Origin of the sequence: Marinobacter maroccanus, assembly GCF_002933275.1 — a bacterium.
Classification (GTDB): Bacteria; Pseudomonadota; Gammaproteobacteria; order Pseudomonadales; family Oleiphilaceae; genus Marinobacter; species Marinobacter maroccanus.
Genome location: NZ_PSSX01000023.1, coordinates 1 through 57,671 on the forward strand (window position 1 = coordinate 1; position 57,671 = coordinate 57,671).

The following is a 57,671-nucleotide window of genomic DNA, read 5'->3' on the forward strand; positions in this document are numbered from 1 at the left end:
AGTGCGGTCTATCGGATGAACACCAGTGTGCTGGAGGGAATGAACAACAAGATCAAGGTGATCAAGCGGATGGCTTATGGCTACCGGGACAACGATTACTTCTTCCTAAAGATAAAAGCAGCGCTTCCCGGTAAAGCGCGATGAACCTTTTTTTTGGGATGCCCGACATGAGTCAGAGACGAACAATCAACATATCGAAGAGCCGCCACACCCAAGGACTCTTGCAGCAATGCAGAGGCTCACATTATCGGGACAAACATAAAGTTTGAGGATGGTTGACGACGCTCAGATAGCCAAAGGGGGCATGCGTGTAGCGGAGGAAAGGTGGCTAAAAAGCAGGGGTTTTCCCGCCTTACGCGTGGCTAGATGGGGTTCTTGCTTGAACTAAACGGCATAACTAATAGCAACGCAAAAACGCCGCACTCGTTAGAGCGCGGCGTTTTCATCCTGGTTTGAGTCTTAATCTGAAGAAATAACAGTCTCGCCCTGCGGCAACAGGTTCGCCTGAATATCTTCCTCAGTGAAGAACAACTGGCGGTAGTCCTTGTTGGAATACTGCTCGCTCTGATCACTAAAGAATGGTGACATGGCGTCCGTAGACTGGGAATAACTCACAAGGCCATAAGCCTCCGGACCATTGTCCGTGAATTCCAGCCCGAAGTGCCAGCTGGTACCTCTAGCCATCAGCCAGCCATCAATGCCATCAGATCCGTCTGACAGCCCTGCAGTGTTATCGATGGTTGACGGTGCAATCCTCGGGAATCGGGTATCTTCCAGGAACGGATCTGTCACAACACCGATCGCATTAAAGGCGCCGTCAATGTTGCCATCGCCACCGTGCCAGGGGATTGGCTGAGTCTGGAAAACGGGTGTCCCGCCGGAGCCAGGAACAACACCGCCAGAAGCTCGATAATATTGCAGGTCGCCCAGTGCATCAGTCGGCAAAATGCCCTGAGACTGCAAAGCAGTCACGCCATCGGCAAGCGCGAGAAGCATGGTGTCGCTCGCTGTCCCTGCATTCTCTTCGGATGGATCCGCAGGCGTGCCTACAGGATCGGCCGGGCTGAATGGCGTAGTTAGATCTGAATCCAGATCGTTTCGGTAATTAGCCATGAACAGCCGGAAAATATGAGCACCCACGCTATCCCGATTGTACAGGCCATCCCAAGTGCTTAGCGATTGGCACCAGGAAGACAGATCGACGCCATTCACTGCCGTAGTGCCAATGGCATCGCAGCGCTGCAGAAGTTCCGGCAGGAATTGCTCTGCATACCATGCGCGGTTGTTCCAGATCACTCCAATCAACTCCTCTGCACTGAACTTTCCGTCCTGTCCAGCCGGAAGCGGCGCATCCGGAAAGCCCGGTTCCATCAGATTCTGCAGCATCTTGATACCAAGGCGGGTACGGGGATTGATTGGCGCCTTTTCATCGCCGAACAGGGGCGAGAAACCCGTCAGGAACTCGTCCGGGTTGGTTGACCAATAGCTACTGTTGGAGTTCTGTACCCAATCCGATCTAACCAGTTTTGGCTTCTGGTCATAAGGCACCAAAGGACCACAAGCGGTATCCACCCAGTCCTCCTGGGAGAGTCTGCCGTCGAGCAAGGTAACGCCCTGGTCAAAGAGGCCAGCGTATGCTGCACTGCCTGCCCTTCTGAAGTTCACAAGCGCGATGGCTTTCTCGGAAAGGTTCGGCACCGAACTGCTGTCGATGTAGAACGCATTACCCTGGTCATCCGTATAGGTGGTGTTGGTCCACAGGGTTGAGCCGCAGTTCTGGAAGACACTCTGGAACTCTTCAAGGTTGCTGGCTCGGCTCATGCCCAACCAGGTGTCCAGAAGCCCCCCAGTGTTGGCATTGGCATCACGATAGGTGTGAGCCACCATCGAGGAAGTGTTCAGCGCACCATTGTCGCCCCAGGCCGGCAGCTGACCACTCACAGCGTTCGCCGCGATCATCGGGCCATACTCGGAGAAATAGAAGGTTCTTTTCAGTACAACTGTCTGAGGCCCCAAATCGACCTCGATTTGATAGGTCTCGGTTGTAATCGGCTTCTCAACTCCATCTTTGACGTAGGTAAGATTATCTCCATCCTTGAGTACCAGCTCATACCAGGTAAATCGGCGACTGGTCGTCACCGTGTGGGACCAGGCAAGATTCTCATTGAAATTGATCAACGGGATCGCCGTACCCAGAAGGCCGGCGCCATGAACATTCAGGTAACCCGGCACGGTCATCTGAACCTCGTAGAGGCGCCGATGTCCTGTGTAAGGGAAGTGGGGGTTCGCCAAGAGAGCGCCCCGGCCCTGCTCGGTCAACTCGCCACCAATACCCCAAGCGTTACTGGCAAGGCCCATATCCGCGAAATTGGTCTGTGATTTCGCGCCAGCCTCTGCGGTAGCCACAACGCTCTTGAGAAGTTTGTTTACTTCCTCAACATTGGTCACCGAGTTTACCGGTGTCGGAGCCGGACTCTCTCCCGGAGGGACTGCGAGGAAAACCGCCCCTGTGGCGAACAGCGCACCACTGGCGTACTGACCAACGATGCGATAATGAGCCAGCAGATCCACCGGTGTTATCGGTTTAACCCAGTCCTGATCCGCACATTCCGCAGGGAACTGAGAAGAATCCGTTTCATTAACGTAACGGTTGTAACCCTCAGTGAAACCCTCAATCAGCGCACGGCTCTCCGGGCTCAGGTTGGGGAACTCGGCCTCAGCGCCAGCATAAATCTGTTGGGCCTTGTAGCTGAAGTCATTGACTATATTGATACCGACGCCAAATCCCGCATCAGGTCCCGGTCCAAAATACTTTGCTCTCTCGCTTCGGGCCTTAACTACGGCCTCTGCCAGCATACAAACGTTGTCCTGAGCTTGAGCATAACCGTGCCCGAAAGCCGCAGATTTCAGGTCGTCAGCGACAATGTGAGGAACGCCGCCCGTAGTTCGACGGATGGTCGCCTCTAGCTGACCATCCGAGGGAAAGAGATTGGGGTCCACCTCTGTCTGTGAGGGTCCAGAAGAGTCATTGTCGCTATCAAAACAGCCCGCCAGCAAAGTACTGCCAAGCAGGGCGACGGTGAGACTGAGGGCATGCCTGCCACTCGGGGTTTTCCTGAGTTTCATAGTGTTGTCCTTGTATTTGTTCACTACGGTTCCACCGCTTCCGGTGACATTTATAAAACTAGCAGAGCCCTCCTTTTCAGCCAGACAAAACTGAACACTTATTCACGTTATTTTCTTCTAAAGAAAGTGATCGTTATCAGCCCCAAGCATTTTCCCGATCCGGGACGTTTCCGATGGCGTTTTTTCGAACTTGATCGGGAACCCGATCTGCGGCTGTAGAGTGCCGTCTCCCCTGTCAACGCCAATCACCATGTCCCTGGCCTTCAGCTGTGGATGTTCGGCGGCCTCCGAAATGGTCAGAACCGGTTCCACGCAGGCATCCTGATCAGCAAAAACCTCCTGCCAATCGGCCAGCGGTTTCGCAGCAATTTTTTCCTTGATGGCGGCTTTGAGTTGCTGCTGATGCTCGGGCTTCTGGCTCATGGCGAGGCTTTTCATGTCCGGTATTCCGAGGGTGTCGCACAGGCGAGCGGAGAACTGGGGTTCGAGGCTGCCCACCGAGAGCCAGCGACCGTCGCTGGTCTGGTAGTAGTCGTAGAATGAGCCACCGTTGAGCAATGCGCTCTCTGGCTTCTGCTCCTCGCCACCCGCCAGGCAGGCCGCCCCGGCCATGGCATTCAGTGCAAAGGCGGCATCGGTCATGCTGATATCTACGAACTGCCCTTCTCCGGTCTGCTGCCGATGGATTACAGCAGCCAGGATACCCATAACGGCATGGTGGGAGCCGCCTGCCACATCCGCTATCTGGATACCCATGGGTGGCGGGCCGCTGTCGGCCCGGCCACAGTGGCTGCTGACGCCCGCCAGGGAGAGATAATTGATGTCATGGCCTGCGCGGTCCTTGTAGGGGCCGGTCTGGCCATAACCGGTGATGGAGCAGTATATGAGGCGGGGGTTTACGGCCTTCAGGGCCTCATAACCAATGCCAAGCCGGTCCATCACGCCCGGGCGAAACTGCTCAATAACAACGTCGTAGTCTTTGACCAGTTCCAGAACTTTCTCCCGGCTCCCCTGCTCTTTGAGGTTGAGCCCGAGAGACTTCTTACCACGGTTCAGAAAACCGTGGGCGGTGCTCACGCCCGCATCGTGAGGTGGCATTACCCGGGTCAGATCCACTCGGCCCGGTGCTTCCACACGCAATACATCTGCCCCCATGTCTGCCAGCAGCATGGTGGCGTAGGGGCCGGGCAACAAGGTACTGAAATCCAGAACTTTCAGGGACGTCAGAGGACCCGCCATGATGATCTCCTTTTTATTCTCAGAGTTGTCGCAACAGCGTTCGTTTCCTTCATGCTGCCCGGTTTTGCCAATGGGGCCAACTGCCGGTTCCGTCATTCCGATTGGCCGTTTCTACCAGCTCGACCGAACGGCTTCGGTTGCATTGTTCTGCCGGGGTTTTATGATGGGTTTCGTTTTTATGGAATGGCGAGCGTGATGTCCGATCTGACGGTTTCGAAGCACTTTGTTCAGGCTGCCCTTGTGGGTGCCGAGAGACTTGGTTTTGATACCCGCGAAATGCTTCGGGAAGCAGGAATCTCTCCCGATCTGTTACGTATCGAGATGGCCCGGGTCAGCAGTGACCAGTTCAGTCATCTGATGCAGGTGCTCTGGAACCGGATGGGAGATGAATTCATGGGGCTGGGGCCCAGACGGGCCCGAACAGGGACTTTTGCCACCATGTGTGCGCTGGTGATTGACTGCCCCAACCTGGAGTCGGTCTACAGGCAAGCCTTTCAGTTCTCCCGCCTGTTTGAGCCCATGGTGTCGATGGAACTCGAGATTGGCGAAGACAAGGCTCAACTGGTGGCCCGAATGGAGGGCGAGATCAACGACCCGAGCTTTTTCCTGCGGGAGAGCATTCTGGTGATCTGGCACCGCCTGGGCAGCTGGCTGATCGGCCAACCCATCGAGCTGGAGAAGGCCGAGTTTAATTACCCCAGGCCGGCCCATGGCGACGAGTACCGGCACATTTTTCACTGCCCTCTGGCGTTCGAATCCGACAAGATCGCCCTTACCTTCGACAAGCGCTTCCTGTCGGCGCCAGTGATCCGGGACAAGCCGGAGATGCGGCAGTTCCTGAAGACCTCCCCGGCCGACCTGCTATCCCGCCCAGACGAGAGCAATACATTTACAGGACGCATCCGGGCTCTGATCGGCAGGGATTTTTCGAAGCCGTTGCCGGATTTTGAATGGATTGCCGCAGAACTACACACCAGCCCGCAGACACTGCGGCGTAGGCTGAAGCAGGAGAATACCTCGTTCCAGGAAATCAAGGATCTGTTGCGGCGGGATATGGCGATCTACTACCTGAGCCGACAGGAACTTCCCATTAACGACATCGCCGCCAAGGTCGGTTTCACCGAGCCATCAACCTTTCACCGGGCCTTCAAGAAGTGGACCGGGGTAACACCCGGTGCATATCGCGAAGGCGAGCGCGGAGACCTCTCGAATTGACTCAGGATCCCGAGGGGGTCTGGAGCGTACGGATCAGTTGCCCCAGCGTCTCGGCGATTTCCTGGGCCCGCTCACGGTTGGCGGCCAACTGTAACAGACGGGAACCGTCTCTGGGATCGTAGACCCAGCAGGTTGAAACAGCCGCCTCGCAACGCCACTCAACCCTGGGATTGATACCAAACACCGACATTGGCTCCGTGCTTCGCAGTATCCGGCCGTCCTCGGCGCGCTTGATTTCCTGAATCTGTATCTCGTCTCCCTGCGTTCCAATGCGATATTCCGCATCCGCCGGTCGGTCGAGCCGCACCACCGCCTGATCACGGCGCCAGCCGGCCAGTTCGAGCAGACTGTTGATATGAAGCGTCAAAGCCTCCCGGTCTGAATCTGCCAGGTATAGCTTGCGCAAGGACTCAATACGGCCTTCACCCGCAGGCTCAATGACCGCGACCTGCTCACTCTCACCGGCTGCCTGAGGCGCCAGAGCGTTCTGCTTTCTGGTCTTTTCAATAGAGGTGATCAGCTGCAGGGATTTCTGATAATGGGCACCCTCGGCGCCGGCGCGGCTCACATAGGTTTCAAGAGCAGATTGGGCTTCGTTCAGGTGAGAAGACTGCAGCATCACCCGGCCCCGGTAAAAAAAGTAATCGGCTGGTTTTTCCCCTTCCAGTTGCTGTAAGCGGTTCAGATATTCGGCAGCCTCGCCCCAATTCTCGGCAACAACGGCCTCCTCGGTAGCCAACATCAATCTGCGGGTTTCGTGCTCGGGCGCCAGCGCCAGCGCGGGTCCCGCCAGGAGCATGGAAGCCAATACGGCTCCAAGGGCAAAACAGCGACCTGTTCCAAATAATACTGCCATGGCATCTACTCCTGCTCGTTATCTGCACCAATCGCCTGTTCCGCTGAATCAGGCAGGTCGTTGTCCCCGGAATGATGGAAATCTTCAGTGTCGTCTACCTCAGCCTGATCCATGATTCCCTTCGGCAATTCCTTTTTCACCCTAACACCCAGCTCCACAAAGCGATTCGCCTGGGAGATCAGGTTGCCGCGCCCGCGGGTCAGAGTATTCATTGCCGAATCATAGGTTCCTTGGGCGGTATGCAACTGCGTGCCCAGACGCTCCATTGCCTCAACAAACACCCTGAGTTTGTCATAGACGGCGCTAGCCCGCTCGGCGATTTGCCGGGCGTTCTGGCTCTGGCGCTCGTACCGCCAGATGTTCTCAATGGTTCGCAGTGTTGCCAATAGCGTAGTTGGAGTTACCACAATAATCTTTCGCTCAAAGGCTTCTGCGAAAAGGTTCTCGTCCTGCTGAAATGCTGCCACAAAAGCAGGTTCTATCGGCATGAACAGTAGCACGAAATCCGGTGAATGGAGGCCGTGGAGCTGGCTGTAATCCTTTTCGCTGAGGGTACGGATGTGATTTCTCACGGCCTCAACATGTTGCTTGAGAGCCTCCTCTTTGACCCCGGACTCCTCGTCTTCCGTCACCCACTGCTGGTAGGCCACCAGTGAGACCTTGGAATCGATAATCAGATTGCGACTGTCTGGCAGATGGACAATGACATCCGGCCGGTAAAGCTGGTTGTCGCTGTCGCGATAGCTGCCCTGGGTGTCATACTCCACCCCCTTACGCAGACCGGACTTTTCCAGTACCCGCTCAAGGATCAGCTCGCCCCAGTTGCCCTGAATCTTCTTGTCGCCCTTCAGCGCCCGGGTCAGATTGGATGCTTCCTCGGTTATCTGACGGTTCAGGTCCTGCAGTGACTTGATCTCACTACGGAGCGCCTGACGGTCACGGGTTTCGGTGGTATAAACGTCCTCAACCCGTTTGCGGAAGTCCTGCAGCTGGTCCCTGAATGGATTGAGCAGAGTATCAAGGCTGGTGCGGGTCTGCTGGCTGAAACGCTCGCTTTTCTGCTCGAAAATCTTGTTGGCCAGATTCTCGAACTCCTGCTTCAAGGCATCACGGTTGCGTTCCAGAAGCTCCAGCTTCTCATTGGCGGATCGGCGCTCCTTATCAATCGTCACTTCCTGTTCCCGGAGCGAAACACGGGCCTCGCCCAGCGCCCCGGAAAGCTCGTCCGCCTTTGCCTGCAGGCTCTGACGCTCTCCTTCCAGCTGCGCCAGGCGCTCTTTCCGGCTCTCCAGATCCGACTCAAGCCCGGCCAGCCGGTTTTCGAGGCTTGCGGCGTGCTGCCGCCAATGCTCGACGTCCTGCTCAAGACGACTACTCCTGCCCCAAAGCCCTTTCAGAATGACCAAAAGAATTAACACAACCATCAACCCCGCCATCAGATCAGGTCGGGACAAGATCAGTTCTGTGATGGCTTCAGGCACCTGGTACTACTCCTGTTGAGGTTCTGTGTTTGATTGAACAGTCAGCATTTCTCTGTTGCAGAACAGTCTACCCCACGAAAGGAACCTTTTGCCCGGTGCACCGTCAATCTGATTGGCACCGCCGATAAGGACCTCGACTGTTTGGCAATATTTTAAAGCCCGGGCATCTGTCTCTGGACGGCCAACGTAATATCGTCTAAAAGGGTAAAATGTTCACCCGCCAAGTGGTTATTACCCTTTGTTAACCGCAAACCGGGCCCGAACCAGATCAGAAACGGATAACAGATCATGCTGAAAGAACTGTGGCGAAAACTGGAGGCGGAGTTTCTGCACAATGACTGCTCCGGCCAGGACCGCCAGGCAGGTTTGTTCGGCACCCGCTCGACCGCCAACAAGGAAGGATTCCGAATCCTTCCTCACATCACCCACACAGGCGAGTTTCACCTCGAGCGTCTTACCAATCTGCTGAAAGCCCGTTATGGCAAGAGTTTCGGGATGCCCTCCAGCAAATCTGAAAGTGACGAGGAAATCCGGGAACTGATCAGCTTTGCTGCTCGAATTCAGGACCAGGATGTACAGCGCGAACTTCTGCTGTTCTACCTCAATTGCTCGCCGGTTATTCAGGAATACCTGCGTGCTGAAACGGTTCTTGGTGACGGCCACTTTCTGTCACGGTAAACACTACTGCCCCTTAACCATCTGTAAATCAACCACACAGGTTGGATGTTGTATACTCCCGTTCCGTATTAATTCGGTTTCACACGCACAGACCGTCACGGTAGCCCGAATTCGGGCGTGACAGGCTGCCAGCTCAGGGGTTCTTCATGGGTTTTAAATGGTATCGGGCTGGACTGCCTAAGCTTACCGTCACCGCAATTGCAGGCATTCTTCTGCTGACGGGGTGCTCGGCAGACCGCTATTTCATGGTTCCCAAAACTGACCTGAATGAACTCCAGGGCTCCGTCAAGAGTCAGCGTGCGACGCTCGTTACCATGGAAGAAAACGCAGCGGTAAGGCACGAGCGAGCCATTGCCCAAAACCGCTCATCGACTCAAACCATACTGGACGCGATTGCCACCCAAGTGGAAAAACCCGAGTGCCCGCCGGTGCAGGCCCAGAAGCAATGCCCCACAATAGACAATTCGAAAGGCCGCGCAGATCGACTCAAGGGCAAAGTTATTGTCGGAGAGGTCGAAAACTTCTACCTCGCAGGTCCCGGTCTGATCTACAAGGCTCGAATTGACAGCGGTGCTGAAACCTCCTCAATCGACGCACGCAACATTACTCGGTTTGAGCGGGACGGCAACAACTGGGTGCGGTTTGATGTACCTGTTCCCGGTGCCGACAAGTTCGTAACACTGGAAAAAGAGATCTCCCGCCGCGTTCGAGTTATCCAGGCCAGCGCTGAAGAAGCAGAGCGCCGTGTCGTCGTCGAGCTTCAGTTTTTTATCGGCGATCACCAGCAGGTAGCGGAGTTTACACTTGCCGACAGAACCAACCTGACATACGAAGTTCTGATCGGTCGCAATATTCTGCGTGACGTGATGCTGGTCGATGTCGGCAAGGAGTACGCAACCGACTTACCCGAATCCATCCGCAACAGCAACGGGAACGAATCGTGACCACCCGCTCGCGCCTGCCCTTTTACATCGCCGTTTTTCTCCTGATCGCCGCGGGCATCTCCCTCGCCGTCTGGCGACACATTGAGCTTGGCATTCCCTGGCTGACAGGCGAGCAGCGACCTGTATGGATGGTGGAGGCACGAATTGATTTTGACGCAGGCGACGGCTCGGTGCTTGCCAGCCTCAATATTCCTGAGCAGCCCCCGGGTTTCCGGATCCTGACCGAACAGGCGGCGTCACCCGGCTACGGCTTTTCCATCATCGACAGCTCTGGCAGTCGCCGAGCGGAGTGGAGCAAGCGTGAAGTCTCCGGGCCACAAACCCTGTACTTCAAAGCTCAGTTTATCCCGGATCCAAACGCCCAGCCGGAGATCCCGGTGCGTGAACCCAGAACACCGAGGACCTTTTGGGAAGAACCCGAAGCAACCGCCGTGCAGGAAATTCTGGACCAGGCAAAGGCCCGTTCAAGCACCCCTGAGAGCATGACCCGTGAACTGATCCGGCTTATGCAGCCAGATACACGGACACAGAACACAACCCTGCTGGTCTCGGAAGAGAACTACCTGGACCTTCTGGTCGACATGCTCAACCACAGCGGTATTGCGGCCAGAATAGCGGATGGACTGAGGCTGGAGGATGCTCGCCGTCGGCAACAGCTGATGCCCTATCTGCAAATCTACAACGGCGAACGCTGGCTCACCTTCAACCCCAAAACGGCGGAACAGGGCGTGCCTGAGGACCTCCTGCTTTGGCGCCAGGGCGCGGCCTCATTGCTTGATGTGGTGGGTGGCAAAAACTCAGAAGTGAGCTTCTCAATGCTCAGGCAAACGGTTCCCGCCCTTCAGCTGGCAACCATGGAGTCCGCCTCCAACGGCCTCGGTTTCCTGAGCTTTTATGAGTTGCCCATAGAAGAACAAAGCATGTTCCGCATGTTGCTATTGCTGCCATTGGGTGCACTGATGGTCGCTTTCATGCGGATCGTCATCGGTATTCGCACCTCTGGCACCTTCATGCCCGTGTTGATCGCCGTGGCGTTCGTCCAGACGACTCTGGTGCCGGGATTGATCGCTTTCCTCTCGGTAGTGTCCATTGGTCTGCTTATGCGCGGCTACCTTTCCAGTCTCAACCTGTTGCTGGTATCACGGATTTCCGCCCTGATCATCCTGGTTATTTTTATTACCGCTGGCCTAAGCATCATCGGCTATCAGATGGGATTCAACACCGGCATGACGGTGACTTTCTTCCCGATGGTGATCATTGCCTGGACCATCGAGCGCATGTCCATCCTCTGGGAAGAAGAAGGCGCACACGAGGTCATGGTCCAGGGCGCCGGCAGTCTGTTTGTGGCCATCTGCGCCTATTTGCTGATGAGCGCACCATTGGCCGGCCATCTCACCTTCAACTTCCCGGAGCTGCACCTTGTTATCCTCGGGTTGATCCTGTTGATGGGTCAGTACACCGGCTACAAGCTCAGCGAGCTGAGGCGCTTTACGCCAATGAAGGCGTACGACTGACATGGACTGGATATCGCCGCGATCACTGAAGAGACTGGGCATGCTGAATATGAACCGGCGCAATGTCGACTACATTGCCCGTTACAATGAGCGCTCTTCCTACCCATTGGTCGACAACAAACTGAAGACCAAACTGGTGGTTGCCGAGTACGGCGTAAAAACCCCGAAACTGCTTCAGGTTGTTCGCCAGCAGCATGAAATATCCCACTTCCGGGAAATGGCAGAGGATCTGGCCGGTTTTGCCATCAAACCGGCGAAAGGATCCGGCGGCAAGGGCATTACCGTCATTACCGGTCGGGATGGCGATGAATACATAAAGGCGTCTGGTTCGCGCGTCGATTCTCCATTCCTGGAACGTCATCTGACCAACATTCTGGCCGGGCTCTACTCACTCGCGGGCACGCCGGATGTGGCGATCGTGGAAAACCTGGTGGAGTCTGCTCCATCACTGGCGAAGTATTCTCACCAAGGTGTGCCCGACATCCGGATTATCGTCTTTCAGGGCTACCCCGTGATGGCCATGCTCAGATTGGCTACAACCGCATCTGACGGTAAGGCAAACCTCCATCAGGGCGCTGTGGGTGTTGGTCTGGATATCGGCTCTGGTCGAGGCCTGAACGCGGTTCAGTTCAACCGCCCGATCACCCTGCACCCGGACACCGGCCTGGCGCTGGAAAACATCCAGATTGAAGCCTGGGACGAGATGCTGGAAATGGCTTCCCGATGCTACGAGGCAACCGGCCTTGGCTACATGGGAGTCGATCTGGTGGTGGACGCCAACGAAGGGCCACTGCTGCTGGAATTGAACGCCCGACCCGGGCTGGCAATCCAGATGGCCAACGGTCGCGGCCTGCTGCCCCGTCTCCGGGCCATCGAGTCGCTCAAGCGGCCACATTTCACGCCGCTGGAACGCTCCCGTTTCGCCATGGACACATTCGCCAGTAGCTGAGTTTTTACCTGGCACAAAAAAACCGGGGCCGAAGCCCCGGTTTTCGTTCTTCAGGTCACGTTTACGTGAGTTCGCCCCGTGCGATCAGTAGTTGCCGCTCGTGACTGAGCCCCTTGAGCAGACCCCAGGTCATGATCAGGAGAACCACCGTAAACGGCAGGCCTGCACTGATTGCGGTTGCCTGAATGGCGCCCAGTGCGTCCTCACCGCCACCAAAGATCAGGGCAGCAGCAATCGCACCTTCGGCAACAACCCAGAACACACGCTGAGCAGTCGGTGCATCAGTCTTACCACCGGCAGTAATGCTGTCGATGACCAGCGAGCCGGAGTCTGATGATGTTACGAAGAACACCAGCACCAGAATGATGCCGACAAATGACAGAATTCCAGTGAGCGGAAGATTTGCAAACATCTGGAACGTCGCGAGGGAAACCTCGGTCAAGCCATTCTCTGCCAGTTCGCCAATTCCTTGTTGGATCTGTTCGATAGCAGCGCCACCGAAAGCACTCATCCATACGACTGTGATGACGGTCGGAACGATCAACACTGCAGTAACAAACTCACGTACGGTGCGTCCCTTGGAAACACGCGCGATGAACATGCCAACGAACGGTGACCAGGAAATCCACCATGCCCAGTAGAACACAGTCCAGCCCTGGAACCAGGCTTCGTCTTCACGGCCAAACGGATTGCTGAGCTGCAAAGCGTTACCAACATAATTGGACGAAGTTACCCAGAGAGTTTCCAGGATGGTCATGGTTGGACCAGCGAAAATCACGAACAACAGCAGAATGCCGGCGACGGCCATATTGACGTTACTCAGGATCTTCACGCCCCCGTCGAGGCCCCGAAGCACTGAGATCAATGCAAGCGCTGTCACGCCGACGATGATCGCCATCTGCACATTGGTACCAGCGCCTGTACCGAACAGGTAATTGAGCCCGGAAGCCGCCTGCTGAGCACCGAACCCGAGGGACGTCGCGAGACCAAAGATGGTGGCTACAACTGCCAAAATATCGATCACGTGGCCAGGCCAGCCCCACACCTTATCCTTCAACAGGGGGAAGAAAGCAGAGCGGATGGTCAGCGGCATGTTTTTATTGAAGGCAAAAAATGCCAGGGAAAGAGCAACAATCGCATAAATGCCCCAGGGGTGCAGGCCCCAGTGGTACATCGTCGCGCCCATTGCAAGATTGCGGGCTTCATTCGTGCCCGCCTCTACGTTGAGTGGTGTCTCATACCAGCCTGTGTAGTAGGCCACCGGCTCAGCAACGGCCCAGAACATGAGACCAATTCCCATGCCAGCCGCGAAAAGCATGCAGAACCAAGAAATTGTAGAGAATTCAGGTTTGCAGTCCTGCCCGCCAATACGGATCTTACCCATTGGCAGGAAGATCAACGCCAAACACACCACTACGAAGATGTTGGCACTGATCAGGAAAAACCAGTCAAACGTCGCGATAATGTCCCATTTTGTTCCATCCAGCAGCTCTTTCGCCTCGCCGGGAAACATCAGGGTCCCTATTACGAACGCAACAACCAGTATCGCCGTGATCGGAAATACCGGTGCGTGGAGATCCAGCCCGAACGGTGTGATATTGTCCTGGCCGGCCACGTAGTCCGTCGAATATTCGTCTTTGACTACCTTGCCCACGTTATGGAGCCTCCTGAGTTGATAATTCGTTTATTCAGAATCGGAGTTCAAACATTACAAGCGCGTTATCATAATGTTTTGAGTTCAAAACATCAAAACTACGATTATTTTAGCCGCCTTGATATTTATCATAGACCATGATCGACAACGGACCAGCCAAGGTCCGGACCAATCGAAGCAGGATCCCGCGTCGTTCGACTAAACTCTTCTTCACGTACCGCGCTGTTCAAGCCGGCTTTGCCAGACAACCAGAGGATTCCATGGAAAAAACCAAGACCTTTCCGCTTCGCTATACGGCCTATGCACTGAGCATTATCGGTTTTGTCGTTTCCCTTGGTCTGGCCATAGCTCTGGATGCCGGTTATGTCTTTCCGTTGATATTCGGTGCTTTCGCGGCCCTGGGCACCTACGATCTGCTGCAGCGGAAGCACACAGTGAGCCGGAATTACCCCATCATGGCCAACTTCCGGTACCTGCTCGAATCCGTGGGGCCTGAAATCCGCCAATATTTCATCCAGTCAGACACTGAAGAGCGCCCATTCTCACGGGAACAGCGCACGATCGTGTATCAGCGCGCGAAGAATGTCCTCGACAAGCGCCCTTTCGGCTCCCAACTCGGCATGTATGAGGAAGGATTCGAGTGGATGAACCACTCGCTTGCTCCCACCCGACTGAGCGGCAGCGACTTCCGGATTCTGATCGGCAGGAATTGCGACAAGCCCTACAACGCAAGTGTATTCAACATTTCCGCCATGAGTTTCGGCTCACTCTCGGCCAACGCCATTCTCAGTCTGAACACAGGCGCCAGAATGGGCGGCTTCTATCACGATACCGGCGAAGGCTCCATTTCCCGCTACCACCGTCAACCCGGCGGCGACCTGGTCTGGGAGATCGGTTCCGGATATTTCGGCTGCCGCCACAAAAATGGTTCTTTCAACGAGGACATGTTCCGTCAGAATGCCACACTTGATCAGGTCAAAATGATAGAACTCAAACTATCCCAGGGCGCCAAGCCCGGTCATGGTGGCATCCTGCCAGGCGCTAAGGTGACGCCTGAGATCGCCGACGCACGAGGCGTTTCCGTTGGCGAGGATTGTGTCTCTCCTGCCAGCCATTCGGCGTTCTCAACACCAATAGAAATGCTGGAATTTATAGACCGGCTGCGTGAATTGTCTGGCGGCAAACCTGTAGGCTTCAAGCTCGCCATTGGTCACCCCTGGGAATGGTTCGCCATCGTCAAAGCCATGCTGGAAACCGGGCGAAAACCTGATTTTATCGTCGTTGATGGCGGCGAAGGCGGCACTGGCGCTGCGCCTCTGGAGTTTATCAACCGGCTCGGCATGCCGATGACGGAAGCGCTTTTGCTAGTTCACAACACCCTTGTTGGCACCAACCTTCGCGAAGACATTGCCATTGGAGCCGCAGGCAAGATTACCTCGGCCTTCAATATTGCCCGAACCCTGGCCTTGGGCGCCGACTGGTGCAATGCCGCTCGGGGCTATATGTTTGCGCTAGGCTGCATACAGGCGCTCAATTGCCATACCGGGCGCTGCCCCAGCGGGGTGGCCACCCAGGACCCCCGGCGCGGCAACAAGCTGGATGTGGAGCACAAGAGCCAGAGGGTGTACAACTACCACAAGAATACCCTGGATGCCCTGCAAAACCTGCTTGAGGCCTCAGGCCTGAGACATCCATCCGAACTCGGCCCCGAGCACATCGTACGGCGGGTTTCGAAAACAGAGGTACACTCCTACATGGACCTCTTTCCTTTCCTGGAACCGGGTGCCCTGCTTGAGGGGAAAACCGGACTGACGATCTTCGATAAATACTGGGAGGTCGCTCGGCCGGACACCTTCGAACCACCCGAATTTATCCTGAAACTCCGGGAAACCAAGCTACGCTAAAAAACGGGCATCAAAATCACCATCGGATGTTTATTTTTTCAATGGGCTCGTGTAGACTTCGCTCCCGCTAAGCCACTGAGAATACTCTCAAGTTTCTTCCGGTGGCAAAGAGCGAATCGGGGCGTAGCGCAGCTTGGTAGCGCACTTGCATGGGGTGCAAGGGGTCGTAGGTTCAAATCCTACCGTCCCGACCAGATTCCGACAAAAAGCCCGGGCCAAAGGTCCGGGCTTTTTGCTTCCTGGTTGCTTCCCGGGCTTACCGGGGAAACGAATCGGTGAACTCGATCTTTCCCCGGGCGAGCCTCAGCAGGCCTTTGCGTTCAAACTCTTTCAGCAGCCGGCTAACCACTTCCCTGGCGGTTCCCAACTCCACGGCGAGCTCCTGATGGGTAATCGTGATCACTCCCTGCCCGACCCTGGCCTCGAGCCACTGAAACAGCCGTTCATCCATGCGCCTGAACGCGACCTCTTCCACCAGTAACATCAGGTCATTCAAGCGGCGTCCGTAGGATTCCATAATGCCAAGCCGGAAATCAGCAGACTGGTCCATCAGCCGGTCAAACAACCCTCTGGGCACCATATACACTTCGGCATCATCCTCAACCACTGCTTCTGCGCGAAAGCCATCGCCTGTCATCAGGCACCCGATAGACAGTGTGCAAATTTCATCAGCCCCCATCCGATACAGCACGATGCTGTGACCGGACAGGCCGGTCATCTGAACCTTCACGCTTCCATTCAGTACCAGAGGGAGCCCCTGACAGGGATCCCCGGCCCGGAAAAGAATCTTTCCATGCTCGAAGTGAAGAGGCTGCAGGCCGCTCAGGGCTTCTCTGCGAAGAGGCCCAGGCAATGTTTCAAGAATGCTGTGCTGCAACATCGGCTTTTCCATAGGTCATTAGATTAACTTACCCGGCGGCCAGCCCTGTGTGACTTTATCACTGAACCTTCTGCGAGCAGACGTTAAAGTTCTTCCTGTCATCGCATATCAAGCAAGGAGAACGGATCATGAGCGTCAATATGGGATCTGCGGACCGTATCATTCGCGCCATTGTCGGCATTGTACTGCTGGCCCTCGTATTTGTGGGCCCACAAACCGCCTGGGGCTGGATCGGCATTATTCCTCTAGCTACCGCCGCAGTTGGCAACTGCCCTGCCTATTCCCTGCTGGGCATCAAGACCTGCAAAAAGCAGTAACCGTGCAGGCATAAAAAAACCGGGGCAGCTTTTCGCTATCCCGGTTTTTCTTCACAGCTTCGGAAGCACTATTTGACCGGCGCGTTGAGAACCTCGAGCACCTCTTCCAGCTCTGTAATCATCTGCCGGATCAGCTGCTTGTACTGGGAGGTATCGTCTTTCACCTCGTGACTGCTCAGCTTCTGCTTCGCACCACCGATAGTGTAGCCCTGGTCATAGAGCAGGCTACGAATCTGGCGGATGGTAATAACGTCCGCCCGTTGATAATACCGACGGTTGCCCCGACGCTTCACCGGCGACAGCTGCGGAAACTCCTGTTCCCAATACCGCAGTACGTGTGCTTTCACAGCACACAGCTCCGCTACCTCACCAATGGTGAAATAACGCTTCCCCGGAATGGTGGGAAGTTCGTTGTTATGACTGGGTTCCAGCATACGCTTCTACTTTTTGCTTTAGTTTTTGTCCCGGGCGAAACGTAACGACACGCCGTGCACTGATCGGAATCTCTTCACCGGTTTTCGGGTTCCGTCCCGGCCGCTGCTTCTTGTCCCGCAGATCGAAGTTACCGAAACCCGACAGCTTCACCTGTTCATTGTGGCTGAGAGCGCCTCTGATCTCATCGAAAAAAGCTTCTACCATTTCCTTGGCTTCGCGTTTGTTCAGGCCCAATTCCTCGTACAACCGCTCCGCCATTTCCGCTTTCGTCAAAGCCGCCATCTCTCAACTCCTCAGTGTTGCTCCCAGCTCTTCTTTCAATGCGTCGATCACACCGTTGAAGAGCGAATGCACTTCATCCTCGTTCAATGTACGTTCGGGGTGCTGCCAGAACAGACTCAGAGCCAGGCTTCGGTTACCCTCACCCAGACTCTCGCCCTCATAGACATCGAACGCACGCAACGCTGTCAGCTGCTCGCCGGCATGCTTTCTCGCTACACGCTCCACATCGGCGAACGCTACCTCGCTTCCGATAATAATAGCCAAATCCCGACGAACTTCCGGGAATTTTGAAATTTCTTTGAAATTAGGCACATATCCGGTAACGATTGAATTCAAGAATAGCTCAAACATCAGGATCGTGCCATTAAGTTCAAGATTTTTCTGAACTTGTGGATGCAGAGTCCCCAGCCAGCCCACGTGCTCGCCGTCACGCATGAGTTCCGCAGTCTGTCCCGGGTGCAGCGCAGGATGCTGGCTGCCAACAAAATGGATCTCAATGCCCAGCAGACTGAACAGACTCTCCAAATCCCCTTTTACATCATAGAAATCCGCGGTTCTGCGACCGTTTGCCCAGTTTTCTGGATACTGGCTGCCAACCACCACACCGGCCAGCATCGGTTGTTGATCAATCCGCTCGCCCTCCTGGAGGAAGCGCAGACCGGTTTCGAACAGACGTATGCGCGGCTGCTGGCGATTCTGGTTATGGGCCACGGTTTTCAGCAGGCCACTCCAGAGGCTGGTGCGCATCACCGACAGATCCGAGGAAATCGGATTAGCCAGCGCGATGCCCTGACGATCGGGATCCACCAGTTGCTGAACCTTCGGATCGACAAAGCTGTAGGTCACCGCCTCCTGGTACCCATGATCCACAAAAAAGTTGCGGATGGCCGAGACCGGGCGAACAGCCTCCTGCTCCGGGCGCAGACCGAGTGAGCCCGTAGGCTCGGTTACGGGCAGATTGTTGTAGCCATAAATTCGACCGACTTCCTCGATCAGGTCTTCTTCAATAGAGATATCCGGGCGGAAGCTGGGCACACTGACACGCCAGCCGTCTTTCAGGAGCTTTTCCACTCGCAGGCCGAGCCGGGTCAGGATCTCCTCGACGGTGGTGCGATCAATTTCCATACCCAGAACATCGTTAAGCCGGCGGGCTCGCAGGTCGACAACCCGATCCTCTGGAATATCCTCATCGCTGGCAACTTCGACGATTTCGCCAGGTTCACCACCAACGATGTCCATCAGCAACCGGGTGGCACGCTCCATCGCATCGCGCGCCAACTTGTAGTCAACACCTCGCTCGAACCGGTGCGATGCGTCAGTGTGCAAGCCATAGTGGCGAGCCTTGCCCGCCAGCGTAATCGGGTCGAAGTAAGCGGATTCCAGCACCAGGTCCCGCGTTTTCGGACTGACTCCGGAATGCTCACCGCCCATGACACCGGCAATGGCGATCGGCTTCTCATGGTCCGCAATCACCAGGGTTCCCTGGGTGAGCTCGACCTCCTGACCATCCAGCAGAACCAGCTTTTCACCAATTCGCGCCATACGGACAACGATCCCGCCCTGGATTTCGTCACGATCGAAGGCGTGCATGGGCTGGCCAAGTTCCAGCATGACGTAGTTGGTGACATCCACGGCGGCATCAATGGAGCGAATACCTGAACGGCGAAGTTTTTCCTGCATCCACAGGGGCGATTCCGCCTGCAGGTTCACATTGCGCAGAATACGGCCAAGATACCGCGGGCAGCCTGCCGGGGCTTCCACCCGGATATCAGGTACTTCAGAGTGCACCGATTCCACGGGCTCGATTGCCGGGCTGTTGACCAGCATGCTGTTCAGAACACCCACTTCACGGGCGATACCCTTGATAGACAGGCAGTCGGCGCGATTCGGAGTCAGATCCACATCAATTGTGACATCGTTCAGCTTCAGGTAATCGGCCACGTCCTGCCCCACCGGTGCGTCCGCCGGAAGCTCCATCAGGCCATCGTGATCATCGGAGAGCCCAAGCTCTGACTCGGAACAAAGCATGCCCTCAGAAGGCTGACCGCGAAGTTTGGCCTTCTTGATTTTGAAATCACCGGGCAAAACCGCACCCACCACGGCAAAAGGCACCTTCATACCTTCACGGACATTGGGAGCGCCACAGACCACCTGAACCTCGGAGGCACCATCACTGACCTGGCAAACCCGCAGCTTGTCTGCGTCAGGATGTGGCCCTACTGACTGAACTTCTCCAACGACCACGCCGCTGAATTGACCGGCCACCGGCTCGAAACCGTCCACTTCCAGACCTGCCATGGTGATCTGGTCCATTAATTCCTGGGTATCGATTTGCGGGTTTACCCACTCGCGCAGCCACTGTTCACTGAATTTCATGGTTATTGCCTTGTCCTGATGCGGTTATGCCTGTTTGATTGGATGCCGTGATCTTGCCGGTTAACGGAACTGTCGCAGGAAGCGCAGATCATTCTCGAAAAACATACGCAGATCGTTCACGCCGTAGCGAAGCATGGCCAGGCGCTCTACACCCATGCCAAATGCGAAGCCACGGTATTCCTCGGCATCGATTCCGCAATATTCAAACACCTTGGGATGCACCATTCCGCAGCCCATGACTTCAAGCCACTTGATGCTGCCATCGGCTTCCCGCCCCCATTCAATGTCCACTTCTGCGGAGGGCTCGGTAAACGGGAAATAGGAGGGCCGAAAACGGACCTGAAGGTCCCTCTCAAAGAACACTCGCAGGAATTCTTCAACAGTACTTTTGAGATCCGCGAAGCTGACATTTTTCTCGACCAGCAACCCCTCCACCTGGTGGAACATCGGGGTGTGCGTCATATCCGAATCACAGCGGTAAACCCGGCCTGGGCAGATCATCCGGAAGGGTGGCTTGCCCGCTTCCATGGTTCGAATCTGTACCGGCGAAGTGTGAGTTCGCAGCAGGGTGCCCGGATTGAAATAGAACGTATCGTGCATCGCGCGAGCCGGGTGGTGGCCAGGGATGTTGAGGGCCTCGAAGTTGTGGTAATCGTCTTCGATCTCGGGCCCCTGCTCGACGGTATAGCCGGCCCGGGCGAAGAAATGCTCGATCCGTTGCAGGGTACGGGTAACCGGGTGCAATCCGCCCAAGTCCTGACCACGGCCGGGCAGAGTCACATCAATGGATTCACTGGCAAGTTTCTGCTCGATTGCGGCACGCTCAAGATCGCTTCGCCGGGCATTGATGGCTTCTTCGACCTGCCCCTTGGCTTCATTGATTTTCTGGCCGGCGGCAGGGCGCTCCTCAGCAGAAAGCTTGCCCAGGGTTTTCGCCTGCTGGGTAATCACACCCTTCTTGCCAAGATACTCAACACGAATTTGATCAAGTGCCTGCAGGCTGTCGGCGCTATCAACTGCTGCCAGACCGTCCTGAACCAGTTGCTCCAGGTTTTCCATTGACCCTGCTCCAAACCAGAAATGGAAGTGCTTAAAAACGTAACTTCAAAAACAAAAATAGGGGAAGAGCGTGCCCTTCCCCTATCAGGAGGCGCCGTCATGAAATCATGAGACGCCCATATCGATCAGCAATCGATGAAAGAGCTAAGCGATCACAGGGACGCTTTGGCCTTCTCAACAACAGCGGCAAACGCCTGCTGCTCGTTCATGGCCAGATCGGCCAGAACCTTACGATCGATTTCAACGTTAGCCTTTTTCAGACCAGCGATCAGACGGCTGTAAGACAGACCGTTAGCGCGGGCACCAGCATTGATACGGGCAATCCACAGAGCGCGGAAAGCACGCTTGCGGTTACGACGGTCACGGTAAGCGTACTGACCGGCCTTGATAACCGCTTGCTTGGCTACACGGAATACCCGGCTACGAGCGCCGTAGTAACCTTTGGCCTGATTGAGAATCTTTTTGTGACGACGGCGTGCGACCACACCACGTTTTACACGAGCCATACTTTAATCCTTCTACCTGTACTTTCTAAGGAATGATTCTCGCGGCTGGATCAGCACGCGGTCATACGCTTGATAGATGCAACATCCGACTTGGCGATGAGCTTGGTGCCGCGCAGCTGACGCTTACGCTTTGGGCTCTTCTTGGTCAGGATGTGACTGGTGAAGGACTGCTTGTGCTTGAAGCCGGTGGCGGTTTTCTTGAACCGCTTGGTGGCTCCGCTTTTGGTTTTCATCTTAGGCATTTTTTAAAACTCCGCATTCTATTTTTAAATAAACAATAATGTGCCCCTGAACGACAAATCCCCCGCATGCGCGGGGGACCAGCACCCGATCAGGTTCACTTCTTCTTGCGGGGCGCCACAACCATGGTCATCTGCCGGCCTTCCATTTTCGGCCGCATCTCTACCTGGGCAAGCTCTTCAATATCTGCTTCTATGCGCTGCATGAGCTGCATACCAATTTCCTGGTGTGCCATCTCACGGCCACGGAAGCGGATAGTGATTTTGCCGCGGTCCCCGTTTTCAAGGAAACGTACCAGGTTGCGTAGTTTGACCTGATAATCCCCTTCTTCAGTTCCTGGTCGGAACTTAAGCTCTTTGACCTGCGTCTGCTTCTGCTTTTTCTTGGCAGCCGCCTTGGCCTTCTTCTCGTCGAAGATTTTCTTGCCGTAGTCCATTATCTTACAGACGATCGGATCGGAATCCGTAACCTGGACCAGGTCAAGAGATGCCTCTTCTGCTTGCTTGAGAGCATCCTCTATTGGTACTACACCGACCTGGTTGCCTTCTGCGTCAATCAGTCGGACTTCGGTTGCGTCAATATTCTCATTGATAGGCGCCTTTGGTGTGCGCCCACCCCGATTCGCTCGCTGTTTAATAATCAGATCTCCGTCTTTGTTTTGCCCTTGCGTTCAACATCTTCACTTAAGAGTTGCTCAAACGCTTCAAGCGATAAAGTTCCCAAATCTTCGCCCTTGCGGGTTCTCACCGCAACGGCGTTGTTGTCGACTTCTTTGTCACCGACAACGACAAGGTAGGGAACCTTGTTAAGAGTATGCTCGCGGATTTTAAAGCCGATCTTCTCGTTTCTCAAGTCAGCATTAACCCTATAGCCCAAAGAATCCCACTTTTTCGCCAGATTCTGACAATAATCACGCTGATTATCGGTGATATTGAGGATCGCCACCTGGGTCGGCGCCAGCCAGGTCGGGAATGCACCTTCGTATTCTTCGATCAGGATACCGATAAAACGTTCAAAGGATCCCAATACCGCCCTGTGCAGCATGACCGGGGTCTTCCGCTCGGAATTATCGGCAACATACTGCGCACCCAGACGACCCGGCATCGAGAAGTCCACCTGAATAGTGCCACACTGCCATACCCGTCCGATACAGTCTTTCAGCGAGAACTCGATCTTGGGCCCGTAGAAGGCGCCTTCGCCCGGCAGCAATTCCCAGTCTACCCCTTCGCGATTCAGCGCTTCTTCCAGAGCGGCTTCCGCCTTGTCCCAGACCTCATCGGAGCCAACCCGTTTTTCTGGACGGGTTGAGAGTTTGTACAGGATCTCGGTAAACCCGAAGTCTGTGTAGATCTCGTGCAGCATTTCAATAAATGCCGAGACTTCCTGCTGAATAGAATCTTCTTCGCAGAAAATGTGGGCATCATCCTGGGTAAAGCCCCGAACACGCATCAGTCCATGCAGCGCTCCGGAGGCCTCGTTCCGGTGGCAGGAGCCGAATTCTGCCAGTCTCAGGGGCAGATCCTTGTAGCTTTTCAGGCCCTGGTTGAAGACCTGCACGTGGCAGGGACAGTTCATGGGCTTGATGGCGTAGTCGTGCTTCTCCGACTCGGTGGTGAACATGTCGTCCTTGAACTTGTCCCAGTGCCCTGACTTCTCCCACAGGGTCCGCGACACCACCTGTGGCGTCTTGATCTCCTTGTAGCCATGCTCCTGCTGCTTGCGGCGCATGTATTGCTCAACTTCCTGATACAGCGACCAGCCATCCGGGTGCCAGAAAACCATGCCCGGCGCTTCTTCCTGCATATGGAACAAGCCAAGCTTCTTGCCGACCTTGCGGTGATCCCGCTTCTCGGCCTCTTCCAGACGGTGCAAATAGGCCTTGAGATCCTTCTTGTTACCCCAGGCGGTTCCGTACACGCGCTGAAGCTGCTCATTGCTGGTGTCGCCACGCCAATAGGCGCCGGCCACCTTGGTCAGTTTGAAGGCCTTCAGCTTGCCGGTGCTGGGAACGTGGGGACCGCGGCACAGGTCGATAAAATCGCCCTGACTGTAAAACGAAAGGTCCTCATCGCCGGGAATGTCCTGAATGATACGAACCTTGTATTCTTCGCCCATATCCTCAAAGAGCTTGATCGCCTCATCGCGGGACATGATGGAGCGAGAAACCGGCAAGTCCTGTTTGGAGAGCTCCTCCATCCGCTTCTCGATCCGCGCCAGATCCTCATTGGTGAACGGGCGGTCGTACTTGAAGTCGTAGTAGAAGCCATTGTCGATAACCGGGCCAATGGTGACCTGGGCCCCTGGAAACAGTTCCTGGACAGCCATGGCCATCAAGTGCGCCGTAGAATGGCGAATGATATCAACGCCCTCTTCATCACGCTCGGTGACAATCGCCAGCTCGGCATCGTTTTCGATGCGATAACTGGTGTCCACGAGCTGGCCATCTACCTTCCCGGCAAGGGCGGCTTTGGCAAGGCCAGCGCCGATATCGGCGGCGACATCATGAACGGTTACGGGTTCGGCAAAACTGCGATGGCTACCATCGGGCAGGGTTACGACGGGCATGAAAGGCTCCTGTTGGTTACTCAGCGGTGATCTATACCAGAGACCACATGGTGACGGCACGGCGCGATACAAACCGCGGGCCGTTTCGAGGCGAAGTCTAACAGAAAAAAACCCGGCAGGTTAATGCCGGGTTTGCACGGACAGGTGTGGCGTCAGGCTGGCTGGCCGGCGGCTTCCTCCCTGGCCCGCCGACGCAACTGGCCAAACGCCAGAAGGCCGAGTAACGCCAGTGCCGGAATGAACATCAACTCTTTTGGCGGCCGTTCCAGGTCAACCTGCACGGCATCGATGGTCCAGCCAAACTGGATTCCGGCATCCTCCGCCGGGCTACCGAAACCAACGAAGTCCACCGCCATCTTTTCGCCATCCGGGCTGAGCTCAAGGCCGGCGTCCATCAGGCGTTGCTCAGGCGTGTCACCAGCAGGAATCTCGAGCCTTACGTAGGTCGTCACCTCGTCGCCGTCAATCGTCATCCCGGAAGCCTTCAGGACAATCGGTTTGTCTGCCGGCACATCCTCAACATATTCCATGATCTCGGCGCCGGGCCGGTCTGCCGTGGGCGGGTAAACCATATCCCACCAGAAACCGGGGCGGAACATAGTGAACGTAATCAGCAGCAACAACAGCGATTCCCACTTGTAGCTCTTGGTAAACCAGAACCCCTGCGTGGCCGCGGAAAAGACCAACATCGCGGTGACTGCACTGGCGATCGTAACCAGCAGGTCAAACCATCCGGTCAGGCCAATGAGCAACAACTGGGTGTTGAAAATAAACATGAACGGGAGGATCGCCGTGCGGATGTCGTAGGTGAAGCCCTGGATACCCGTTCGTATAGGATCGGCTCCGGATATGGCAGCGGCGGCATAAGCCGCCAACCCCACGGGCGGGGTATCGTCCGCCAGAATGCCGAAGTAGAACACGAACAGGTGCACCGCAATCAGCGGCACGATCAGCCCATTCTGGGCGCCCAGAGTGACGATTACCGGCGCCATCAGCGTGGACACAACGATGTAGTTGGCAGTGGTCGGCAGACCCATGCCGAGGATCAGGCTGATAATGGCCGTGAAGATCAGCATCAGCAGCAGGTTGCCCCCAGACAGAAACTCTACAAATTCGGTCATCACCAGTCCGATACCTGTCAGGGTAACCGTACCCACCACGATACCGGCGGTGGCGGTGGCCACGCCGATACCCACCATGTTCCGGGCACCAGTGGCAAGCGAATGCGCAAGATCGAATGCGCCGTCCTTAAAGGCAGTTAGGAAGTTGCCGTGCTTGTAGAAGAAGGCCTTCAACGGTCGCTGTGTAACGACGATGAAAATCATGAACAGCGTCGCCCAGAACGCCGACAGCTGGGGCGAGAAACGCTCAACCGTAAGACACCACACGAGCACCACTACGGGCAGAAGGAAGTACAGCCCGGTCTTCACAGTCGGACCAACCGGCGGCAAGTCACCCATCTCCTTTTCCGGATCATCTTCCTCGAGTTCCGGGAATCGGGTGGCATAGCCAACCAGGCCGATATAGATCAGCACCAGCAAAGGCGCCAACACCCAGATCGCCGCTTCACCGAAAAGCGTCTTCGTCCAGCCGATCCCGTAATACACCACCAGGGTCAGCACACTCAGGCCAATGAGAATAACGACCCAGTTCAGCATCCGCTGGGCAAGAGTCGGCTTGTTGAGAGGCTCAATGCCCTGCATGTTCAGCTTGCAGGCCTCAAGGTGCACGATATAAATCAGTGCCACGTAGGAAATCATCGCCGGCAGGATGGCGTGCTTGATGACTTCCAGGTAGGAGATACCTACGTATTCGACCATCAGGAAAGCGGCCGCGCCCATGATCGGAGGTGTCAGCTGGCCGTTAGTGGATGCGGCCACTTCCACTGCGCCGGCCTTGGTGGCCGGAAAACCAACTCGCTTCATCAGCGGAATGGTGAACGTGCCGGTAGTGACGACGTTGGCAATAGACGAACCGGAAATAACGCCGCTCAAACCACTGGAAACCACGGCAGCTTTGGCGGGACCACCACGCATATGTCCCAACATGGCATAAGCGACTTTAATAAAGTAGTTACCGGCGCCAGCTCTCTCGAGCAGCGCACCGAACAACACGAAGAGGAAAACGAAGCTCGTGGAAACCCCGAGCGCAACGCCAAACACACCCTCGGTACCGAGCCACTGGTGCGACGCCAATTTACTCAGACTTACACCTTTGTGGGCAATCACATCCGGCATGTAGGGGCCGGCAATTGAATAAGTAATAAAGACAGCGGCGACAATGGTCAGTGGCAACCCCAGTGCGCGACGGGTCGCTTCCAGCAACAGCACGAGCCCGACCAGCGCAACCCACAGATCCTGGGTGATAGGCGCTCCGGGGCGTGTCGAAAGCTCTTGATAAAAAACGTAAAGATAGGAGGCGCAGAAAGCGGCAGCGAGCGCCAGAATCCAGTCGTAGATGGGCACGACATTCACGTGCCGCCCCTTGATCATGGGGAAGGCCGAAAACGCCAGGAAAACCGCAAACGCAAGATGGATAGAACGCGCTTCCGTGGAATTGAAGATGGCAAAATTGAAAATGTAAGGGAGCGGTGACGCAATCCAGAGCTGAAACAACGACCACACCAGGGGAACGATAAACAGAATAACTGCGGCATACCCGCTGGTCGCCCTGCCCCCGGTTTCAGTCTGCAGGATCTCGTCTACATTATTACCACCACCAGCACCAGCTCCGTTAGCCGGATCGCTCGTCGCCATAAGTTAGTCCCGTAACGTGAGAGGTGAGTCTCTGAAAGGAAGACTCAGCAGGCCGAAGCCCGCTGAGTCCAAGTGCAGACAGATCAGTCGATCAGGCCAGCTTCCTTGTAGTACTTGGCAGCACCCGGGTGCAGAGGCGCACTCAGGGCATCAGAGACCATTTCTTCCTTGTTCAGGTTGGCAAACGCCGGATGCAGACGCTTGAAGCTGTCGAAATTCTCGAAGACAGCCTTCACAACGGCGTAAACAACATCATCGGGCACATCAGTGGATGAGACGAAGGTTGCTGCAACGCCGAAGGTGGTAACGTCGTTGTCACTGCCACGATACATACCGCCAGGAATAACCGCTTTCCTGTAGTACGGGTTCTCGTCAATCAGCTTCTCGGTAGCGGCGTTGTCAACGTTAACCAGAACACTGTCACAGGAAGTCGTCGCTTCCTTGATGGCACCGGAGGGGTGACCAACGGTGTAGAAGAAGGCATCAATATTGCCATCACAAAGAGCCTGGGACTGCTCTGCAGCCTTGATTTCGGCAGCCAGAGAGAATTTGTCCAGCGTCCAGCCCATCTCATCCATCAGGACTTCAGCGGTGGCACGCTGACCCGAACCAGGGTTACCGACGGATACGCGCTTGCCTTCCAGGTCTTCAAAAGACTTGATCCCTGAGCCCTTGCTGGCAACAACGGTGAATGGCTCCGGATGCAGTGAAAAGACCGCGCGAAGATCTTTGTTGGCGCCGTCGTCCTTGAACTGGCTGGTGCCGTTGTAGGCGTGGTACTGCCAGTCAGACTGGGCCACTGCCAGATCAAGCTCGCCCTGACGGATTGCGTTCAGGTTGTAGACGGAACCACCGGTACTCTCGACAGAGCAGCGAATACCGTGCTCTTTACGGTCCATGTTCACCAGACGACAGATCGCGCCGCCAGCCGGATAATAAACGCCGGTTACACCGCCGGTGCCGATGGTTACAAAGCGCTGCTCCTGAGCGGAAACGGAGGTGGAAGCAGCACCCAGGCTGACTGCAGCAGCGACAGCGAATGCGGAGGCTTTGAGTTTCAGTGTCATGTGAGTTCTTCCTTTTTCTGATCGTTATAATCAACTGCCTGTTTGTTTCCACAGACAGACATCATGGTCGTCTTAGAACATAGACCACTTCACACCATAAATAAAGTATGGATTAGCTCGCTAACCGGTTGACCAGACAACAAAAAAGCCCGCAACGCGGGCTTTTTTGCAGGTCGGTGCGAATGTTATTTCGCAGCTCGAGCTTTGGCAAGCATCTGATCCGGCCGCAGCAGGAACCGGGCCAGAGCCGGCAATAGCCAGATGGCTCCCACCATGTTCCAGAGGAACATGAAGAACAGCAGGAAGCCCATGTCGGCCTGGAACTTGATGGGCGAGAATATCCAGGTGACAACACCCAGACCCAGAGTCACACCGGTAAACATAACCGCCTTACCAGTGGAGCGCAGGGTCTCGTAGTAAGCCTCCTGAAGGGTTTTGCCCTCAAGCAGGTATTTCTCAAGCTTGCTGTAGATATAAATGCCGTAGTCGACACCTATACCGACACCCAGGGCGATAACCGGCAGGGTCGCCACTTTGATACCAATGCCGGACACCGCCATGATCGCCTCACACAGGATCGAAGTCAGTCCCAGAGGTATCACGATACACAGCACCGCACGCATCGAACGGAACGTCGCGAAGCAAAGCAAACTCACCACACTGTAAACGAGGATCAGCATCTTATCCTTGGCGCCGGAGATAACCTCGTTGGTAGCAGCCTCGACACCGGCGTTACCCGCCGCCAGCAGGAACCTGTGCTCATCAGTACTGTTCTTCTCCGCAAACTGTTCGACGCGCTCAACGACGGTTTCCAGGGTTTCTGCCTTGTGATCCTCAAGGAATACCAACACCGGAGTCAGGCTGCAGTCAGTATTAATCAACCCGGCAGGTGCCTCACGAATCGACGCATTGATGATGGTCTGGTTGCGGGAGATTTCATACCACTTCCAGTTGCCCTCGTTCAGCGCCTTGGTCACCATCTTGGAAACATCAGCAAGTGATACCGAAGACTGCACGCCCGGCGTGTTTTGAAGCTCCCATTGCAGAGTATCCATGGCCCGCAGCACATTGTACTGAGTGCATTGCTCTTCCGGCGTCTTGACCATCACCACCAATACATCCGCACTGGTCGAGTAATTATTGATGATGTAGGCATTGTCCTTGTTATAACGGGAGTCCGCTCGCAGCTCGGGTGCACCCTGATCCAGATCCCCAATCTTGAGATTTTGCTTATAGTAAAGACCAAGACCAAGGCCAATCACCGCTATGAGAAGCGATATCGGCGCAACGCCCGGATGGGAGAAGTAGGACAGAACACGCCATTTCCGATCCTGTTTTTCGCCGTGATTCTGCACGTGACGGATACCCCCCTTGGAGATACCGACGTAAGACATTATCAGTACATGCAACACCAGGTTAGTGAAGATCACGAACGCCACACCAATACCTGCGGCAACAGCCAGGTCCCGGATAACGTCGATCTCGATAAAGAACAGGGTCAGGAAGCCAAAGGCATCCGAAATCAGAGCCAGCATGCCCGGTATGTATAGAGCGCGGAAAGCCAGGCGCGCGGCAGTCACCGCATCAAAGCCCTTGGCAGCCTCAACGGCCATGGCATTCACAATCTGAACGCCGTGACTGATGCCGATGGCAAACACCAGGAAGGGTACCAGCACCGAATACGGGTCAAGACCATAGCCCAGAAGCCGAAGAGTTCCCAGCTGCAGGAAAACCGCAATGATTGAGGTGAAGACGGGAACCAGGGTGCCGGCAATAGCCCGCGAGTACCAGAACAACAGCAGCGTGGTCAGCAGGATGGTAATCCCTGCAAACCAGGCGATAGAACCTATCCCCTCAATCAGATCGCCGACCTTCTTGGCAAAGCCGACGATATGAATCTGGATGTTCGGATTCTGTTCTTCGTACTTGTCCCGAATCTTTTCTTCAAGCTGACGGGAAAATTCGCCGTAGTCCAGAGCCTCACCGGTTTCCGGATTTTTCTCGTAGAGCGGTGCGTAAACGATCGTTGATTTGAAGTTATCAGAGATCAGGCGCCCGACTTCGTTAGAACGAAGAACGTTCTGGCGAAGTTTCTCTAGACTGTCCCGGGAGCCGTCATAGCCGTCCGGTATGACAGTGCCACCCTGAAAACCCTGTTCGGTTACCTCAACCCAGCGGACATTCGACGTCCAGAGGGATTTGAGACCCGAACGATCCACGCCGTTGAGATAGAAAACCTCGTCGGTGATTTGCTTCAGGGTTTCCATGTACTCCTGGGTGAAAATATCGCCCTCTTCTACCTCGACGGCGATACGAACGAAGTTACCGAGGTTTTCAAGATCATCCCGGTGCTCAAGCATATTTACAATGTAGGGATGCTCAAGCGGAATCATCCGCTCGAAGCTGGCATCCGGCTGGATCTTGACGGCGTTATAACCCAGAAACAGCGTCAATACGGCGAAGACGACAAGAATGATTGGCCGATTATTGAAGATCAGCCTTTCGAGAAAGGGTTCAGCCTTGGGCGTGGTCAGATAGTGCTCGCCCTTGTCATGCTTAGGGTTGGACATTCAAAAGCCCCTCTATTGTTCGTTCGGTTGTTGCCACATCAGGGCGTTATTGAAGGTTTCTTCCACGGGCGTCTGTGATTTTTACGCCACCTTCGCCGACAATCAGCAGGTCTGTTCCTGAAATAGGCACCGCGCTCATGACACCTTCACGATCACTTCGGAAATGCTCGCGGAAGGTTTCGGCGCCATTGGTGCTCATCAGTACCGCACCACTATTACCTACCAGGGTGATCCGACCATCTTCAGAAACGACGCCGTCGTTGAGCGTAGTCCCGGCTGAATTGGGAACCATCCGCCAGCTTCTGCCGAGGTCTGAAGAGAACAGCATGTTGCCACGAAGGCCGAAGGCGAGAATCTCGTTCACCTGGCCTGTACCGATCACACCGAACAGGGAGCCCTCATAAGGCGCCTCACGACGCTCAAAGGTCTCACCACCGTCTACAGAGACATGTATCTGACCGGCTTCACCAACGACCACCAGGGCACCACCCGTGATCTGGGTAATGCCATTGAGATGGAAGTTCTGCCGGTTATCAATTCTTGGCGCCCAGTCTTTCCAGGTCTCACCGCCGTCCAAGGTGCGCAGGAACATACCGTAAGCGCCCACCACAAAACCGCGGTTCTCGTTTTCAAACCAGACATCCAGCAGCGGGTTAACTGGACCAATGTCCATGTCCGCCTGAATGTTCTCAAGGGCAAAGTAAAGGTCGTCCAGCGCCCACTCGAGATCTTCTTTCTCTTCTTCAGGCGCTTCTTCGATCCTCTCCTGCATGGCGGCAATCTGCTCTTCCCGGCTCTCAATGGCCAGTTCCATGGCGCGGATGCCATCAATCTGAAGGCTCCAGGTGGCCCCGGCATCACTGGTATGAAGAACAACGCCGCTGTGGCCCACTGCCCAGCCATGGCTGTCGGAGCCAAAATCGATCCCTGTCAGGGTCACAGAAACAGGTACCTCACCCTGAACCCAGGTTTTCCCCTCATCATCCGAGTAAATGATATGGCCGCGTTCTCCCACGGCCACAATGCGATCTCCAACCCGGGTCGCATCGGTGAGAAGATTTTCCGGGGCCAGATCCGTCGGCCGGGCCGGGGTTTCGATGATATCTGCAAGCGCAAACGCTGCAGGGGCAGACCAGACCATGGAAAGTCCAAGGCAGGCAGCGCCCAGAGTCTTGCACATCAACCTTTTAGCCATTCAGATTGCCTATTATGTTGTATTGAACTGTGTCTCTGACCGGCAAAGCCGGGAATAACTGTAAACATACCGGCAACCTTACGGTTGCCGGTATGTCGGGTCGCCACTTCCTGTGGGCGGGGACGCATCCCTCGGCCAACAGTGCGTTAGCGAACACTCCTGCGGCGCAGGGAAGCCGGCGAGAAGTAACGCTTGTTCGGGACCTCGTCGGTGAACACGCGGGTATTGGCCTCTTCTGTGTCCAGGCCGAGTACGTGATAACGACGGGCCTGAAGGTCATGATAGACGTCAAGAACCGTCCACACACCCGGAAGTTCATAATAATTTTTTGGAAGCCCCATCGTCACACGCCAGAGTTCGCCGCGACCGTCGTATTGATCCAGCAGAACCGTGTTCCAGCTGTCCTCGTCGATGTAGAAGCGGCGCTTGCCGTAGATATGGCGCTCACCGTCTTTCAGCGTGGCTTCAACCACGTGCACACGATGAAGTTCCCAACGGGTGAGATCCGGATTCAGATGGGAAATACCCAGGATTTCCTCGTAAGGAAGGCCTTTTTCCCCAATTCGGTAATTGTTGTACGGGATGTAGATTTCCCGCTTGCCTTCGTAATTCCAGTTATAGCGATCCAGGGCCCCGTTGAAGATGTCGGTATCGTCCGCAGTCCGGAGGTTGTCAGCCGCTGCAATCGGGGAATCGTACCCGAGGTTTGGCGCCCGGCGTACCCGACGCTGGCCGGCGTTGTAGCCCCAGCCATTGCGGGGATTGATGATCTGGTTCAGGGTCTCATGAATCAGAATCGCACCACCGGCAAGACGGGGTGGTGACTGGGTAAACGACAGGTAGTAGAAGATCACATTATCCAGATCCTCTTCACCACCTTCCGGGTTGTAAAAGTTGAAGAAGGCTTCCTGCTGGGAAGTAACCAGCGAATAGTCGCCGTTGGTCTGGACCGCCACCTCACTGGAGCGCCGGGTAACAGACACGCCGCGCCAGCGGGTCAGATGGTTCCAGACCGCCTGCCAGGCCTTCTGCTCGTCGTTGCCGTGGAGGATCGGAAACGGATAGCCGCCAAAGGCTCCATCCAGGCCTTCGCCCTGGCCGACGATTTCTGCGTTTACGGCGTTTTCACGGGTATTCTCAGCCACCCAATCGGGAACCGCGTGGGTACGACGGGACTGGTAAACGGGCACCCGGAATGTGGTCGGGTAGGTTTCGAGCATCGCCTTCACACCATCAGTGAGGTACTCCTCATACTGATCCATGTTGGCAGGCGTGATGGTAAACAGGACTTCATCATCCGGGAACGGATTGATGTGATGCTGCCCGCTGCCCTCATAGCCGGGAGGCGGCTCTGTCAGCCCTCCGGTCCAGGCCGGGATGGTGCCGGCACTGTTTCCGGCCTTGGGCGAGCCAAAGGGTGTCAACTCCTGGCCCAGACGGGCCGCTTCACTGGCGGAGACCGCCGCCCACGCAGGCGCTGATGCCACGGAGAGAGCCAGCAGGCCGCCGAGAATCGCATTTTTGTTATACATCATTGTGAAACCTTAAGTGCGTCTGGAAGCCTCTGCGGAGGCTTTTTTATTGTCGTCTGATGGAATTACAGACGTTATTCCAGATTACCCGATCCCAGACTAAAGTCTATCGACCGAAAGTGCGATTTTGTATCTGACTTCACTCCGCAAGGCTCTTGTGCACCACCTCATAAACGTCCCGGGACAATCCGGATTTGTCGCGAATCCGCTCCAGAGCGGATTTCATCTGAGCGCTGTACGCGAACGCAAACTTTCTCCATCGGGTGAGCGGCGTCACCAGGCGCGCGGCAATCTGCGGGTTGCTGTCATCCAAGCGACAGACCTGGTCCGCCAGAAATTCGTAACCAGAGCCGTCCGGATTGTGGAACGCAGCCAGATTCTGGCCCGCAAACGCTCCCACCACGGAGCGAATCTTGTTGGGGTTTTTCCAGTCGAACGCCGGATGCTCCAGAAGTTTACGGATGTCCGACAGCTGCCCGGCCTGGTCACTGGCCGCCTGCACGGAGAACCACTGCTCAACAACCTGCGGATCGTCCTGGAACCGATCGTAGAAGTCATCCAGCGCCTGCTGGCGATCAGCCTCAAAGCCTGAATTGACCAGCGCCCGCAAGGCACCCATGCGATCGGTCATATTGTCTGCATCGTTCAACTGGCTGACCGCCAGAGTCCGACCGTCCTCATCATTGATCAACAGCAACCAGGCCAGCGCGGTATTGCGCAGGCTGCGACGAGCAATAGCCTCGGGCGTTATCTCGTAGGGGCCACTGCCCTGATGCCGCTGATAACAGGCAAGCAGCTCGCCCTTCAGGGCTCCGGCCAGGTGCCGGAGCACCGCGTCACGGGCACGGTGGATGGCTGGCACATCGGCGTTTTCGGAAAGCTCAATCAGGTACGCTTCTGAAGGAAGCTGCAGCATTTTTGCCACCAGGGCCTGATCCAGATCGGCGTCGGAAATCAGTTTGCGATAGGCCTCCACCAGTCTTGGCTCGATTTCCGTATCGTCCGGCGCACCGACTAGCGATTGAATAACATCGACCGCCAGTCTCTGTCCCGCATCCCAACGATTAAATCCGTCCGGGTCGTGGCTCATCAGGAAGAGCAGCTGCTCGCGGGTCCAGTTGTAGCGAACCCGAACCGGCGCCGAGAAGTGGCGCAAAAGTGATGGCACGGGTCTGGACTCGACGCCATGGAATTCGAAAGTGTGGACGGCTTCGGTCAGCTCAAGCACCCGCTCCATCGGCGCACCCGAATATCCGGATTCAAGCTGAAGCGCCAGAGGTTGGCCATCCTTCCCTAGCAGCCCAAGCGCAAACGGAATGTGCTGCGGCTTTTTGTTGGTCTGTCCCGGGGTATCCGGAATGCTCTGCTCAATAGTAAGGCGATAGACACCTTTCCCGGCGTCATAGTCATCCGAAACATTCAGCACCGGCGTACCGGCCTGCTCGTACCAGAGGCGGAACTGGCCCAGGTCACGACCGGAAGCATCCTCCATGGCTTTTACAAAGTCATCGGTTGTTACTGCCTGGCCATCATGACGCTCAAAATACAGATCACTGCCCTTACGGAACATGTCCGGCCCCAGCAGGGTGTGGATCATGCGCACGACTTCTGCACCCTTTTCGTAAATGGTCAGGGTGTAGAAGTTGGAGATTTCCATGTAGGAAGCCGGCCGCACCGGATGCGCCATGGGGCCTCCGTCTTCAGCAAACTGGGCCGTACGCAGCAGGGTCACATCCTCAATCCGCTTGACTGTCGGAGAGCCCATGTCTGCTGAGAACTGGGAATCCCGGAATACCGTGAAGCCCTCTTTCAGGCTGAGCTGGAACCAGTCGCGGCAGGTAACCCGGTTGCCGGACCAGTTATGGAAATATTCGTGGGCAACGATGGCCTCGATACGCTGGAATGCCATGTCCGTCGCGGTTTCCTGGCTGGCCAGCACACAGGAGGAGTTGAAGATGTTGAGGCCCTTGTTCTCCATGGCGCCCATGTTGAAGTCGTCCACCGCCACAATCATGAAGATATCGAGGTCGTACTCACGACCATAGACTTCCTCATCCCAGCGCATGGACCGCTTCAGGGAGTCCATGGCGTGATCGCACTTCTCGGCATTGCGGGGCTCCACGTACATGCGCAGATCAATGTCACGCCCCGAGCACGTGGAAAAGGTATCCCGTTTCTCTACCAGGTCTCCGGCCACCAGGGCGAAGAGGTAGCAGGGCTTGGGGAACGGGTCTTCCCAGGTGACAAAATGCCGGCCGTTTTCCAGCTCGCCTTTCTCGACATCGTTGCCGTTGGACAGGAGCACCGGATAGGCGTCCCTGTTGGCCTCAATGCGAGTGCGGAAACGGGCCATCACGTCTGGACGGTCCGGGAAAAACGTGATGCAGCGGAATCCCTCAGCCTCGCACTGGGTACAAAACATGCCCGAGGATTTATACAGCCCCTCCAGACGGGTGTTGTTTTGGGGTTCTATCCACGTCACCACGGTCAAAGAGAACTGCTCCGGAACCGACCGGACCACAAGCTGGTCGCCCCGGTCCTCATAGTCACCCTCTGCCAGCTCGGCGCCATCCAGGGTGACGGATTCCAGCGTCAGACTGTCGCCATCGAGCTCCAGGGGCGCAGACACTTCACCAGATTCCGGATTGCGGCGAACCTCAAGCGTGCTGTGCACACGCGCCCCGTCTTCAAAAAGCTCGAAGCGCAGGTCTACAGTGTCGACCAGATACGCAGGTACCTTGTAATCGCTCAGATAAATGGTCTGTGGCTGGCTGGTACGCATTGGTTTTCTCCAGAGTTCGCGGCCTGCAGGTGCGTATATTCAGCACCCGCCGACATGAAAAGATGAGCCGGGCAAGGCGCTGTCAGCCTTCCATGACCCGGAAACGGACTTCATAACCGGTGAATTTCCGAATGTTGATCACACCGGTATCCAGGATTAGGTACTGCCCCTTTATGCCCTCGAGGACGCCCTCCACCTCCGGCGTTTTGTCGAGGTTATGAGTTTTGATCTTTTCTGGCCAGACCTTGACGGGATAGCTCAGGCCAAGACCCTGTTCGTCGACTTCCCGGATCGAATCCTGACCATGGGCTTGCCGTAGCGCCTCAAGATCGTCAGCGATCAGCCCGAGCATGCGCTGACGCTCTTCTGCCAGGTCCAGCTCGGGAACATCGCCCTTGAGCATGGCCCGCCAGTTGGTCCGGTCAGCGACATGGGCCTTGCAGGCAACTTCGACCAGCCCGGCAATATACCGCGTCGCAACTCGAACCATCGGTATGGCGTCTACTGCCCCCTGATCGATCCAGCGTGTTGGCACCTGGGATCCACGGGTAATGCCAACCTTCAATCCGGAGGAGTTGGCCAGATACACCACGTGTTCCACCATGCAATGGGTTTCTCCCCACTCCGGCTCCCGGCAGGTACCAAGGTGATAGTGGCACTTCTCCGGACTCATGATGCAACTGTCACAGACCGCCAGCTTACGAAAACAGGGAAAACAGAAGCCCTGATTGAAGCTCTTGTTGGTTTTCCGGTCGCAGTGGATGCACCGGATCACGCCATCGAAATCCAGACGCAGCGGCCGGCCAATCAAGTCGTTCAGAGGAATGCGGGTGTCGCCCACAGCAATGGAGTACGCCACCGGATCACCCGCCTCCACCGGCATTTTGCGCAGCCTGCCGGTGACATCAATCAGTTCGCTCAAGACTTGACCTCAACATACTGGTCTGGATCGACGTCGCCTTTACCCTGCGTGCGCTGAACCGACGGATCACAGGCGGTCCCCGCCTTGCTGCCCCGATCGAGGTAGCCGGTGCGCTCCTCTTCGGGAATGTTGTGCAGGTTCTCGTAGTAGATCACCGCCTCCAGGCTGATTTCACGCTGTTCGGGCGTCAGTTTACGGCCATCTGGCCATTTACCGAGTTCAATTGACTGCCGGAGACTCCGGTAGACATTGGGATCCAGTCGCTCGATCAGTTCTTCGTAGGTCATCCCGCTCTCCTGAAAAAACGTTCATAAAAAATGTGGCGGAACCGTTTGACAGAATCAAACGATAATGATTATCATTACTTCACCAAATGACGACGGTCGTATCATTTGGCCTCTCTCATCAGGAGCTTAAAGCTCTTTTAACGCCCCGCCTCTGGCGGGGCTTTTTTATGCCCCCCGCCTCCGTCTTACGGGCAAAACCACGGCAAGGGCCAGTCCGGCAATAAACCCTCCCAGGTGCGCTTCATTGGCCATACGCCCGAGCCCGATCATTTCGGGAAGTGGCGTAAACCCGATCACCATCCATGCAACTGCGAAGGTAACCAGTGCCGGCGGAAACTGGAACCTCGGTGCAGATCGCTGGCTAAGCCAGCAATAGCCCAGAATCCCATAAACCACTCCGGATAGCCCACCGAAAAGGGGCCCGGAAACAAAATACTGCAAGCCGTTCGAGATCAGGCTGGTAATCACAAACAGAGTGATCAATCGCGCTCGACCATCGAACCATTCGATCTGGCTGCCCAGAAACCAGAGCATGACGGAATTGAATATGATGTGGGTCCAACTGAAATGCAGAAAATCGGGTGTCAGCAGCCGCCAGATCTGGCCACTGGCCAGGGTGGCGGTTAACGCGTCAATACGACCGGCCATGGTGCTCCAGTCATAATCCCGTGGATCAATCACCATCAGGCTGGCCGCCAGTTCATTCTGGCCCATGGCCGTGAGCCAGACCATGGCCACAGCAAACACAATGATACCGAGCACCAGCGGCGCATGTCGCGGTGAAGGCTGCCAGCGCCCGCCAACAAATACCGGCGACCGGTTCTGCCGATCCACAGCCTCCCTGATTTCCGGTTCCGCCATGAAGCGATCCAGGGCAGAAAGCACGGGTTCAGCGTGGGCAGGGTCTTCCAGCCAGAGCACCTGGAATCCCCCTTCTTCGGTAATCTGGTGGGTCACACCCTGGCCGTTCAGCCAACGACTGAAGCCGGCCAGGTTCACCGTGGTATCCAACTGCTTGACTCGGTACACCGCTTACTCCGCCTCTGGAAATGGTTCAGCTGCGATGCACGGTTTAACGCGCAACACTGTCTTCGCTGGTGGGATAGTCCGGTTGCTCCGGCCTTTCCACATCTACCCAGACAAATTTGTCCCGGGAAAGTGCCCGCTCACCATCCATCCGGTAGGCCACCAGCCGCCCGTACTTCACGGCACTGTAGTCAATGCAGGCGACATTGGACTTGAGCGGCGCCGGCTCGCCCTCCATCCAGTAATGGCCCACGAACACCGGCGGTGCATCCAGGGGGTAACTGATCAGTTGTTTGCGCTCGTCATCGGTCAGTACCCGACTTGCCACTTCCGGTGGCAGTGGGTCTGGCTGGAACACAACATCGGCATAGGTATGGGGATCGTCCGCCCAGAATTTGGTTCGGAAAAACTCACGCACGTAGCCATCCCGACCGGTGATAGCCATTCCCTCGGGGAGCCTGAGATCTGTTCCACGCAGAAGGGTATCCATGACCTGCCCGGCAAAGGACTCAATGGCGGCAGAAGCGTGCAGGAAATCCTCATCGATGCAGGCGCCACCCTGAGACTGCTTGAATTTTTCGATCAGATCGCCGTCCCAGCAGGCGTGAACAACGCGGAAATCCTCATCGTCGATGAACAGCGGTATGGTGTAGAACCACTCGAGAAACTCATTCCACTCGTACGGATGCGCCTCGAACTGCTCCAGGGTCTCCCGGATCAGACGGTCATGACGGGCGTTGTGCTCACGCAAAAAGGTTTTGCCGCTACCGGGACGTGCCCGGGTGCAGTAACCCAGTGCATTGTACTCGTGATTGCCCATGACAATACGGGCCGAACCATGTTCCACCATGTCTCGCACAAGGTGCAACGCCTCGCGGATGCGGGGTCCACGGTCAATGATATCGCCAATGAAAATCGCCTGACGACGCGGGTGCTGGTACACACCGTTGATCTTCCGGTATCCCATCTGGTCCAGCAATCTGGCCAGGGTATTGGCGCAGCCGTGTATATCGCCAATGATGTCGTAACCGCGACTCGCGGTCGGTCTTGTTGCAGCCATGATCAACTCGCTGATATTTCACTAGCCCAGCCAAGCTTGTCACGGCAGGTGGCGTAGAAATTATGGTCGGTGGGGTGAATCAACCGGATCTTGAACGGCTTCTTGGTAATGCGAATGATATCGCCCGGCGCACAGGCAATGTTCATCTGGCCGTCAAAGCTGATTTGCGGATAGGTTTCATTGGTCTCCCCGATCACCAGTTTGATCTCACTCTTGCCATCGACAACGATCGGCCGACTACTGAGAGTGTGGGGAAACATGGGCACCAGAACAATGGCATCCAGCTTGGGATGCATGATCGGACCACCAGCGGAAAGCGAGTAGGCCGTAGAGCCGGTCGGCGTGGAGACGATCAGGCCATCAGAGCGCTGGCTGTAGACAAAATGACCGTCAATGAACAGATCGAAGCCGATCATCCGGGTGGATTTACCCGGATGCAGCACGACATCGTTCAGGGCGGTACCAAACCCCAGGGGCTGGCCATTGCGCTCGACGTTGCCATCCAGCAGAAACCGGGTCTCTTCCATATACTCGCCCTCCAGAACCTTACCGAGGCGTTCCTCAAGGTCGGAAGGGGAAATGTCGGTCAGAAAGCCCAGGCGGCCACGGTTCACCCCAAGCAGGGGAATCTTGGACTTGGCCAGCTCACGGGCGGCTCCCAGAAGACTGCCATCACCGCCGACCACAATAACCAGATCACAGATCTCGCCCAGCAGTTTTTTGCTCGCCACCTGCAGGCCATGCCCGGGCAACATGCTGGCTGTGTCTTCCTCAAGAATGACGTGGTAGTTGTTGGCGATCAGGTATTGTTTGAGCTGGCGCAGTGATTCAACCACTTTCACGCTGCCCATACGGCCAATCACACCAATGTTCCTGAACTGATCCATGAAGTTTCCTGTGATGTCGGGATGCGGCGGGGACCAACGAAACCGTTACCCCGGTGACAATCTGGCGTACAGTTTAACGAAAGTCACCCCGATACTGAAAAAGTTCCGGCCTCAGGCGTGGTGTTTCTCGCACCGGTCATCAATGCCCGGACGGAATTCTGCTGGCTGGCTTATCCGCAAAATCGGCTCACCACAAGGTTTGCCATCGTTGCCTTCATGGGTGCAAACGGGGTTTTCGTAGTGCTCCAGCCATTCCCGATAGGCGGGCTCATTCATACCGCAGCGCTCTGCTGCATAGGCGGTGGGGTTACTGAAGTAAAGTTCAATGTCTTTGAAAGGCAGCGTCACATGACCGACGCCCGGCTGGTAGGCCACCAGGAACACCGTCTGGCGCTTCAGGTGGTCCATGATGGAATCCTCCGGCGGTTCACGATTGCTCAGCTCGTGGTTTTCCTCCTCAAGGGCAACGATTTTCTCGTCCCTTAATTCCAGCTCCCGTTGGCGCCGTTCCAGCTGTTCCCTGAGCAGCAATAGCTCGGCACCCGCGTTTGAATCCTCACGCTGCTTTTCCTCGCCAACAGCGGCCATCTGCTCCTGCATGGTGAGGTACTGCTCGTTTCGCTCCGCCAGGCGCTTTTTGAGCTGCTCATTACTCAGGCGCTGGCGCTCGTATTTCTGCTCGAGATCGGCAAAATCACTGCGCAACGCCTGAATTTCCAGCCGATGCTCCCGCTGGATATCCGAAAGGGCATCGCGGTGAACACTTTGCAGGGTCTTGATCCGAAGACGCTGTTCCCGGATCAGCTGCGCCAGACGAGAACGATCCGCCGCTGCCGCAGACTCTTCACGTTCAGCAGAATCCTCGGCCTGCTCGCTCAGAACCGGAATGTTCTCTTCCTGAACCGGCTCCATTTTCCGGAATTTGAGGCTATTGGCCTCAACCGCTTTGCGAATCGCCTGGAAGTGGTTGTTCCCGGGTGTCATGTCCGGGTCCCAGAGATCCTCCTTGAACTTGGGGTCGGGGCATTGGCTCCGGCAGACCAGCCGGATCGCACCGCCACCCATGTCCGGCCCTTTCGCCCCCATTCTGGCCAGCTCTTCAATTGGCACATTCCAGTGACTGTCGGCCCGACCTTCCTCATCAAACCAGATCCGGAAGAACACCAGTGCCTGAACCCGGAGATCGCCACTCAGCTCAACCAGAACAGCCCTGACATCGGTTTCGGCGAGATCGGACAGCCCTACATAGCCATCCAGGAAGGCTCCGAATTCATTGGCCCGCATTTCGCGGGCCACCTGACTCCCTTCCACAAAAAATACCGCCGAATAACCATCGGTTGCCTGGTCGGCAGACACCATTGCACGTTCTCCACAAATCAACGATTCGACTGACTCAAAGCTATTAGTCTAGCCAGACAATCGTTTATGCACAGGGAAAAACTGCAACGATTTGTGATCGTGTTTGCGCCTAGAGCTCTGCCGCCAGACGACTGCCCTGATCGATCGCCCGCTTTGCATCCAGTTCCGCAGCCACATCCGAACCGCCAATCAGGTGCACCGGCAGGCCAGCCGCTTCAAGATCACTCTGCAGTTCACGCAGCGGCTCCTGACCGGCACATACGATAATGGTATCTACCGGCAGCACCCGGTCTTCGCCCTGCTCCGCGCCTTTCGGCGTGACCGTTACGTGCAGCCCCTCATCATCAATTTTGCGGTAGGTGACACCGGGCACCATCTGAACCTGACGGTTCTTCAGGGAGGTTCGGTGAATCCATCCCGTGGTCTTGCCCAGGTTCTTGCCCACTTTCGATGCCTTACGCTGAAGCAGGTAGACCTCACGAGCAGGCTCCGGAACTTCCGGCTCAACGCCCTGAATACCCCCCCGGTGTTCGACGCTCAGATCCACGCCCCACTCTCGCATGAAGTGGTCGGTGTCTATCGCGGCCGACGTGCCCTTGTGGACAATAAACTCTGAGACGTCGAAGCCGATACCGCCAGCGCCGATCACTGCCACTTTCTGCCCGACCGGCTTGCGCTCCAGCAGGGCATCGAGATAACCGATCACTTTCGGATGATCGATTCCTTCGATTTCCGGAGTACGCGGTTTGACGCCGGTCGCCAGAATCACCTCATCAAAGCCACCCGCTTTGAGATCATCAGCGCTGACCCGGGTGTTCAGGCGCACGTCCACCTGGTGCTTGTCGAGCATCACCCGGTAATAACGCAGGGTTTCGTAAAACTCTTCCTTGCCAGGAATCAGCTTGGCAACATTGAACTGGCCACCAATCTCACTGCCGGCATCAAACAGCGTCACCTTGTGGCCACGCTCTGCAGCCACAGTAGCAAAGGCCAGGCCAGCGGGACCGGCACCAACCACAGCGATAGCCTTGGGATTGGCGGTCTTCACGTAGGTCAGCTCGGTCTCGTGGCAGGCGCGGGGATTCACCAGACACGACGTCAGCTTGCCGCTAAAGGTGTGATCAAGGCAGGCCTGGTTACAACCGATGCAGGTATTGATCTCATCAGCGCGATCTTCCGCCGCCTTCAGAACCAGATCAGCGTCTGCCAGGAACGGCCGGGCCATGGACACCATATCGGCATCACCCTCGGCCAGAATCTTCTCGGCCACGTCCGGCATGTTAATCCGGTTGGTGGTAACCAGCGGGATGCTTACCTCACCTTTCAGGCGCGCCGTCACCTTGGTAAAGGCGCCACGGGGGACCGACGTGGCAATGGTGGGTACCCGGGCCTCATGCCAGCCGATGCCGGTGTTGATGATGGTTGCTCCCGCCTTCTCGATTTCCTTGGCCAGATGCACGACCTCTTCCCAGGTACTGCCATCTTCAATCAGATCCAGCATGGAGAGGCGGTAGATCAGGATAAACTTCTCCCCCACCCGCTCACGAACCCGGCGAACAATTTCGATGGGCAGGCGGATACGATTTTCGTAACTGCCACCCCAGCGGTCGGTCCGGTGATTGGTGTTGGAAACGATGAACTGGTTGATGAAATAACCTTCCGAGCCCATGACCTCAACGCCATCATAACCGGCACGCTGCGCCAGTGCGGCGCAATCCGCGTAGTCCTGGATCTGCTTTTCGATGCCGGCCTCATCCAGCTCCCTTGGCTTGAACGGATTGATTGGCGCCTGGATGGCTGAAGGTGCCACCAGCTCCGGAGAGTAGGCGTAACGGCCGGCATGAAGAATCTGCATGCAGATCTTGCCATCCGCTTCATGCACGGCGTTGGTGATAATCCGGTGCTTGTCGGATTCCTCTTCGGTGGTCATCTTGGCGGCGTGCTGGAACACGCCCCCTTCCACGTTCGGGGCAATACCGCCGGTAACAATCAGGCCTGCACCGCCGCGGGCACGCTCTGCATAAAATGCCGCCAGCCGCTCGAATCCGTTCTTGGCTTCTTCCAGCCCCGTGTGCATGGAGCCCATCAGGGTACGGTTACGCAATTTGGTAAAGCCAAGATCCAGCGGCTCAAGCAGGTTCGGGTATTTGGCTACGCCCGGAGTGGTGCTCGCAGTCATGTTCGGTCTCCTCATCGTGATCTTCGGCGGGACTCCCAAAACGGCCAGGGCCCCATTCATTGTTGAGCCTTAAACTACTCGCGGTCCTTGCCATCGACAATATCCAGGCATAACATTTTATTATCCCTGCATAACATGTCAGACAAAGACTGCAATGAGCGATCGCCGATCTACCCCACCCAAAAGCCAGAACTCACTGGGAGACATCAGTGTTCTCTATGTCTCTGCGCTAATGCGGGCAGCCGAAGCCGAAGGTGCGAACAGTGCAGAACTGGCATCCCGTTTCCAGCTTGACCATCAGACCCTGACATCGCCGGAAGCGCGCATCAGCATTCCAAGATTCATGCGCCTCGGACATGCGGCGATCAACGAGACCGGCAACCGCGCCCTGGGTTTGAGGATGGGAGCATTATCCCGCCCTGTCGACGCCGGTATTGCTGGCCTTGCCGGAGAGACTGCCAGCACGGCCGGAGCGGCGATCAGCACACTGATTCGCTTCGTTCTGCTGACCAGCCGCAACAGCCGAGGCACACCAACGGTCTGGCCGGAAATCCGGCAGGCCCAGTTCTATTCGATTCGCCCTTACAACGGCTTCAACTATTTTGTGGTGGATTCTGTTCTGGCGGCCTGGACCCAGTTCCTGCGAACCGTGACCGGCCGCTATGACGTTCTTGAAAGAGTCACCATCGAGTACCGGTCCATTGGCCAGGATGACTTATTCGAAAGCTGGTTCCGCTGTCCGGTGCAATTCGGGGCGACGAAGAACAGCCTCACAGTGCGGCAGGATATCTGGGAAAGCGCGAGCCAACAGGCCCAACCGGCCATGCATGAAAAGCTCACGGAGCTGTGCGAACGGGAACTGCAGCAGATCCGACGGGGATGGACAATGGGCGACCGGGTAAAAAACCTCCTCACACCGCTGTTCCGGGGCGAGACACCGAGCCTGGAAACCATTGCCATGAAACTGGGGGTTGCACCATGGACGCTTCAGCGACAACTGGCTGCGGAGGGAACCGGGTTCAGGGAACTGATGGATGAAACGCGGAAACAGCTGGCGCGGGATTATATTCGCGAGACGGAGACATCACTGGCGGAAATTGCCTGGCTTCTGGGTTTTGCCAATCCTGCCGCCTTTCACAAGGCTTATCGGCGGTGGTTCAGCCTGAGCCCGGGCGAACACCGAAAGCGAATCCGGCATTCCTGAGATCAGAGCTCCATGGCATCGTCCCAGCCGTCATCATCTTCGTATTCTTCAAACTGGTTTTCAATCAACTCTTCTTCGTAGTCCCGCATGGCGACTGTCCTGTTCTTGAACTTTCAGAAACAGACTAGACCGTCCCGGTGACAGAACGATGACACAGAATTGATTTCGGGCAGACAGAAAGGATCGTCAGGATTACTGGAGGCGTTACGGGGTAAACAAGAAGAGCAAAAATGGCGGAGCGGACGGGACTCGAACCCGCGACCCCCGGCGTGACAGGCCGGTATTCTAACCAACTGAACTACCGCTCCGAGCGGGTCACCACAACTGGCCTCAGGAAGGCCTGCAATCACCGGTGTGAATGCTCTGTGACAACGAGGGCGCATTATAAAGAGGCGCCCTGTTATGTCAACGCTTTTTCTCAAAAATTTTCAGAAAAAGCGTCCTGTTACATGGCATCGACCATGGCGTCCTTGCCCTGTGCGGTTTTGCGGTATTCAATCGGCGTCATACCGGACCAGCGCTTGAATGCGCGATAGAAGGTACTGGGCTCAGAGAAGCCGGTGAGATAGACAATTTCATCGATGGATTCGTCGGTAGTTGCCAGGAGCTGGCGGGCCAGACGATAACGAAAATCCGCGAGCACCTGATTAAAGCTGGTCTCGGCCTCTGTCAAGCGCGTACGCAGGGTTCTCGGCTTGATACCAAGACGCTCAGCCACGGCATCCAGGGTAACCTCACCGCTATCGAGGAGTTCAGCCACAATCCGCTCCACCTGGCCAACGATATCCTTTTTTTCCAGCCGGGCGACCTGCTCGCTGGCAAACCGCTCGTGTAGATCCAGCAGCTCCGGCTCTGCATGAGGTGAAGCGTGAGACAGCAGTTTTGCAGGAAAGTACAGCCGGTTCTGCGGGGCACCAAAGGTGACGTCACATCCGAGCACCTCGCGCACATGATCCTGGCCCTCGGCCCGCTCATGCTCGAACTCAATGCGTGACGGATAGAAGTTGCCATCGGTGATCGAGCGGAAAAAGGTAATCAATCCCAGCACGAAACATTCGTTGAAATGCCTCAGACGGCGGACATCATCAGACGCCGCATCCAGCACCATGCAGGCATCATCACCTTCAATGAAGAAATCGGTGTTCGCCGCGTCACTCAGCAGGCGCTGATAGTTCTGGGCCCGCCGCAGGCCTTCGCCGAAGGTTGGGCTGCTCAGGAAGAGATATTCCAGTACCTGCCCTTTGTACGCAGGGAGTAATTGCCCAAGGTGCAGACCCACATCGGGATCCCCGGAAACATCCTCAACAGCCTGCCAGAAATACATCTGGGCACTGTGGGGAGTTCGAAGCTGCTCGGTATAGACGTAATTCTCATCCACACCCAGTCGAGTGAAGATGGCATCGGTATCGATTCCCTTCTTTTTCATCGCCTCATAAATCAGGCGCAACATCACTCCCGCGTCACGAAGTTCCTGCATAAGATTCCGCTTTTTATTGGTTTACTGCTGTGACCTTCCCGACAGCCGCCGTGGCACGCCAGGTCAATGCCTGATCTGGCGGGGTTTGCCAGACTCCAGGGGTTTGTCAGACTCAAGGGGCCTATGAAACGCACCCTGTTAGACAATCGTCTTATATTAGAGCATATCAGGCCACAGACGCCGAGTTGTACCAAAATGTAAAAAAAAGCATACCCTTTGCTTCAAAGCTTTCTAATCAGGCAATGCCGGGATTCATTGTCCGGGCTGTGAAGGAGAACACCCATGCCAGAGACTCTCGTTTACCACAACACGCCGCCCGCCCTGTTACCGATGTATGGCAGAACACTGTTACCAAAGCAGAAGCAAACCGACGGTGACATCAGCATCCCGGATCTCTCGGCGAGCCTGCTCGGTATCAGTACCGCAGGCAAGAACCTGAAACGCTACCAGCAGGTTTGCGGCTTCAAGACTCACAGCCATCTGCCCGTCACCTGGCCCCACGTGCTGGCCTTTCCCCTGCACCTGAAACTGCTCACCGAGAAAAGTTTCCCCCTGCCACTGCTTGGCCTCGTACACCTGCGAAACACCATTGCCCAGCACCGGCCAATCGGCACCGGCGAAAATCTGGATCTGCAGGTAAGGCTTGGCAATACTGTAAAAAGTGACCGAGGCGTGGAGTTCGACCTGATTACAGAGGCGCGCTCGGCAGGCCGGCTGATTTGGGAAGAAGCGAGCACAACGCTGTTCCGGCAATCGGATGGTGAGGGCAAATCCGGCAAAAAAGCGCCACCGCAGCTGGAGCGTTATCCGAACACAGAAAACATGAAAGCCCCCGAGTCCATTGGCCGGCATTACGCCCGTGTATCCGGCGACAGCAATCCGATCCACATGCACGCCCTGAGCGCCAAAGCCTTTGGCTTTCCACGGGCAATCGCCCATGGCATGTGGACCAAAGCCCACGCACTCGCACTACTGGAGCAACAGGAAGGCTGGCAAAGTGGCGCCCTGAGCGTTAGCTGCCAGTTCAAGAAACCGTTGTTTCTGCCCGGCGCCGCCCAGCTCAACTGGCAAACGGGAGAGGAAGGCTGGGATTACCAGGTCTTGAATGCCAAAGGCGATGCGCGCCATTTAACCGGGCGCATCGACTGGCTCTAGTTCTGGGAAGGCTCACCATCCGGTGCGCAGGGGGAACCCTGGGCGCCGGCAACGGGCAGAGTGAAGTAGAAACAGGCGCCGCCATCTTCCGGTCGCTCGAAACCGATATCACCACCCTGGGCCTGTATCAAGGAGCGGCAGGTTGAGAGACCAATCCCCATGCCCTCGTCCTTGGTCGTGAAGAACGGCAGGAACAGTTTCTCTTCGGCGTCTTCCGACAAGCCGACGCCATGGTCACGCACCTGGATTCGCACACAGGTATCACCCTGCACACTGGCACTCACCTCGACCGGCGCACTGGAATCAATGCTGCTGGTGGCCTCCAGGGCATTGCGGATCAGGTTGAGCGCGACCTGCTGCACCTGAACCGGGTCTGCCAGAACCTCCGGCATGTTCTCCGGCACTGACAGTTCAATGGCACCCTTGTTGTTGCGCATATCCACTTCCGCAAACTGCCGGGTATCTTCCAGCAACGCAGGCACTGACAGCACTTCCTTGCCCGTAGCCGGCTTTTTCATGAATCGACGGATGCGACGTATGATTTCACTGGCCCGGTGGGACTGGGCCTCAATCTTGTCCAGGGTCTCCTGGAGCAGACCCATGTCCGCGTTTTCCTTCGCCATCATCCGCTTGGCAACGCGGGCATAATTGGTGATGGCTGTCAGCGGCTGGTTAACCTCATGGGCAACACCGGCGGCCATCTCACCCATGGTAGTCAGGCGGGATGTATGGGCCAGCTGATCACGTTGTTCCTGAACCAGCTGCCTGGCATCCTCCAGCGCCTTTTCGTTGTCCAGTTCCGCGGTGATATCCCGGAACACGACAACAGCACCGTGGAGCTCGTCAGAGTCCAGTTTCGGGGTGGAACGGTACTCCGCCGGAAAGCCGGTGCCATCGGCCCGCAGCATCCGGATATCCCGCTGGTTCTCGGCCACACCTTGCTGACAGGTGGCCTTTACCGGCAAGCCGTCCGGATTGTCCCCGGCAGTCGCGAAGTGGGTCTGGAAAAAATCGCGACCAATCAGCTCTTCCACCGGGCAGCCAACAATCGAGGCCGCCGCAGGGTTGGCAAATTCGATAATGCCGTTCTCATCGAGGCCGTAGATGCCCTCGCTGATGGAATTCAGAATCCGGGCCTGATCACTCTGCAGCTCGCGATTGCGGGCCTGCAGCTCCCTCTCGAGGCGAATCACACTGGCGTGGGTTCTAACCCGGGCGATTACTTCCTGGGACTGGAAGGGCTTGGAAATATAGTCGGCGCCACCGAGGGAAAAGCCTTTCACCTTCGCCTGGAGGTCATCGAGCGCAGACAGGAAAACAACGGCACAGTCCGCCGTCTGGGGATCGGCCTTGATGCGCTCACAGACTTCATAGCCATCCATCTCCGGCATCATGATATCCAGCAGAATCACTTCGGGCTGATGGCGGTGGGCAAGGTCGAGGGCCTTTTCGCCCTCGTTGGCAATGAGCAGCCGGTAACCTTTGTCTTTCAGGGTCTCATAGAGGACTTTGAGGTTCTGCGGGTTGTCGTCCACAAGCAGAACCGTCACCTCCGAGTTCTCGCTGACAGCTTCAGTCATAAATGTCGGGCCGGTTAAAAAAGTAACCGTATGATGCCGCCGGGATCACCCTGCGTCGATAAGGTCCTTTACGGACAGGACCATACGAACGAGATGTGCCAGGGAATGGGTACCCATCTTGTGCATAACGCGGGAACGGTGGATCTCCACTGTGCGCTGGCTTATCTCCAGCTCAATGGCAATCACCTTGTTGGCCTGACCGGCAATCATCCTGTCCATGATCTCGTGTTCACGGGGGGTCAGGCTCTTGACCCGTCGGATGATCTCCTGCTTCTCATCCAGGGACTTCCGCTGTTCCAGATCCTGCTTGAGTGCCGCCTCGATTTTCTCCAGCAGCGCTTCCTCACGGTATGGCTTCTGGATGAAATCGACAGCGCCCTCTTTCATGGCATCAACGGCCATGGGCACATCACCGTGACCGGTCACAAAGATGATCGGCAGGATGGAGTGCTTTTCATTCAGCTTTTTCTGGAGCTCCATACCGTCCATGCCGGGCATGCGGATATCCAGCACAATGCAGCCTGCCATCTTGTCGGAATAGTCCTTCAGGAAAGCGGTTGCACTCTCATAGGTCTTGACCGGCTTGCCGTCGGATTTCAGCAGCAGCTCCAGGGAATCGCGGACTGCTTCATCGTCCTCTACAACGTACACGGTTTGCTGGATATCAGTCATGGGTGTGTTCTCTCCTGTCCGTTTTCTTATGATCGCCGGTCAGTGAATTGACGGGTCTTTATGGTCGTCACGAGCATGTTCCTGACGCTCGTGTTCCCGCATTTTCTCAAGTCGTTGCTGGATAATGCCAAAAACGCTCTGCTTCGGGTACCTGCCTTTGTCATCGGCCTTGCCCGCAGGCTTGCCAAGCAGGAGGGTTATGGCCTCTTCAACACGGGCAACCGCGTATACCGCGAACTGGCCTCCGCGCACTGCCTGCACCAATTCGCTGTCGAGCATCAGGTTCTGCACATTGGTGGCTGGCACAATGACACCCTGGGTGCCTGACAGTCCGCCCTTGAGCTGGCAGGTTGTGAAAAAGCCTTCCACTTTCTCATTCACGCCTCCGATGGGCTGAACTTCGCCAAACTGGTTGACCGACCCGGTGATCGCCAGATCCTGTCGCACCGGAATTCCGGAGAGAGACGAGATCAGTGCGCACAGCTCTGCCAGCGATGCACTGTCACCGTCCACTTCGCCGTAGTTCTGCTCAAAGGTCAGGCTGGCCGACAGATGCATCGGGTCGTTGACCGCAAAATGGGAGGCGAGCCAAGAGCTCAGGATCATCACGCCCTTGGAGTGAAGATTGCCACCGAGTTTCACATCACGCTCAATATCCATCACCGCGCCATCTCCATAATAGCAGGTAGCAGTGACACGGTTGGAAAGGCCAAATTCAAAACCACCCGTGGACAGCACTGACAGTGCATTGACCTGGCCAACGCACTTACCAGTGGTAGTTACGAGCGTCGTGCCGTCACGGATGGAATCGTAGAACTGGTCCCGAATGCGGCTGCTGCGGTATTTCGCACTTTCCAGCGCGCGCTCAACATGCAGGTCCTGAATCAGCTTCGCACCGGCCTGTCGGGCCCAGAAATCCGATTCCCGCAGCAGATTGGCAATATCCGCCGCATGCAGGGAGAGTCGATCCTGATGCTCGGCCATGCGGGCACTGTGTTCAATAACCCGGGCAACTGCCTTATTGGAGCAGTGCAGCAGTTTTTTCTCACTCACAAGGCTGGCGATGAATTTTGCATAGAGCAACTGACTGTCATCGGAGCGGTACATCTCGTTCTCGAAATCCGCCGTTACCCGGAACAGTTCGGCAAACTCGGAATCGTATTCCTGCAGCAACATCCAGGTTTCACGATCACCGAACAGAACAATCTTGACGTCCAGGGGAACCGATTCCGGTTCAATTGAGATAGTGCCGGACAACGTCAGTTCCCGTTCCAGGGAATTTATCTGTATGGACTTCGAGCGCAAGGCACGCTTGAGGCCGTCCCATACAAACGGCTGCTCCAGAACCTTGATGGCGTCCATCAGCAGATAGCCGCCGTTGGCGCGATGCAGACTGCCCGGGCGGATCAGGGAGAAGTCCGTGAACACCGTGCCCTTGTAGGTGACGTTCTCCACGTAACCAAACAGGTTGTGGTAGGTGGGGTTATCCTCCACCACCATCGGTACCTCGTTGGTCTTCTGGTGCACCAGCACATTGACCAGATACCGCCGGGGCATCTTCTTGTCCAGGGAAGCGTAAGCAATCGCGGCCTGCTCCTCGTTGTCGTCGAGAAATATCTCCAGGTTCTCCACCAGATCCGCCCGAACCGCCTCAAAGTAGGCGACCACATCCGGCAGATCCTTGTACTTCTCGATCAGCTCATCAATCTGGTGGCCAGAGATACCTTCGAGCGTTTCCTGGTTCAGGGCCTGCTGTTTATCAGCATACTCCTGCTCCCAGTCCGCCAGTTTGCGCAGGGCCTGGCGCAGCTTTTTCTCGAGCCTGTTGATGGCATCTTCAAACTTGTCGCGCTGCTCATCACTTAGCGCCTGGAAAGATTCTGCGGTATGGGGCTCGTCGCCATTCATGGCAACCAGCCGGTAGCCACCTGGCGTGGTCACGGTCAGGCTGACTTTCTTGCGCCTGGCCTGAGCCGCCACTTTCTCAAGTTCATCTTCCTGCTTCTTGCCGTATTCGTTCTTCAACTGCTCCGAGCGTTCCAGGAAGCTGTCGCTGTCAAAGGTCTGGGGAATCACCTTGACCAGTCGACTCATCAGCTTTTCCATATCCTGCTTGAGCTGGGTGCCCTTACCGGCCGGCAACTGCAACAGCTTCGGAATCCGCGGCTCCTCGAAGTTGGCCACGTAGCACCAGTCATGGCTCTGTTGATCCGTATCCACATGATGCTCCAGGTAGCGCAACATCATGGTGCGCTTACCCAGGCCATTTCGGCCAACGGCATAGACGTTATAACCGCCATGGGGCATTGCCAGGGCAAAACGCACAGCTTCCTGGGCGCGGTTCTGCCCGACGATTTCAGCCAGGGGCTCCAGTTGCTTGGTGGTTTTGAACGGCAGATCTTTCAGAACACAGGCTTTGTAAAGCTGGTGCAGAGACAGTGACTTCAAGGTTTGGTCCTGTAACGGTTAACACATTGGCCGGTCATTGTAGATTCTGCAGTCGGCTCTGTCGCGTTCAGCAGGAAGATTTCTGGAGTTGCGCACACTGCGCAGGATTTTGTTAGGCAGTTCACAATTCCGCAGCCGGTCATTTTTCAGCCAGCCCTTCCGGAACTACACTTCTTCTCCCAACCATAAATACAATGCACGCAACGGATGCCCGCATATGACCAGTGATTCCGCCGAACGCAGAATCAAGGATCGTTACTCCGCCTCCTGCCTGAAGGTTCAGCTCCGGGAGCGTGGTTTCTTTGGTCGGGGCAAGCAGCCCACGCCGGTGACCTGCCTGGACCTCAACCGCTACGGTATGGCCGTGCTCTGCCCGAGGCCGGTGGACCCCGGAGTACGCCTGTTCATGGATTTTGACGGCAAATACATCAGCGAATCGCGGGTTTGCGCCCGGGTGGTGGACTGCCAACCTTACCAGACCGGCTATCGCGTCAGCGTCCAGTTCAGCTATTGCCTGGACAAGAAAGGCTATTCACGCACTGTCGACAATGCATTGTCGAGGATTGAAGGCTTCTACAACCGGTTTGCCAGCTGAGCCAGCCTCTCAGCCTCACACCAACCCGGCATCAAGGCTGGCCGCGACATACATTCCCAACTCCCGGCACTGTTCTTCAAACTCATCCCGATACTCACCCCGGCAGATCAGGGGCTCCTGGATCAGCTTCCAGCGCAACCCGGTGGTAATGCTTTCAATAGCCCGATTGGTGCCCGTGCCGTCATGGCCGGCCCGGATGTAGTAGGCAAAGGGCAAACCCTGGGTTTTCTCAAGGCAGGGATAGTAGCTGCGATCGAAGAAGTCTTTCAGGGCACCACTCATATACCCGAGATTCTCAGTGGTACCCAGAATGATGGCGTCACAGGCGAGAACGTCCTCGGGGCCCGCATCGAGGGGCGCAAGAACGGTTATTTCAACGTTTTCGATGTCTTCATGGCGGGCACCCTCCTCCACGGCTTGCCGCAGCCGGAGGGTATTAGGAGAAGGCGCATGGGCAACAATCAAAAGTTTCTTCATGCCATCCATACGTCCTCCCTACATCAGGTTTAGAGCAGTTCTCCGTTCGCTTCGGCGGGCGCTTCTTCAGCCTCTTTCTTGGAGACCGGCTTGGGCATCAGCTTATCGCGAACCTTGGCTTCAATCTCATTGGCAATGTCCATGTTTTCTTCCAGGAACTTGCAGGCGTTCGCCTTGCCCTGGCCGATCTTGTCGCCGTTATAGGCGTACCAGGCACCGGACTTGTCAACAAAGCCTTCCTTGACGCCCATATCCAGAACTTCCGCCATGTGGTAGATGCCCTTGCCGTACATGATCTGGAACTCGGCCTGTTTGAACGGCGGTGAAACCTTGTTCTTGACCACTTTAACGCGGGTCTCGTTACCAACGACTTCATCGCCGTCTTTGACCGAACCGATTCGACGGATATCCAGGCGAACGGAGGCGTAAAATTTCAGGGCGTTACCACCGGTGGTGGTTTCCGGGCTGCCGAACATGACGCCGATTTTCATACGGATCTGGTTAATGAAGATCATCAGGCAGTTGGCGTGTTTGACGTTACCCGTCAGTTTCCGCAGCGCCTGGGACATCAGTCGCGCCTGCAGGCCAACGTGGCTGTCGCCCATTTCACCCTCAATCTCGGCTTTCGGCGTCAGGGCCGCTACCGAGTCAACGATGATTACGTCTACCGCGTTGGAGCGCACCAGCATGTCGGCGATTTCCAGGGCCTGCTCACCGGTATCCGGCTGGGAAACCAGCAGATCGTCCACGTTCACGCCGAGCTTCTCGGCATACACCGGATCGAGAGCGTGCTCGGCATCCACAAACGCACAGGTTTTGCCGGCTTTCTGGGCTTCTGCAATCACCTGCAGGGTGAGCGTGGTCTTACCGGAACTCTCCGGACCGTAAATCTCACAGATTCGACCGTAAGGAAGACCACCAATACCCAGGGCAACGTCCAGCCCCAGGGAGCCAGTGGAGACCGCAGGAATGGCTTCGCGGGGCTGATCGCCCATTTTCATGACAGCGCCCTTGCCAAACTGGCGCTCGATCTGTCCAAGTGCTGCGCTCAATGCTTTCTTGCGGTTGTCTTCCATCAGTGCAAACCCTCTGTCGCCTGGGCCGCCGACCTCAGATAAAGGGCGGCAGCAAATAGTGGATCGGGAATCTGTACAGCTTAAACAGCCAATTCCCTGTATATTTGAACAGTATTAAAACATAACCCGCAGAGGAGACCAACCCCTTCGGATGTGAAAGCCGTCAGAGTTCGCCCACAAAATCGTTAACCCCTTGAAGAGCAAAGAGAACGGCTTGCCGGCGGACCTGATCACGATCGCCCTCAAAGTGCTTCACCACTGCCACGGTAGAGGCCGGACTGCTGCCCCAGGCAAACCAGACGGTACCCACAGGCTTGTCCTCGCTGCCACCGCCGGGCCCGGCTACACCGCTGATGGCCACGGCAACGTCAGCACCCGTTGCCACCAGGGCCCCGGCCACCATTTCCCGCACCACCGGCTCGCTGACCGCACCGTATTCCTCCAGCGATTTCCGGGTCACGCCCAGCAGCCCCTGCTTGGCTTCATTGCTGTAGGTTACCAGCCCGCCAAGCACATAGGCCGAGGACCCGGCCCTATCGGTCAGAACCTTGGCAACCCAGCCGCCGGTGCAACTCTCCGCCGTAGCGACAGTGCGGCCGGTTCTCAGCAGTCGTTCACCAAGGCGATTGCCTGCCTCTTCCAATTCCTGATCGCTGGCCAGCATAATGACCTCCTTCATTTCATCGCGGCGGTTATTTTCTTACAATTCACGCCTTCATCCAAAGCAAGGCTACCCGGACCCGTTCATGTCAGCAGCTCAGACCGATCTTTCCAAGCACACCCCAATGATGCAGCAGTACCTGAAGATCAAGGGCCAGCACCCCAACGAACTGGTGTTCTACCGCATGGGGGATTTTTACGAGCTGTTCTACGAAGACGCCAAGAAAGCGGCGGAGCTGATGGACATCACCCTCACCGCCCGGGGCCAGTCCGGAGGCAACCCGATCCCCATGGCGGGCATCCCCTACCATTCTTCTGAGGGCTACATTGCCCGGCTGGTTCGGGCAGGTCAATCCATCGCCATTTGCGAGCAGATTGGTGACCCGGCTACCAGCAAGGGACCGGTTGACCGACAGGTGGTAAGGATCGTTACACCTGGCACCCTGAGCGACGACGCCTACCTTGAGGATCGCCGCGACAACCTGCTGGTTGCCATCTATAACCAACGGGAACAGTTCGGTTTTGCCTCGCTCGACATCTCCAGCGGCCGTTTTGCCGTTTCAGAACTTGAGAACCTGGAGGCACTGCAGGGCGAACTTCAGCGGCTTCGCCCGGCGGAAATTCTGATCAGCGAGGATTTTCCCTACGAGGAAATTCTGGAAGGTTTTACCGGAATTCGGCGCCAGGGCCCCTGGCTGTTTGAATCCGATACCGCCCGACGGGTGATCACCCAGCAGCTGCAGGTGCGAGACCTGACCGGATTCGGCTGCGAAGACCTGAACCTGGCGGTCTGTGCCGCCGGCTGTCTGCTGCAGTACGCCAAGGAAACCCAGCGCACCGCCCTGCCCCATATTCGCAAGCTGACCCGTGAACGGCGTGATGAAGCGGTCATTCTGGACGCCGCCAGCCGCCGCAATCTGGAGATCGACACCAACCTGATGGGCGGCCACCAGTACACCCTGGCCTGGGTGATGGACCGTACCGCTACCTCCATGGGCGGACGAGAGCTTCGGCGCTGGCTGAACCGCCCGCTGCGGGACGTGGACATCGTCCGTCAGCGCCAGCAGGCCGTTTCGGCGCTGCTGGACGGGTTTCACTACGAGCCTGTGCACGATCTGTTGAAAACCGTGGGCGACATTGAACGGGTACTGGCCCGTGTCGCCCTTCGGTCAGCGCGCCCTCGAGACCTGGCAAGGCTTCGGGATGCCTTCCAGGCACTGCCAGATCTGCAGGAAACCCTGAAACCGGTTAACTCCCACCATGTCGTCAAGCTGGCGACCATCATTGGTGAATACCCGGAACTGGCGGATCTGCTGGAGCGCTCCATCATCGACAATCCTCCAGTGGTGATCCGTGAGGGCGGGGTTATCCGGGAAGGCTTCGACGAAGAACTGGACGAGCTGCGCAACATCAGCGAGAACGCCGGCCAGTACCTGCTGGACGTGGAAACCCGGGAGCGTGACCGCACCGGCATCAGCACCCTGAAGGTGGGTTACAACCGGGTCCACGGCTATTACATCGAAATCAGCCGCGCCCAGTCGGACCAGGCGCCGGTGGATTACATTCGCCGACAGACCCTGAAGAATGCCGAGCGCTTCATTACCCCGGAATTGAAAGAATTTGAAGACAAGGCCCTCAGCGCCAAGAGCCGGGCGCTTGCCCGTGAGAAAGGCCTGTACGATGAGGTCCTGGAAACCGTGGCTGGGCAATTGGCACCATTGCAGGATGCCGCCCAGGCTCTGGCCGAGCTGGACGTACTGAGCAATTTTGCCGAGCGCGCCACCTCCCTGCGCTTTTCAGCGCCGGAATTCAGCGAATCCCCCGGTTTCGATATAGAAGAAGGCCGCCACCCTGTAGTTGAACAATTGCTGGACGAGCCTTTCGTACCCAACGATCTGTTGATGGATACCCAGCGCCGCATGCTGGTCATCACCGGCCCGAACATGGGCGGTAAATCCACCTACATGCGCCAGGCCGCACTGATCGCCCTGCTGGCCTACACCGGCAGTTTTGTGCCAGCCAACCGGGCTGTGATCGGCCCCGTGGACCGGATTTTCACCCGGATGGGCTCCTCCGACGACATCGCCGGCGGCCGGTCCACCTTCATGGTGGAAATGACCGAAACCGCCAACATTCTGCACAACGCCACCGAGCACAGCCTGGTGCTGATGGACGAGGTGGGCCGGGGCACCAGCACCTTTGATGGCTTGTCACTGGCCTGGGCCACCGCCGAGCACCTGGCCCGGGAAATCCGTTGCTACACCCTGTTTGCCACCCACTATTTCGAGCTCACCCAACTGGCCGATGAGTTGCAGCATGCCGTCAACGTGCATCTGACAGCCACCGAACACGATGACAGCATCGTATTCCTGCATAACGTCCACGATGGCCCGGCGAGCCAGAGCTACGGGCTTCAGGTGGCCAAGCTGGCAGGCGTGCCCCAGGATGTAATCCGTAACGCCAAAACCCAACTGTCCCATCTGGA

The 57,671-nt window shown here is 56.4% G+C and carries 46 protein-coding genes and 2 tRNA genes (1 of these 48 running past the window's edge); 13 read left to right on the forward strand and 35 right to left on the reverse strand.

Translation table 11 applies throughout. The annotated features are described in order from the left end of the window. On the forward strand, positions 1 to 144 hold a 144-nt coding region (locus KEHDKFFH_RS17955; protein WP_146084236.1), incomplete at its 5' end, for a transposase. A 315-nt stretch (positions 145 to 459) separates the two neighbouring features. On the opposite strand, the gene KEHDKFFH_RS17960 is transcribed toward KEHDKFFH_RS17955, so the two are convergent. Together KEHDKFFH_RS17960 and KEHDKFFH_RS17965 are read right to left on the reverse strand one after the other, a co-directional pair. Further along, a complete protein-coding gene (locus tag KEHDKFFH_RS17960) occupies positions 460 to 3,126 on the reverse strand; it encodes a penicillin acylase family protein (protein ID WP_104323181.1) in 2,667 nt (888 codons plus the stop codon). A 117-nt stretch (positions 3,127 to 3,243) separates the two neighbouring features. Next, positions 3,244 to 4,365 carry a CaiB/BaiF CoA transferase family protein gene (locus KEHDKFFH_RS17965; RefSeq protein WP_104323216.1) on the reverse strand — a complete coding sequence of 374 codons (1,122 nt, stop codon included), beginning with the start codon at positions 4,363 to 4,365 and terminating at the stop codon, positions 3,244 to 3,246. A gap of 195 nt (positions 4,366 to 4,560) precedes the next feature. Between KEHDKFFH_RS17965 and KEHDKFFH_RS17970 the strand changes: the two genes are divergently transcribed. Next, positions 4,561 to 5,580: an AraC family transcriptional regulator gene (locus tag KEHDKFFH_RS17970; protein WP_104323182.1), complete on the forward strand. Its 1,020-nt coding sequence runs from the start codon at positions 4,561 to 4,563 to the stop codon at positions 5,578 to 5,580. 1 nt (position 5,581) lies between these two features. Here the strand turns inward: KEHDKFFH_RS17970 and KEHDKFFH_RS17975 are convergent, their stop codons facing one another. Continuing rightward, positions 5,582 to 6,436, reverse strand: a complete 855-nt coding sequence (locus KEHDKFFH_RS17975) for a hypothetical protein (protein ID WP_104323183.1) — start codon at positions 6,434 to 6,436, stop codon at positions 5,582 to 5,584. Positions 6,437 to 6,441: 5 nt separating this feature from the next. Then, entirely contained in the window at positions 6,442 to 7,917 is a 1,476-nt protein-coding gene (locus tag KEHDKFFH_RS17980) for a DNA recombination protein RmuC (protein ID WP_104323184.1), read from the reverse strand. A 288-nt stretch (positions 7,918 to 8,205) separates the two neighbouring features. Between KEHDKFFH_RS17980 and KEHDKFFH_RS17985 the strand changes: the two genes are divergently transcribed. The 4 genes from KEHDKFFH_RS17985 to KEHDKFFH_RS18000 all read left to right on the forward strand — a co-directional run bounded on the left by KEHDKFFH_RS17985 (position 8,206) and on the right by KEHDKFFH_RS18000 (position 12,002). After that, the gene (locus KEHDKFFH_RS17985; RefSeq protein ID WP_104323185.1) at positions 8,206 to 8,595 is read left to right on the forward strand and encodes a hypothetical protein; all 390 of its coding nucleotides are present in this window, start codon (positions 8,206 to 8,208) and stop codon (positions 8,593 to 8,595) included. Positions 8,596 to 8,741: 146 nt separating this feature from the next. Next, complete coding sequence (locus KEHDKFFH_RS17990; RefSeq protein ID WP_104323186.1) at positions 8,742 to 9,539, forward strand: ATP-dependent zinc protease family protein; 798 nt, start codon at positions 8,742 to 8,744, stop codon at positions 9,537 to 9,539. Beyond that, the gene (locus tag KEHDKFFH_RS17995; RefSeq protein ID WP_104323187.1) at positions 9,536 to 11,053 is read left to right on the forward strand and encodes an inactive transglutaminase family protein; all 1,518 of its coding nucleotides are present in this window, start codon (positions 9,536 to 9,538) and stop codon (positions 11,051 to 11,053) included. Before KEHDKFFH_RS17990 ends, KEHDKFFH_RS17995 begins: the two co-directional genes overlap by 4 nt. A 1-nt stretch (position 11,054) precedes the next feature. Then, the gene (locus KEHDKFFH_RS18000; RefSeq protein ID WP_104323188.1) at positions 11,055 to 12,002 is read left to right on the forward strand and encodes an alpha-L-glutamate ligase-like protein; all 948 of its coding nucleotides are present in this window, start codon (positions 11,055 to 11,057) and stop codon (positions 12,000 to 12,002) included. Positions 12,003 to 12,063: 61 nt separating this feature from the next. Here KEHDKFFH_RS18000 and KEHDKFFH_RS18005 read toward each other — a convergent pair whose 3' ends face one another. Beyond that, positions 12,064 to 13,656, reverse strand: coding sequence for a BCCT family transporter (locus KEHDKFFH_RS18005; protein ID WP_104323189.1), 1,593 nt, complete (start codon positions 13,654 to 13,656; stop codon positions 12,064 to 12,066). 260 nt (positions 13,657 to 13,916) lie between these two features. Here KEHDKFFH_RS18005 and KEHDKFFH_RS18010 point away from each other — a divergent pair, with 260 nt between their 5' ends. Further along, positions 13,917 to 15,560 (forward strand): FMN-binding glutamate synthase family protein, encoded by a 1,644-nt coding sequence (locus KEHDKFFH_RS18010; protein WP_104323190.1) that lies wholly within the window; start codon positions 13,917 to 13,919, stop codon positions 15,558 to 15,560. Positions 15,561 to 15,677: 117 nt separating this feature from the next. Further along, positions 15,678 to 15,754: transfer RNA gene (locus KEHDKFFH_RS18015), tRNA-Pro, on the forward strand. A 62-nt stretch (positions 15,755 to 15,816) separates the two neighbouring features. Here the strand turns inward: KEHDKFFH_RS18015 and KEHDKFFH_RS18020 are convergent. Further along, positions 15,817 to 16,440 carry a Crp/Fnr family transcriptional regulator gene (locus KEHDKFFH_RS18020; protein WP_104323191.1) on the reverse strand — a complete coding sequence of 208 codons (624 nt, stop codon included), beginning with the start codon at positions 16,438 to 16,440 and terminating at the stop codon, positions 15,817 to 15,819. 128 nt (positions 16,441 to 16,568) lie between these two features. Between KEHDKFFH_RS18020 and KEHDKFFH_RS18025 the strand changes: the two genes are divergently transcribed. After that, on the forward strand, positions 16,569 to 16,757 hold the full coding sequence (locus KEHDKFFH_RS18025; protein WP_104323192.1) for a YgaP family membrane protein: 189 nt from the start codon (positions 16,569 to 16,571) through the stop codon (positions 16,755 to 16,757). 68 nt (positions 16,758 to 16,825) lie between these two features. Here the strand turns inward: KEHDKFFH_RS18025 and KEHDKFFH_RS18030 are convergent, their stop codons facing one another. From KEHDKFFH_RS18030 to KEHDKFFH_RS18130, 21 genes are all read right to left on the reverse strand, one after another. Next, entirely contained in the window at positions 16,826 to 17,191 is a 366-nt protein-coding gene (locus KEHDKFFH_RS18030; RefSeq protein WP_008170477.1) for a MerR family transcriptional regulator, read from the reverse strand. Continuing rightward, positions 17,172 to 17,474 (reverse strand): integration host factor subunit alpha, encoded by a 303-nt coding sequence (gene ihfA / locus KEHDKFFH_RS18035; RefSeq protein ID WP_007151838.1) that lies wholly within the window; start codon positions 17,472 to 17,474, stop codon positions 17,172 to 17,174. Before ihfA ends, KEHDKFFH_RS18030 begins: the two co-directional genes overlap by 20 nt. 3 nt (positions 17,475 to 17,477) lie before the next feature. Beyond that, entirely contained in the window at positions 17,478 to 19,850 is a 2,373-nt protein-coding gene (gene pheT, locus KEHDKFFH_RS18040; RefSeq protein WP_104323193.1) for a phenylalanine--tRNA ligase subunit beta, read from the reverse strand. 60 nt (positions 19,851 to 19,910) lie between these two features. Continuing rightward, positions 19,911 to 20,909, reverse strand: coding sequence for a phenylalanine--tRNA ligase subunit alpha (gene pheS, locus KEHDKFFH_RS18045; protein WP_104323194.1), 999 nt, complete (start codon positions 20,907 to 20,909; stop codon positions 19,911 to 19,913). A gap of 152 nt (positions 20,910 to 21,061) precedes the next feature. Beyond that, positions 21,062 to 21,415, reverse strand: coding sequence for a 50S ribosomal protein L20 (gene rplT / locus KEHDKFFH_RS18050; protein WP_008170485.1), 354 nt, complete (start codon positions 21,413 to 21,415; stop codon positions 21,062 to 21,064). A gap of 50 nt (positions 21,416 to 21,465) precedes the next feature. Next, a complete protein-coding gene (gene rpmI, locus KEHDKFFH_RS18055) occupies positions 21,466 to 21,657 on the reverse strand; it encodes a 50S ribosomal protein L35 (RefSeq protein ID WP_007151842.1) in 192 nt (63 codons plus the stop codon). Between the two features lie 95 nt (positions 21,658 to 21,752). Continuing rightward, on the reverse strand, positions 21,753 to 22,298 hold the full coding sequence (gene infC / locus KEHDKFFH_RS18060; RefSeq protein ID WP_075267677.1) for a translation initiation factor IF-3: 546 nt from the start codon (positions 22,296 to 22,298) through the stop codon (positions 21,753 to 21,755). Further along, positions 22,295 to 24,220 (reverse strand): threonine--tRNA ligase, encoded by a 1,926-nt coding sequence (thrS, locus tag KEHDKFFH_RS18065; protein WP_104323195.1) that lies wholly within the window; start codon positions 24,218 to 24,220, stop codon positions 22,295 to 22,297. Before thrS ends, infC begins: the two co-directional genes overlap by 4 nt. A gap of 152 nt (positions 24,221 to 24,372) precedes the next feature. Beyond that, positions 24,373 to 26,976 (reverse strand): TRAP transporter permease, encoded by a 2,604-nt coding sequence (locus tag KEHDKFFH_RS18070; RefSeq protein ID WP_104323196.1) that lies wholly within the window; start codon positions 26,974 to 26,976, stop codon positions 24,373 to 24,375. 83 nt (positions 26,977 to 27,059) lie between these two features. Then, a complete protein-coding gene (locus tag KEHDKFFH_RS18075) occupies positions 27,060 to 28,043 on the reverse strand; it encodes a TAXI family TRAP transporter solute-binding subunit (RefSeq protein WP_104323197.1) in 984 nt (327 codons plus the stop codon). Between the two features lie 185 nt (positions 28,044 to 28,228). Beyond that, entirely contained in the window at positions 28,229 to 30,613 is a 2,385-nt protein-coding gene (locus KEHDKFFH_RS18080; RefSeq protein ID WP_104323198.1) for an efflux RND transporter permease subunit, read from the reverse strand. Between the two features lie 46 nt (positions 30,614 to 30,659). Continuing rightward, positions 30,660 to 31,808, reverse strand: a complete 1,149-nt coding sequence (locus KEHDKFFH_RS18085) for a WD40/YVTN/BNR-like repeat-containing protein (RefSeq protein ID WP_241956554.1) — start codon at positions 31,806 to 31,808, stop codon at positions 30,660 to 30,662. Positions 31,809 to 31,954: 146 nt separating this feature from the next. Continuing rightward, positions 31,955 to 33,343 carry a DUF1329 domain-containing protein gene (locus KEHDKFFH_RS18090; protein WP_104323200.1) on the reverse strand — a complete coding sequence of 463 codons (1,389 nt, stop codon included), beginning with the start codon at positions 33,341 to 33,343 and terminating at the stop codon, positions 31,955 to 31,957. Positions 33,344 to 33,479: 136 nt separating this feature from the next. Beyond that, a complete protein-coding gene (gene pepN / locus KEHDKFFH_RS18095; protein WP_104323201.1) occupies positions 33,480 to 36,122 on the reverse strand; it encodes an aminopeptidase N in 2,643 nt (880 codons plus the stop codon). 82 nt (positions 36,123 to 36,204) lie between these two features. After that, positions 36,205 to 37,044 (reverse strand): DUF2797 domain-containing protein, encoded by an 840-nt coding sequence (locus tag KEHDKFFH_RS18100; RefSeq protein ID WP_104323202.1) that lies wholly within the window; start codon positions 37,042 to 37,044, stop codon positions 36,205 to 36,207. After that, positions 37,041 to 37,331 carry a YeaC family protein gene (locus KEHDKFFH_RS18105; RefSeq protein WP_104323203.1) on the reverse strand — a complete coding sequence of 97 codons (291 nt, stop codon included), beginning with the start codon at positions 37,329 to 37,331 and terminating at the stop codon, positions 37,041 to 37,043. Before KEHDKFFH_RS18105 ends, KEHDKFFH_RS18100 begins: the two co-directional genes overlap by 4 nt. A gap of 165 nt (positions 37,332 to 37,496) precedes the next feature. Then, positions 37,497 to 38,360, reverse strand: a complete 864-nt coding sequence (locus tag KEHDKFFH_RS18110) for a rhomboid family intramembrane serine protease (protein WP_104323204.1) — start codon at positions 38,358 to 38,360, stop codon at positions 37,497 to 37,499. Positions 38,361 to 38,403: 43 nt separating this feature from the next. Continuing rightward, the gene (locus KEHDKFFH_RS18115) at positions 38,404 to 39,417 is read right to left on the reverse strand and encodes a metallophosphoesterase (RefSeq protein ID WP_104323205.1); all 1,014 of its coding nucleotides are present in this window, start codon (positions 39,415 to 39,417) and stop codon (positions 38,404 to 38,406) included. Between the two features lie 2 nt (positions 39,418 to 39,419). Further along, the gene (locus KEHDKFFH_RS18120; RefSeq protein ID WP_064227361.1) at positions 39,420 to 40,304 is read right to left on the reverse strand and encodes an NAD(+) kinase; all 885 of its coding nucleotides are present in this window, start codon (positions 40,302 to 40,304) and stop codon (positions 39,420 to 39,422) included. A 111-nt stretch (positions 40,305 to 40,415) separates the two neighbouring features. After that, positions 40,416 to 41,663, reverse strand: a complete 1,248-nt coding sequence (locus tag KEHDKFFH_RS18125) for a DNA repair protein (RefSeq protein WP_104323206.1) — start codon at positions 41,661 to 41,663, stop codon at positions 40,416 to 40,418. Positions 41,664 to 41,772: 109 nt separating this feature from the next. Next, the gene (locus KEHDKFFH_RS18130; protein ID WP_104323207.1) at positions 41,773 to 43,842 is read right to left on the reverse strand and encodes an oxidoreductase; all 2,070 of its coding nucleotides are present in this window, start codon (positions 43,840 to 43,842) and stop codon (positions 41,773 to 41,775) included. 154 nt (positions 43,843 to 43,996) lie between these two features. On the opposite strand from KEHDKFFH_RS18130, the gene KEHDKFFH_RS18135 reads away from it, so the two are divergent. Then, a complete protein-coding gene (locus KEHDKFFH_RS18135; RefSeq protein WP_104323208.1) occupies positions 43,997 to 45,046 on the forward strand; it encodes an AraC family transcriptional regulator in 1,050 nt (349 codons plus the stop codon). Between the two features lie 231 nt (positions 45,047 to 45,277). Here KEHDKFFH_RS18135 and KEHDKFFH_RS18140 read toward each other — a convergent pair. Further along, a tRNA-Asp gene (locus tag KEHDKFFH_RS18140) sits at positions 45,278 to 45,354 on the reverse strand. A gap of 137 nt (positions 45,355 to 45,491) precedes the next feature. Beyond that, positions 45,492 to 46,523, reverse strand: coding sequence for an AraC family transcriptional regulator (locus tag KEHDKFFH_RS18145; RefSeq protein ID WP_069183863.1), 1,032 nt, complete (start codon positions 46,521 to 46,523; stop codon positions 45,492 to 45,494). Positions 46,524 to 46,805: 282 nt separating this feature from the next. Between KEHDKFFH_RS18145 and KEHDKFFH_RS18150 the strand changes: the two genes are divergently transcribed. Next, on the forward strand, positions 46,806 to 47,678 hold the full coding sequence (locus KEHDKFFH_RS18150) for a MaoC family dehydratase (RefSeq protein WP_104323209.1): 873 nt from the start codon (positions 46,806 to 46,808) through the stop codon (positions 47,676 to 47,678). Here the strand turns inward: KEHDKFFH_RS18150 and KEHDKFFH_RS18155 are convergent. The 3 genes from KEHDKFFH_RS18155 to KEHDKFFH_RS18165 are packed head-to-tail and all read right to left on the reverse strand — an operon-like array spanning position 47,675 to position 52,378. After that, on the reverse strand, positions 47,675 to 49,258 hold the full coding sequence (locus KEHDKFFH_RS18155; RefSeq protein WP_104323210.1) for an ATP-binding response regulator: 1,584 nt from the start codon (positions 49,256 to 49,258) through the stop codon (positions 47,675 to 47,677). The two genes, KEHDKFFH_RS18150 and KEHDKFFH_RS18155, sit on opposite strands and share 4 nt — an antisense overlap. Positions 49,259 to 49,303: 45 nt before the next feature. Next, complete coding sequence (gene fixJ, locus KEHDKFFH_RS18160; protein ID WP_069183866.1) at positions 49,304 to 49,930, reverse strand: response regulator FixJ; 627 nt, start codon at positions 49,928 to 49,930, stop codon at positions 49,304 to 49,306. Between the two features lie 39 nt (positions 49,931 to 49,969). Next, positions 49,970 to 52,378, reverse strand: coding sequence for an ATP-binding protein (locus KEHDKFFH_RS18165; protein WP_104323211.1), 2,409 nt, complete (start codon positions 52,376 to 52,378; stop codon positions 49,970 to 49,972). A 217-nt stretch (positions 52,379 to 52,595) separates the two neighbouring features. Between KEHDKFFH_RS18165 and KEHDKFFH_RS18170 the strand changes: the two genes are divergently transcribed. Continuing rightward, positions 52,596 to 52,973, forward strand: a complete 378-nt coding sequence (locus tag KEHDKFFH_RS18170) for a PilZ domain-containing protein (RefSeq protein WP_104323212.1) — start codon at positions 52,596 to 52,598, stop codon at positions 52,971 to 52,973. A gap of 15 nt (positions 52,974 to 52,988) precedes the next feature. Here KEHDKFFH_RS18170 and KEHDKFFH_RS18175 read toward each other — a convergent pair whose 3' ends face one another. The 3 genes from KEHDKFFH_RS18175 to pncC all read right to left on the reverse strand — a co-directional run bounded on the left by KEHDKFFH_RS18175 (position 52,989) and on the right by pncC (position 55,190). Next, positions 52,989 to 53,459 (reverse strand): flavodoxin family protein, encoded by a 471-nt coding sequence (locus KEHDKFFH_RS18175; RefSeq protein ID WP_192875806.1) that lies wholly within the window; start codon positions 53,457 to 53,459, stop codon positions 52,989 to 52,991. A 20-nt stretch (positions 53,460 to 53,479) separates the two neighbouring features. Next, positions 53,480 to 54,526, reverse strand: coding sequence for a recombinase RecA (gene recA / locus KEHDKFFH_RS18180; RefSeq protein WP_104323213.1), 1,047 nt, complete (start codon positions 54,524 to 54,526; stop codon positions 53,480 to 53,482). A 163-nt stretch (positions 54,527 to 54,689) separates the two neighbouring features. Further along, positions 54,690 to 55,190, reverse strand: coding sequence for a nicotinamide-nucleotide amidase (gene pncC, locus KEHDKFFH_RS18185; protein ID WP_104323214.1), 501 nt, complete (start codon positions 55,188 to 55,190; stop codon positions 54,690 to 54,692). An 82-nt stretch (positions 55,191 to 55,272) separates the two neighbouring features. On the opposite strand from pncC, the gene mutS reads away from it, so the two are divergent. Then, on the forward strand, positions 55,273 to 57,671 hold the 5' portion of the coding sequence (gene mutS, locus KEHDKFFH_RS18190) for a DNA mismatch repair protein MutS (RefSeq protein ID WP_104323215.1). The gene runs 232 nt beyond the window's last position; only the first 2,399 of its 2,631 coding nucleotides appear in the window; its start codon is at positions 55,273 to 55,275; its stop codon lies off the right edge, out of view.

What these genes read in the sequence shown, in the direction of transcription:
- KEHDKFFH_RS18090 (WP_104323200.1), bottom strand. Translation starts at nt 33,343, where the DNA reads ATGATGTATAACAAAAATGCGATTCTCGGCGGCCTGCTGGCTCTCTCC.
- KEHDKFFH_RS18105 (WP_104323203.1), bottom strand. Translation starts at nt 37,331, where the DNA reads ATGACCTACGAAGAACTGATCGAGCGACTGGATCCCAATGTCTACCGG.
- KEHDKFFH_RS18130 (WP_104323207.1), bottom strand. Translation starts at nt 43,842, where the DNA reads ATGACTGCGAGCACCACTCCGGGCGTAGCCAAATACCCGAACCTGCTT.
- KEHDKFFH_RS17970 (WP_104323182.1), top strand. Translation starts at nt 4,561, where the DNA reads ATGTCCGATCTGACGGTTTCGAAGCACTTTGTTCAGGCTGCCCTTGTG.
- KEHDKFFH_RS18020 (WP_104323191.1), bottom strand. Translation starts at nt 16,440, where the DNA reads ATGTTGCAGCACAGCATTCTTGAAACATTGCCTGGGCCTCTTCGCAGA.
- KEHDKFFH_RS18010 (WP_104323190.1), top strand. Translation starts at nt 13,917, where the DNA reads ATGGAAAAAACCAAGACCTTTCCGCTTCGCTATACGGCCTATGCACTG.
- pncC (WP_104323214.1), bottom strand. Translation starts at nt 55,190, where the DNA reads ATGCTGGCCAGCGATCAGGAATTGGAAGAGGCAGGCAATCGCCTTGGT.
- KEHDKFFH_RS18145 (WP_069183863.1), bottom strand. Translation starts at nt 46,523, where the DNA reads ATGCAGGAACTTCGTGACGCGGGAGTGATGTTGCGCCTGATTTATGAG.
- rplT (WP_008170485.1), bottom strand. Translation starts at nt 21,415, where the DNA reads ATGGCTCGTGTAAAACGTGGTGTGGTCGCACGCCGTCGTCACAAAAAG.
- KEHDKFFH_RS18155 (WP_104323210.1), bottom strand. Translation starts at nt 49,258, where the DNA reads ATGACTGAAGCTGTCAGCGAGAACTCGGAGGTGACGGTTCTGCTTGTG.
- KEHDKFFH_RS17965 (WP_104323216.1), bottom strand. Translation starts at nt 4,365, where the DNA reads ATGGCGGGTCCTCTGACGTCCCTGAAAGTTCTGGATTTCAGTACCTTG.
- KEHDKFFH_RS18115 (WP_104323205.1), bottom strand. Translation starts at nt 39,417, where the DNA reads ATGGCTGCAACAAGACCGACCGCGAGTCGCGGTTACGACATCATTGGC.
- pheS (WP_104323194.1), bottom strand. Translation starts at nt 20,909, where the DNA reads ATGGAAAACCTGGAGCAACTGGTTCAGGACGGTCTGGCAGCAGTTGAT.
- KEHDKFFH_RS17960 (WP_104323181.1), bottom strand. Translation starts at nt 3,126, where the DNA reads ATGAAACTCAGGAAAACCCCGAGTGGCAGGCATGCCCTCAGTCTCACC.
- KEHDKFFH_RS17975 (WP_104323183.1), bottom strand. Translation starts at nt 6,436, where the DNA reads ATGGCAGTATTATTTGGAACAGGTCGCTGTTTTGCCCTTGGAGCCGTA.
- KEHDKFFH_RS18030 (WP_008170477.1), bottom strand. Translation starts at nt 17,191, where the DNA reads ATGCTGGAACCCAGTCATAACAACGAACTTCCCACCATTCCGGGGAAG.
- KEHDKFFH_RS18080 (WP_104323198.1), bottom strand. Translation starts at nt 30,613, where the DNA reads ATGTCCAACCCTAAGCATGACAAGGGCGAGCACTATCTGACCACGCCC.
- recA (WP_104323213.1), bottom strand. Translation starts at nt 54,526, where the DNA reads ATGGAAGACAACCGCAAGAAAGCATTGAGCGCAGCACTTGGACAGATC.
- KEHDKFFH_RS18170 (WP_104323212.1), top strand. Translation starts at nt 52,596, where the DNA reads ATGACCAGTGATTCCGCCGAACGCAGAATCAAGGATCGTTACTCCGCC.
- KEHDKFFH_RS17985 (WP_104323185.1), top strand. Translation starts at nt 8,206, where the DNA reads ATGCTGAAAGAACTGTGGCGAAAACTGGAGGCGGAGTTTCTGCACAAT.
- thrS (WP_104323195.1), bottom strand. Translation starts at nt 24,220, where the DNA reads ATGCCCGTCGTAACCCTGCCCGATGGTAGCCATCGCAGTTTTGCCGAA.
- KEHDKFFH_RS18000 (WP_104323188.1), top strand. Translation starts at nt 11,055, where the DNA reads ATGGACTGGATATCGCCGCGATCACTGAAGAGACTGGGCATGCTGAAT.
- KEHDKFFH_RS18120 (WP_064227361.1), bottom strand. Translation starts at nt 40,304, where the DNA reads ATGGATCAGTTCAGGAACATTGGTGTGATTGGCCGTATGGGCAGCGTG.
- KEHDKFFH_RS17990 (WP_104323186.1), top strand. Translation starts at nt 8,742, where the DNA reads ATGGGTTTTAAATGGTATCGGGCTGGACTGCCTAAGCTTACCGTCACC.
- pheT (WP_104323193.1), bottom strand. Translation starts at nt 19,850, where the DNA reads ATGAAATTCAGTGAACAGTGGCTGCGCGAGTGGGTAAACCCGCAAATC.
- KEHDKFFH_RS18175 (WP_192875806.1), bottom strand. Translation starts at nt 53,459, where the DNA reads ATGGATGGCATGAAGAAACTTTTGATTGTTGCCCATGCGCCTTCTCCT.
- KEHDKFFH_RS18135 (WP_104323208.1), top strand. Translation starts at nt 43,997, where the DNA reads ATGAGCGATCGCCGATCTACCCCACCCAAAAGCCAGAACTCACTGGGA.
- KEHDKFFH_RS18125 (WP_104323206.1), bottom strand. Translation starts at nt 41,663, where the DNA reads ATGGTGTCTGCCGACCAGGCAACCGATGGTTATTCGGCGGTATTTTTT.
- fixJ (WP_069183866.1), bottom strand. Translation starts at nt 49,930, where the DNA reads ATGACTGATATCCAGCAAACCGTGTACGTTGTAGAGGACGATGAAGCA.
- rpmI (WP_007151842.1), bottom strand. Translation starts at nt 21,657, where the DNA reads ATGCCTAAGATGAAAACCAAAAGCGGAGCCACCAAGCGGTTCAAGAAA.
- ihfA (WP_007151838.1), bottom strand. Translation starts at nt 17,474, where the DNA reads ATGGCGGCTTTGACGAAAGCGGAAATGGCGGAGCGGTTGTACGAGGAA.
- KEHDKFFH_RS18070 (WP_104323196.1), bottom strand. Translation starts at nt 26,976, where the DNA reads ATGGCGACGAGCGATCCGGCTAACGGAGCTGGTGCTGGTGGTGGTAAT.
- KEHDKFFH_RS18085 (WP_241956554.1), bottom strand. Translation starts at nt 31,808, where the DNA reads ATGGCTAAAAGGTTGATGTGCAAGACTCTGGGCGCTGCCTGCCTTGGA.
- KEHDKFFH_RS18025 (WP_104323192.1), top strand. Translation starts at nt 16,569, where the DNA reads ATGAGCGTCAATATGGGATCTGCGGACCGTATCATTCGCGCCATTGTC.
- KEHDKFFH_RS18075 (WP_104323197.1), bottom strand. Translation starts at nt 28,043, where the DNA reads ATGACACTGAAACTCAAAGCCTCCGCATTCGCTGTCGCTGCTGCAGTC.
- pepN (WP_104323201.1), bottom strand. Translation starts at nt 36,122, where the DNA reads ATGCGTACCAGCCAGCCACAGACCATTTATCTGAGCGATTACAAGGTA.
- KEHDKFFH_RS18150 (WP_104323209.1), top strand. Translation starts at nt 46,806, where the DNA reads ATGCCAGAGACTCTCGTTTACCACAACACGCCGCCCGCCCTGTTACCG.